The sequence below is a fragment of the Lacrimispora sp. 210928-DFI.3.58 genome, assembly GCF_020554865.1.
In the GTDB taxonomy this organism is placed as follows: Bacteria; Bacillota; Clostridia; order Lachnospirales; family Lachnospiraceae; genus Enterocloster.
In genome coordinates this window covers 1-57,671 of record NZ_JAJCIC010000024.1, presented here as the reverse complement: position 1 = coordinate 57,671, position 57,671 = coordinate 1, and the positions used below count along the sequence as shown (strand labels likewise).

At 46.2% G+C, this 57,671-nt stretch carries 49 protein-coding genes and 5 pseudogenes (1 of these 54 running past the window's edge); 3 read left to right on the top strand and 51 right to left on the bottom strand.

The features are described 5' to 3' along the window. From LIZ87_RS14775 to LIZ87_RS14750, 6 genes are all read right to left on the bottom strand, one after another. Window positions 1-740, bottom strand: the 5' portion of a protein-coding gene (locus LIZ87_RS14775; protein WP_227148128.1) for a tyrosine-type recombinase/integrase. The gene continues 469 nt to the left of window position 1, outside the view; 740 of the gene's 1,209 nt are visible here — the first part of the coding sequence; it begins with the start codon at window positions 738-740; its stop codon lies off the left edge, out of view. A gap of 71 nt (window positions 741-811) precedes the next feature. Beyond that, on the bottom strand, window positions 812-1,042 hold the full coding sequence (locus LIZ87_RS14770; protein ID WP_002576363.1) for a hypothetical protein: 231 nt from the start codon (window positions 1,040-1,042) through the stop codon (window positions 812-814). Next, window positions 1,035-1,457 (bottom strand): type II toxin-antitoxin system PemK/MazF family toxin, encoded by a 423-nt coding sequence (locus LIZ87_RS14765; RefSeq protein WP_002576364.1) that lies wholly within the window; start codon window positions 1,455-1,457, stop codon window positions 1,035-1,037. The genes LIZ87_RS14770 and LIZ87_RS14765 overlap by 8 nt, the downstream gene beginning before the upstream one ends. Before the next feature lie 560 nt (window positions 1,458-2,017). Beyond that, on the bottom strand, window positions 2,018-2,527 hold the full coding sequence (locus tag LIZ87_RS14760) for a hypothetical protein (RefSeq protein WP_227148126.1): 510 nt from the start codon (window positions 2,525-2,527) through the stop codon (window positions 2,018-2,020). Beyond that, a complete protein-coding gene (locus LIZ87_RS14755; RefSeq protein WP_227148124.1) occupies window positions 2,517-3,620 on the bottom strand; it encodes a DNA repair protein Rad50 in 1,104 nt (367 codons plus the stop codon). Before LIZ87_RS14755 ends, LIZ87_RS14760 begins: the two co-directional genes overlap by 11 nt. Before the next feature lie 159 nt (window positions 3,621-3,779). Further along, complete coding sequence (locus LIZ87_RS14750) at window positions 3,780-4,931, bottom strand: AAA family ATPase (RefSeq protein WP_008396556.1); 1,152 nt, start codon at window positions 4,929-4,931, stop codon at window positions 3,780-3,782. Window positions 4,932-5,076: 145 nt separating this feature from the next. Here LIZ87_RS14750 and LIZ87_RS22920 point away from each other — a divergent pair. Then, window positions 5,077-5,259 (top strand): annotated as a pseudogene (locus tag LIZ87_RS22920) (ATP-binding protein); the annotation flags it as partial. Window positions 5,260-5,524: 265 nt separating this feature from the next. Here LIZ87_RS22920 and LIZ87_RS14740 read toward each other — a convergent pair. From LIZ87_RS14740 to LIZ87_RS14720, 5 genes are all read right to left on the bottom strand, one after another. Beyond that, on the bottom strand, window positions 5,525-5,815 hold the full coding sequence (locus LIZ87_RS14740; RefSeq protein WP_002576367.1) for a helix-turn-helix domain-containing protein: 291 nt from the start codon (window positions 5,813-5,815) through the stop codon (window positions 5,525-5,527). 216 nt (window positions 5,816-6,031) lie between these two features. After that, complete coding sequence (locus LIZ87_RS14735; RefSeq protein WP_008396552.1) at window positions 6,032-6,292, bottom strand: hypothetical protein; 261 nt, start codon at window positions 6,290-6,292, stop codon at window positions 6,032-6,034. After that, the gene (locus tag LIZ87_RS14730) at window positions 6,289-7,020 is read right to left on the bottom strand and encodes an ImmA/IrrE family metallo-endopeptidase (RefSeq protein ID WP_227148120.1); all 732 of its coding nucleotides are present in this window, start codon (window positions 7,018-7,020) and stop codon (window positions 6,289-6,291) included. Before LIZ87_RS14730 ends, LIZ87_RS14735 begins: the two co-directional genes overlap by 4 nt. Continuing rightward, the gene (locus tag LIZ87_RS14725; RefSeq protein ID WP_013274265.1) at window positions 7,017-7,277 is read right to left on the bottom strand and encodes a hypothetical protein; all 261 of its coding nucleotides are present in this window, start codon (window positions 7,275-7,277) and stop codon (window positions 7,017-7,019) included. The genes LIZ87_RS14730 and LIZ87_RS14725 overlap by 4 nt, the downstream gene beginning before the upstream one ends. A gap of 81 nt (window positions 7,278-7,358) precedes the next feature. Beyond that, window positions 7,359-8,594, bottom strand: coding sequence for a DNA polymerase Y family protein (locus LIZ87_RS14720; protein WP_227148118.1), 1,236 nt, complete (start codon window positions 8,592-8,594; stop codon window positions 7,359-7,361). Between the two features lie 138 nt (window positions 8,595-8,732). On the opposite strand from LIZ87_RS14720, the gene LIZ87_RS14715 reads away from it, so the two are divergent. Next, window positions 8,733-9,212, top strand: coding sequence for a helix-turn-helix domain-containing protein (locus LIZ87_RS14715; RefSeq protein ID WP_227148115.1), 480 nt, complete (start codon window positions 8,733-8,735; stop codon window positions 9,210-9,212). A gap of 45 nt (window positions 9,213-9,257) precedes the next feature. Beyond that, the gene (locus LIZ87_RS14710; RefSeq protein ID WP_008396542.1) at window positions 9,258-9,770 is read left to right on the top strand and encodes an ImmA/IrrE family metallo-endopeptidase; all 513 of its coding nucleotides are present in this window, start codon (window positions 9,258-9,260) and stop codon (window positions 9,768-9,770) included. Between the two features lie 155 nt (window positions 9,771-9,925). Here the strand turns inward: LIZ87_RS14710 and bsh are convergent, their stop codons facing one another. From bsh to LIZ87_RS14515, 40 genes and pseudogenes are all read right to left on the bottom strand, one after another. Further along, on the bottom strand, window positions 9,926-10,915 hold the full coding sequence (gene bsh / locus LIZ87_RS14705) for a choloylglycine hydrolase (protein ID WP_008396540.1): 990 nt from the start codon (window positions 10,913-10,915) through the stop codon (window positions 9,926-9,928). A 21-nt stretch (window positions 10,916-10,936) separates the two neighbouring features. After that, window positions 10,937-11,119: pseudogene (locus LIZ87_RS22600) on the bottom strand (hypothetical protein); the annotation flags it as partial. A gap of 154 nt (window positions 11,120-11,273) precedes the next feature. After that, complete coding sequence (locus LIZ87_RS14700) at window positions 11,274-11,684, bottom strand: transposase (protein WP_101870663.1); 411 nt, start codon at window positions 11,682-11,684, stop codon at window positions 11,274-11,276. Window positions 11,685-11,835: 151 nt separating this feature from the next. Beyond that, window positions 11,836-12,708: a DegV family protein gene (locus tag LIZ87_RS14695; protein ID WP_008396538.1), complete on the bottom strand. Its 873-nt coding sequence runs from the start codon at window positions 12,706-12,708 to the stop codon at window positions 11,836-11,838. Between the two features lie 80 nt (window positions 12,709-12,788). Continuing rightward, window positions 12,789-14,006: an AI-2E family transporter gene (locus LIZ87_RS14690; RefSeq protein ID WP_242651533.1), complete on the bottom strand. Its 1,218-nt coding sequence runs from the start codon at window positions 14,004-14,006 to the stop codon at window positions 12,789-12,791. Further along, a pseudogene (locus LIZ87_RS14685) lies at window positions 14,006-14,626 on the bottom strand (cation transporting ATPase C-terminal domain-containing protein); the annotation flags it as partial. The pseudogene LIZ87_RS14685 and the gene LIZ87_RS14690, both read right to left, overlap by 1 nt. Window positions 14,627-14,638: 12 nt before the next feature. Continuing rightward, a pseudogene (locus tag LIZ87_RS14680) lies at window positions 14,639-15,210 on the bottom strand (CDP-alcohol phosphatidyltransferase family protein). Continuing rightward, window positions 15,200-16,264 (bottom strand): FUSC family protein, encoded by a 1,065-nt coding sequence (locus LIZ87_RS14675; RefSeq protein ID WP_005946426.1) that lies wholly within the window; start codon window positions 16,262-16,264, stop codon window positions 15,200-15,202. Before LIZ87_RS14675 ends, LIZ87_RS14680 begins: the two are co-directional and overlap by 11 nt. Before the next feature lie 33 nt (window positions 16,265-16,297). Continuing rightward, the gene (locus tag LIZ87_RS14670) at window positions 16,298-17,341 is read right to left on the bottom strand and encodes a HAMP domain-containing sensor histidine kinase (protein WP_005929825.1); all 1,044 of its coding nucleotides are present in this window, start codon (window positions 17,339-17,341) and stop codon (window positions 16,298-16,300) included. Then, entirely contained in the window at window positions 17,341-18,051 is a 711-nt protein-coding gene (locus tag LIZ87_RS14665; protein WP_117526385.1) for a response regulator transcription factor, read from the bottom strand. Before LIZ87_RS14665 ends, LIZ87_RS14670 begins: the two co-directional genes overlap by 1 nt. Further along, window positions 18,030-19,463 carry a phospholipase D family protein gene (locus LIZ87_RS14660; RefSeq protein WP_227148113.1) on the bottom strand — a complete coding sequence of 478 codons (1,434 nt, stop codon included), beginning with the start codon at window positions 19,461-19,463 and terminating at the stop codon, window positions 18,030-18,032. Before LIZ87_RS14660 ends, LIZ87_RS14665 begins: the two co-directional genes overlap by 22 nt. A gap of 196 nt (window positions 19,464-19,659) precedes the next feature. Next, the gene (gene cls, locus LIZ87_RS14655) at window positions 19,660-21,219 is read right to left on the bottom strand and encodes a cardiolipin synthase (protein ID WP_008396523.1); all 1,560 of its coding nucleotides are present in this window, start codon (window positions 21,217-21,219) and stop codon (window positions 19,660-19,662) included. Window positions 21,220-21,254: 35 nt separating this feature from the next. After that, window positions 21,255-21,935, bottom strand: a complete 681-nt coding sequence (locus tag LIZ87_RS14650) for a GTP pyrophosphokinase (RefSeq protein ID WP_227148111.1) — start codon at window positions 21,933-21,935, stop codon at window positions 21,255-21,257. A 58-nt stretch (window positions 21,936-21,993) separates the two neighbouring features. After that, window positions 21,994-24,114, bottom strand: coding sequence for a protease Lon-related BREX system protein BrxL (gene brxL, locus LIZ87_RS14645; RefSeq protein ID WP_101871397.1), 2,121 nt, complete (start codon window positions 24,112-24,114; stop codon window positions 21,994-21,996). A 23-nt stretch (window positions 24,115-24,137) separates the two neighbouring features. Continuing rightward, window positions 24,138-26,660, bottom strand: a complete 2,523-nt coding sequence (gene pglZ / locus LIZ87_RS14640) for a BREX-1 system phosphatase PglZ type A (RefSeq protein ID WP_227148109.1) — start codon at window positions 26,658-26,660, stop codon at window positions 24,138-24,140. Next, window positions 26,648-27,019 (bottom strand): chalcone synthase, encoded by a 372-nt coding sequence (locus LIZ87_RS14635; protein ID WP_227148107.1) that lies wholly within the window; start codon window positions 27,017-27,019, stop codon window positions 26,648-26,650. Before LIZ87_RS14635 ends, pglZ begins: the two co-directional genes overlap by 13 nt. Window positions 27,020-27,045: 26 nt before the next feature. Next, window positions 27,046-30,777, bottom strand: a complete 3,732-nt coding sequence (gene pglX / locus LIZ87_RS14630) for a BREX-1 system adenine-specific DNA-methyltransferase PglX (protein ID WP_227148105.1) — start codon at window positions 30,775-30,777, stop codon at window positions 27,046-27,048. A gap of 20 nt (window positions 30,778-30,797) precedes the next feature. Next, window positions 30,798-34,451 (bottom strand): BREX system P-loop protein BrxC, encoded by a 3,654-nt coding sequence (gene brxC, locus LIZ87_RS14625; protein WP_227148103.1) that lies wholly within the window; start codon window positions 34,449-34,451, stop codon window positions 30,798-30,800. Window positions 34,452-34,469: 18 nt separating this feature from the next. Then, on the bottom strand, window positions 34,470-35,045 hold the full coding sequence (locus tag LIZ87_RS14620) for a DUF1788 domain-containing protein (protein ID WP_005929853.1): 576 nt from the start codon (window positions 35,043-35,045) through the stop codon (window positions 34,470-34,472). A gap of 1 nt (window position 35,046) precedes the next feature. Then, window positions 35,047-35,655: a DUF1819 family protein gene (locus tag LIZ87_RS14615; protein WP_138340628.1), complete on the bottom strand. Its 609-nt coding sequence runs from the start codon at window positions 35,653-35,655 to the stop codon at window positions 35,047-35,049. Then, entirely contained in the window at window positions 35,636-35,863 is a 228-nt protein-coding gene (locus LIZ87_RS14610; RefSeq protein ID WP_002576387.1) for a helix-turn-helix domain-containing protein, read from the bottom strand. The genes LIZ87_RS14615 and LIZ87_RS14610 overlap by 20 nt, the downstream gene beginning before the upstream one ends. 322 nt (window positions 35,864-36,185) lie before the next feature. Then, entirely contained in the window at window positions 36,186-37,652 is a 1,467-nt protein-coding gene (locus tag LIZ87_RS14605; RefSeq protein ID WP_227148101.1) for a relaxase/mobilization nuclease domain-containing protein, read from the bottom strand. Between the two features lie 60 nt (window positions 37,653-37,712). Then, window positions 37,713-37,982 carry a hypothetical protein gene (locus tag LIZ87_RS14600; protein WP_008396502.1) on the bottom strand — a complete coding sequence of 90 codons (270 nt, stop codon included), beginning with the start codon at window positions 37,980-37,982 and terminating at the stop codon, window positions 37,713-37,715. Between the two features lie 16 nt (window positions 37,983-37,998). Next, window positions 37,999-38,304 (bottom strand): hypothetical protein, encoded by a 306-nt coding sequence (locus LIZ87_RS14595; RefSeq protein WP_227148099.1) that lies wholly within the window; start codon window positions 38,302-38,304, stop codon window positions 37,999-38,001. A gap of 154 nt (window positions 38,305-38,458) precedes the next feature. Further along, complete coding sequence (locus LIZ87_RS14590; protein WP_002576391.1) at window positions 38,459-38,791, bottom strand: plasmid mobilization protein; 333 nt, start codon at window positions 38,789-38,791, stop codon at window positions 38,459-38,461. After that, entirely contained in the window at window positions 38,788-41,319 is a 2,532-nt protein-coding gene (locus LIZ87_RS23095; RefSeq protein WP_330664632.1) for an SNF2-related protein, read from the bottom strand. Before LIZ87_RS23095 ends, LIZ87_RS14590 begins: the two co-directional genes overlap by 4 nt. Window positions 41,320-45,026: 3,707 nt before the next feature. Next, a complete protein-coding gene (locus tag LIZ87_RS14580; protein ID WP_227148148.1) occupies window positions 45,027-45,371 on the bottom strand; it encodes a TnpV protein in 345 nt (114 codons plus the stop codon). A 668-nt stretch (window positions 45,372-46,039) separates the two neighbouring features. After that, window positions 46,040-46,204: a hypothetical protein gene (locus LIZ87_RS14575; protein ID WP_227148097.1), complete on the bottom strand. Its 165-nt coding sequence runs from the start codon at window positions 46,202-46,204 to the stop codon at window positions 46,040-46,042. Then, entirely contained in the window at window positions 46,173-46,379 is a 207-nt protein-coding gene (locus LIZ87_RS14570) for a transposon-transfer assisting family protein (RefSeq protein ID WP_101871406.1), read from the bottom strand. The genes LIZ87_RS14575 and LIZ87_RS14570 overlap by 32 nt, the downstream gene beginning before the upstream one ends. Next, window positions 46,380-46,973 (bottom strand): YodL domain-containing protein, encoded by a 594-nt coding sequence (locus LIZ87_RS14565; RefSeq protein ID WP_101871407.1) that lies wholly within the window; start codon window positions 46,971-46,973, stop codon window positions 46,380-46,382. Continuing rightward, complete coding sequence (locus tag LIZ87_RS14560) at window positions 46,960-47,268, bottom strand: hypothetical protein (RefSeq protein WP_008396497.1); 309 nt, start codon at window positions 47,266-47,268, stop codon at window positions 46,960-46,962. Before LIZ87_RS14560 ends, LIZ87_RS14565 begins: the two co-directional genes overlap by 14 nt. Next, window positions 47,265-48,152, bottom strand: coding sequence for an LPD16 domain-containing protein (locus tag LIZ87_RS14555; protein WP_227148095.1), 888 nt, complete (start codon window positions 48,150-48,152; stop codon window positions 47,265-47,267). Before LIZ87_RS14555 ends, LIZ87_RS14560 begins: the two co-directional genes overlap by 4 nt. After that, complete coding sequence (locus LIZ87_RS14550) at window positions 48,149-50,227, bottom strand: DNA topoisomerase 3 (RefSeq protein WP_227148092.1); 2,079 nt, start codon at window positions 50,225-50,227, stop codon at window positions 48,149-48,151. The genes LIZ87_RS14555 and LIZ87_RS14550 overlap by 4 nt, the downstream gene beginning before the upstream one ends. Before the next feature lie 108 nt (window positions 50,228-50,335). Beyond that, window positions 50,336-51,499, bottom strand: a complete 1,164-nt coding sequence (locus LIZ87_RS14545) for a CD1107 family mobile element protein (RefSeq protein ID WP_227148090.1) — start codon at window positions 51,497-51,499, stop codon at window positions 50,336-50,338. Next, entirely contained in the window at window positions 51,496-51,747 is a 252-nt protein-coding gene (locus tag LIZ87_RS14540) for a DUF4315 family protein (protein ID WP_117963957.1), read from the bottom strand. Before LIZ87_RS14540 ends, LIZ87_RS14545 begins: the two co-directional genes overlap by 4 nt. Before the next feature lie 35 nt (window positions 51,748-51,782). Further along, window positions 51,783-53,552 (bottom strand): C40 family peptidase, encoded by a 1,770-nt coding sequence (locus tag LIZ87_RS14535; RefSeq protein WP_227148088.1) that lies wholly within the window; start codon window positions 53,550-53,552, stop codon window positions 51,783-51,785. Between the two features lie 3 nt (window positions 53,553-53,555). Beyond that, on the bottom strand, window positions 53,556-55,943 hold the full coding sequence (locus tag LIZ87_RS14530; protein ID WP_227148145.1) for a VirB4-like conjugal transfer ATPase, CD1110 family: 2,388 nt from the start codon (window positions 55,941-55,943) through the stop codon (window positions 53,556-53,558). 19 nt (window positions 55,944-55,962) lie between these two features. Further along, window positions 55,963-56,355, bottom strand: coding sequence for a PrgI family protein (locus LIZ87_RS14525; RefSeq protein ID WP_002576402.1), 393 nt, complete (start codon window positions 56,353-56,355; stop codon window positions 55,963-55,965). Window positions 56,356-56,373: 18 nt separating this feature from the next. After that, the gene (locus LIZ87_RS14520) at window positions 56,374-57,240 is read right to left on the bottom strand and encodes a VirB6/TrbL-like conjugal transfer protein, CD1112 family (protein WP_097772855.1); all 867 of its coding nucleotides are present in this window, start codon (window positions 57,238-57,240) and stop codon (window positions 56,374-56,376) included. Window positions 57,241-57,546: 306 nt separating this feature from the next. After that, window positions 57,547-57,630 (bottom strand): annotated as a pseudogene (locus tag LIZ87_RS14515) (Maff2 family mobile element protein); the annotation flags it as partial. Window positions 57,631-57,671 lie beyond the last annotated feature (41 nt).

Sequence of the window (57,671 nt, the reverse complement as noted above, 5' to 3'; positions counted from 1 at the left end):
GCCTTTGTTTTCAGCTCTGTCAGAATCACCGGACGATTATGCTCCGTATGCCAGGCTCTCCGAACGGTAAGGTACGGAGCCTCGCAATCAAGATACACCGAATCCCATTGAAGTCCGAGGATTTCTTCTCTCCGCAATCCTGCGTACAGCCCCAGCATCACGAACACATACGGCGGTAAGCCGTAAATGGCATCCAGCAGCTTATCCACCTGCTCATCCGTAAGCGGGAGGCGGTCCTTCTGGGGAATCCCGCCCACATTCTTCTTCAGATAGATGGTCGGATTCTCATCAATGATCTTACTCTCCATTGCTGCCGTGAAAATACACTTATATAGAACGTTCACTGATTTGTACACGGATGCCGACTTTTTCGATGCCGCCAACAGTGCCAGGCGAATGTCATCTGCTGTTACATCTCCCATATGAATATCGCCCAATGGCTTGATGATGTAGTTCTTCACTTTCGATGTATAGTCAATCAGCGTTGTCATCCTAATCTGTGCCGACTGCATCAGCAGCCATTTCTCGCAATACTCCTCCACTGTAGGTGTACTGCGGCGATACGTCTTGTTCTCAATCTGCTGGATCGCTTCCTGTTCCTTCTGGTACAGTTCCTCTCTCGTTCTTGCATATAAGGAAACCCGCCGTCCCTGCTGATCTGTTACACGGGTTCGATAATATTGCGTTCCCTTCATACTCACCGTACCATAATCGGGAAGCATCATTCTTCTTGCCGCCATATCATTACCTCCAATCCTGTTGATGCTTTCATTATTGCGGATTCATCTTCCATACTCAACGATGTCGATTTTCACCGCCGAAAGCTTCGAGGTTTGCGATATGTCGCAGCACGTTCCATCGGTTTTGCACGGTGCGTACATTTTGCAATGTACTCCTGAATCCCCACTTCCGTGAAATAAACGCAGCCGTTTTCCACATACTGAACATAGGAGATCAAACCGTCTGTTCTTGCAGCATCCAGTGTTTTTACGCTGATTCCCAGTATACTGGCTGCTTCTTTCCTTGTAATCAGTTTATCCATCGCCTTCTTCGCCATCCTTTCGGCATTTGCCCTGCCTTTTTTTCTCTGCTTGTTCCGGAATGTAATATCCAAGTTGAATCCTTACAGCTTCATCAATCCCACGCATCTGCCCCTTACTTACCCGCCCAAGATAGCGAATCACGCATATCTTGTCGCAGGTGTCGAGCTGTTCTGCCAATACCATAGACGGTTTTGCCAGTCCCTTTGCTTTACGGAGAAAGAAATGCGTTGGCTGTTTTCGCTTCTTCTCAATTTTCGATGTCAGCGGAGCAATCGTGATCGTCGGCGCATAATAATTGCCGACATCATTCTGAAGAACCACAACAGGACGAACACCGCCCTGCTTTGATCCGACCGGAACACCGAGATTGGCGAGATATAAATCACCTCGCCGATAAACCCAGTTTTCTTTCATATGCTGTTGTCTCCAATCTCCATACACTGATATGGATAAAGCCTGCCAGGTATCATGCTGATACAGCACCCGGCAGCGCTTTCTGAAAATATGGTTTCTCTGTACTTTTTCTTATCACCCCAGAGATGTAGGATTTCTCACAGGCGGCAGTGTGCTTCACTGCTCCATTGGAATTTAACCATCCCGCCTTCCTTATGGCCGGACCGCGAATTACGGAAGTATCATTGTCCCTGTCTGGCTTTAACACCGCCGCCGGTTGCAATCCGGCATTTGCTTCTGCGAAACCGCTATCGCCCCGATGGGCTTCATGGCGTGCAGTCGAAGGCTCGACCAAACAGGAATGTACCTGAAGAATGAGTATGCAGTTTTCAAGGGACATCCGGACTTTCGTCCTTACAAAGTAAGTTTAACAAGAATCCTCCGGTTTCGCGTTGGCCTCGTAGGCGCACTTTGGTTGTCCTTGCAGGACTACATACGGTTCGTTTTGATTTTTCAGTGTTCTATACAACCAGCTTAGGGCAAAAAAATACCCCGTTGGTTTCCCAACGAGGCATCAAAGATTATAATGTTTTAATTTGAAAACTATTATTCTCCACAAAATTAAATGCTTCAGGCGTTTTTGTCATCCACAAACGTGCATAATCCAGCTTATGACGCTCAAGCATGGAACGACAATCTTTTGTTTTCATCTTACAAAAGTCCGTCTTGAAATTTTTAACGCTTCCACTTTTGGTCAGTTCCATCGCAGTTCGCACATCTGTACACCGAACTAACTCATCCTCCAAATTCAGAACTTGTGGAAGAAAAATGATTCTCAGCTTTCCGCAATACCGGGTGAGAAGTTCCAAGTTCTTTTTTAGGTTTGATGTCTGTGGTACATCGGTATCAAATACCAAAACGACAGTCGTTCCCGCCTGAATAGACAGCATCTGTGACTTGGGAATCAAATTCTGCACCACATTGAAGACCTTTATCTTCCCTGGAATCAATCTTTCCGGTGCTTCTTTTAAGGCCGCGATCAGTTGTTGTTCACAGGGGCCCTCTACATAATAGATGCACTTATTGTTCATCTTCCCACCCCATTTCCAACTCGTCCAAAAGCGAATCCTGCGGAAGCGAGGCAAACACATCATTCTCAACCGCACAGCGTAAAGAGTCTGTATTTCGTTTCAGTACATCCGATGCAGAAACAGCAGAAACCTGATATATGCCTTCCTCCAGATGCTTACGCAAAAACACATAGCTATGCTTCGGCAGGTTCAAATCCAGCATATCTGTATTATGCGTTGTAAAAATCAACTGTTCATCGTCTCCGATACGATCCAGCATAATACCGAAAATCCGTTTTTCTATATCGCTCTGAATATAAGAAAAATGTTCATCACAATAATAGAAACTGCTTTCTTTTGTCGCCATTGCAGCAAGGAACATTGCGACATCTATTCCTTCTGCTGTACCACTGGACAGTATCTCCCGATTCAGCAGTTTACCTTCCTGTATGATGATTTCCGTTCCACCGCGCCGAATAATAAAGGTATCCTTTAAATCTCTTGATAAACTAACGTCCTGTAATGTAGGATCAAGCGTTCCGATAACAGCACGCAGCGTCTTCAATAAGATGCTTTTATTCGCACCTGTAAGTTTCAAAGATTTTTCTATTTCAGGATATGCAAAACGATATCGAACAGCACCTACCAGCTTCTTAAGTGCTGTAGTAGTTCTGGTCGCCTCTATCGTTTGATCTTTCAGTTTCTTTACACATTTTTCATACGAATCCATCGTATCAATGTCTGCGGTCTGATACTGAATGTCAATCTCCTGATTAGATGCATCAATCTGAGCTGACAACCGCTGCAGGCGATAATCACCATTCACAAAATCAATACTGAAGTATCCTTTATCGCCTGCAACCATCTCATACAGCGGTGTTGGATTTCCATCAGTCATATATCCAAAAATACAAAGCAAAGCCTTTCCAAGGCTGGTCTTTCCGGTAGCATTTGCACCCATAAGAATTACAGCCTTCTTATAGCGAAATCTCTCTCTTCCCTTCAGATGTTCCTGATCGATAATCGAATTGACAATCTTTTTGGGATAACTGAAATTGATATGAAAATCATTAAATCCATAGATTTCCTTTAACTCAAGGTCTAAAACAATCATGTCAGATCCTCCATTTCATTATTTCGCCTTGTGCGAACTAATGATATCATATTTAAAGGAGCATTTCAAGGACAATAGTCCACATATCCAAGCAATATTTACATTCATGCAGTATATTGTTCCTCATACTGTTAGTTCTAACTCCATTCTGCTGCCTCCTTAATTGATTGAAGCAGCCAGGCTTTTCTTCAAGCGCATATACGCTTCATATGCTGGCGTTGTTCCCTCAAGGAAGCCGCTCTGGTAAGCATCACTCTTTTTAATATCATTACGTTTCAATATATAGCTCAGATTTTCTGCTGTAATGCCATTACGGTTTCTAACGATACAAATTCCGTCATTTCGGTCATATTCGTCCAGCAGTTCCGGATAATGCGTAGTGAAAATAAGCGTTCCGCCATTTTTGTTCAGTCGGCTGTCCATAAAGAAGCGCACTAAGGTCGTTACAATTTCCTTGTTGAAATGATTCTCTATTTCATCTACCAGAAGATAACCACCTGAATGAAGAACTTCCTTTACCATCGAGAATGTAATAATACCCTTAATCGTACCAGAGGACAGATACTGCTCAAGGTCTGCCGCATTATTCAGGATAATCTCTTCTTCATCCTTAAACTTCAAGTGGATAAATGTTTTTCCCTCTGTCTGTTCAAAACACAATTTCTCAATGGTCGGATCGAGAAATGCAATTACCTCCAATGGAATATCTTCGGTAAATGGAAGCACATTCACATTCGTATAGGAAAGCAGGCTGAATATTTCCACTGTATCATTCGCTTTTTTATTATGTGCAATGACAAAGCTGACATCATCAGAAAGGTATGCTTCATCGCTATTGCGCTGCTCTACAGGCTTCATTCCTGTAAAATCTGTCAGATACTTTTTCGACTTAACGGTTGCAATCGGTTTTTCCCAAAGGCTTTCAGACAGAATCGAATACACATATTCCCCTGTTTTCGACTTCTTTGCCGCAATTACAGTTTCCAAGCAGCAGACGTAGCTACGCTTATCATAAAAATATGTGCGGATTGTAACATTCTTCGCTCCGCCAAGAATGCTTTTTGCCTCCACATGATTGATGGGCTCATTTTTCACAATATTTAAGGCCAAGCTAATGACCTTTAATACCGAGGTCTTGCCAGATGCGTTAATTCCAATGAAAGCACAGGCAGAGTGGAGATAGTAGTTATCCGTCAAACGGTAAAGACTATCTTTGTCCTCTTCGCAAACACGTTGCTGCGTATAAAAGCAAATATCCAAGTCTTTTTTGAATAATGGGAGTCCTTGTGCGGTGATGCGGAGTATTTTCATAGGTAGTCCTCCTCTAAAAACAGTTTTTTCGTTTTTATTTTCTTATAATCTTATTATACGCCGCAAATCAGAAAATATCAACGTATTTTCCGTTTTTATTTTCTGATTTACTTTTGACACTAAAAAGTATCCGTTCAATATGGCAAGCCCTGTGATTGCTGACCCGTTCCACCGCATGAAATACATGGAGCGTCATGGAAGCGGCCTACGCAAAATCGTCAGGGAAACCGAAAAGCCGCCTGGATATACAGCGGCATATAATCCGAAAATTTTCTCAACGGCAACAGATTTCAGAGTCATCTTGAAAAATGTAAATTACCAACTTAGTCAGAAAAACTTAGTCAATGACCAAGTTAGTGAGCAAGATAAATCGCCGGACATCCCACACAAAGTTTTGAATCTTTGTATCCACCTTATTGCCCACGGCAGTGAGGGTGCTCAAATCACTCATGCTCACTCTATCATGGGTACAGCCAATGATAAGTCCTATGACGCAACCCATGATAACTTAGAGGATGACACCCATCAAGGTATCCACCAAGATAGCCACCATGATTCTACGCCGTCAGCAGTTATATTGCGCCTAATGCTTTTTAGATTTTTTTCGCAATCGTAGACAGCTCCGAAATAATACTAAGAAGATCATTTTTGACTTCCTCTTTGCTTGGCTCGCTGCCCATCAGAAGATAATCCGTGCTGACATGGAGGATGCAGGACAGTTCAATCAGCAAGTCAATAGAGCAGCTGCGTTCACCGTTCTCCATGCGGCTGACATGCTGCTTGCTTGCCAGGCCCAGGCGAACCGCCAGTTCCTCCTGCGTAATGCCACGGGAAGTGCGAACATCGTGAAGTCTCTTACCAAACTCTTTTGCGTCAAAATACATACGTTTCTCCTTCCGCACAGCCGGTACAGAACCGGATCGACGGAAGGTCAAAAAAAGAGCCGCATGACGGTGAAGAAAAATCCTGTGCCGATAAAACAGAACATGGGTATCCCATAATTCTGTCTCATGCGGCATTCGGAAGACTTCGCCTGTCAGCGGCTCCACAGCACAGCTATGACTTATAAAATTGTGTTAATAGGGTTATTTATTGTCATCTCAACCATTCAAAGACGAATAGTAGAGCTGCAATCTCCGTAATCTTCTCATCTCCAAAACATTGAAGACGGTCTCGCGTCCGCAGGCCTTACATTTGGTCTGCACATGTCCTCTGGTATCCTCAAAGACGATGATTGAATTGTGTCGGCAATAAGGGCACCTGACAATCCTGGGCTTTTGCGAAGCAATCGCATCCTTTGCCCGGATGATTTTAATCTGCATTTCCGCAGATGGTTCCGATACTCTGATATTCCTGCTCATGGCCACACCTCCAATGGATCACGATATTCATAATCCTTTTTCCGGTTCAGATAGCCCAGTTGTTCCAATCGAATAGCTGCTGCTGATCTCGAAACACCAAAGACACCACAGAAGGTATCTATCTTCACTTGGTCACTGTCGTAAAAACGCCATCCATAACAGGTCAGAGGCTTTCTGCTGTTGATGAACCACATCGCCCGATCCACTTCTGACTGAGGCATCAGAATGGCAGCTCCCAGCGTATTGGCCTGCCATTCGTTCCAATCTTCCTGCGTTCTCAGAACGCGGGAACCTTTTTTCCTAACTTCCGGTCTCTTATGGCAGGCTATCTTTCGGTCATCGGCATCCAGCTGAAACAATATCTGGTGAGCGCACTCATGTGCCAGCGTAAACCTGCGTTTTCCGCAGAGTTTCCGTATATTCTCCGGTTCAATGAAGCTCTTGTCCAGAACCACATCATTGGTTTTCAGGAAGATGCTCCTCTGACTTCCATCGACTTCAATCTGATATTCTGTATCCACATACGCGGTCAGACCATAGATGCTTCCGTCCGAGGACAACTTTTGAAATGACACCTTCAGGTTCAGATAATCGGATGCAAACTGGTCAATGGGTGTCGGAAGTGCGAATCTTGCCGGAACATCTGCTTCGCTGCCGAAAAAGGACTTTTGAAAATCTCTTATCACTGCAACAGCGATTTCTTCTATGTTTTTCTGCGAAAGGATCATAGGCACGGCTCCTTTGCTTCAACGAACCATTTTTCATCTTCGTTGTACAGGAAACTCTCATGCCCACCGATCATGACCGTATAGCGGATTCCGCAGCCACCTACCTTCGTGGAAGCAGCCCGGCACTTATGTTTCAATCGGTCGATCTCATACACCCGTCCGTCAATCCACCGAATCAGACGCGGACGGATATTTCCCTCCGCATCCACATCCAAATTCACAGGTACATATACTTTTCTACATTTCTGTTCCGACATATTCTACGCTCCTCCTCTGTAAACCGGCGAATGTGTTGACTTCTTTTAGCAAAGAACTCACCAGATTCTACCGGTGCTGTATTAACCAATCATTCCTGTCGGCATGACCAAATCCACTTTTCGCTCTGTCGGCATCTTGCTTTTCTGAAAAAGTACCCCATTTTTAATCGCATCTTTCCCGAATCGGAATCGAATCTGCTCAATCGCTGCGTCCAGCCGTTCCTGGCGATCCAGTGATTTCACATCTGTGAATAGGTCGTATTGTATCGGACAATCCTCTTCAAACAGGTTGATTGCCCGAACCGTCATCGAACGAATCGGGTGTTCCCACTGATAATTCTTTGCAAACAAAGAAAATGCGGTTTTCGCCAGATAGGTAGGGCTTTGTGTCGGAATGCTAATTCGGCACTGCCACTCCTTCGTGAAAAGCTCATTGTTGCGGATGGAAATTGCAATTCCGCCTGCTTTCTTTTTATGCGTTCGCAGCTTGGTTCCGATCTCCTGCACCAGCTCCAGCATGACACACCAGACTTCGGCGTTATTCTCCAAATCCTGCATGGTCGTTATCCCGTGCCCAATGCTTTTTACCGGAGAGACATAATCGGAACGCATAACCGGTGAATCATCCAGCCCATTGGCATACTTCTTAATCGCCAGTCCATTCTTTCCAAGGCGGCACTTCAAGAAATCATCCAATGTTGCAGCAAGCTCTCCAATCGTATGAATTCCATAACCAGATAGAACTTTCTCGGTCGCTCTGCCGACTCCAAGCAAGTCAGCGGCAGGAAGACACCAAATCTTCTCCCGGAACGAATCTGCTTCAATACAGGTAATCGCATCCGGCTTTTTCATATCCGACCCAAGCTTGGCAAAAATCTTATTGAAGCTCACTCCTGCGGAAATCGTAAGACCCAGTTCAAACTTAACGGTTCTGCGAATCTCATCTGCAATTTCAAATCCGGTTCCCATGCAGCCGCTTCCGGTCACATCCAGCCAGCATTCGTCCATCCCATACGGCTCGATCTGATCGGTATAGCGACCGTATATTTCACGAGCCAGCTTTGAAAACTTTATATATTGCTCATAGTGCGGCTCCACGATCACAAGATCCTGGCACTTCTGCTTTGCTTGCCAGATTGCCTCTCCCGTGGAAACGCCAAACGCCTTTGCTGCGTAGTTCTTCGCAAGTACGATACCATGCCGTTCCTCCACAGAACCACACACTGCCACCGGCTTGTTCTTCAGTTCCGGATTCAGCATACACTCGACAGAGGCATAGAAATTATTCATATCACAGTGAAGGATCACTCTTTGCATCTCGTATTCCTCCTCTCCGTTCGCGAAAGCACGAACAACTTTTCACGAACGCATTGACACACAGCATTTCTTGTGATACTATAATTACACGAATTGTATTTCGTGTTTTCATCGTCATTATAGCAAGCACAGTTTTTCGTGTCAATAGGTTTTTATGAAAAAGTGTTCGTGTTCGTTATCAAAAAAGAAAGAGGTATTTCTATGGTCTTCAAAGAAAGGTTGAAAGAAAAAAGAGCAGAAGCCAATTTAACTCAGGTAGAACTTGCAGAGAAGGCCGGTGTAACCGCCCGCACAATTCAGAATTATGAGCTTGGCAGCCGCAAACCATCCAATATGGTTACGATCCAGAAGATTGCGGATGCGCTGAATACTACTACTGAGTACCTGCTGGGAAGCAGCGGCACCTATGTCGTAGAAGCTCATGAAAAAGGCGGCGCAAAAGCGGCGAAAGATATTGAAGAACTGGTCAGCGAAGTGACCGGTATGTTCGCTGGCGGCGAATTAAGCGAAGATGCCATCGAAGGAGCTTATAAAGCTCTGACCGATGCCTACTGGATTGCCAAAGAGAACAATAAAAAATACGCCCCGAAAACGAGGCGTAAAAAATCCGATCAGTGATATTTATCGTACACACTTTTCGCTATACTGTAAACTGGAGGTGGTATGATGAATGCGGAACAGCTTTCACGGGTCGGTGAGAAACTGGTAAAACGCTGCGGTTCCAGAGACCCTTTTGAAATTGCAAGGCAGCTTGGTATCAATGTCATGCTTTGCGAAAATTTCGGTTCCCTGAAGGGAATGTACCGGGTGATTAAGCGAAATCGCTTTATTTTCCTGAATAACAGTCTGGATGAAAATATGCTGCGCATCGTGTGCGCACATGAATTAGGGCATGATCAGCTTCACCGGAATATGGCGAAAACCACCCCGATTCATGAGTTCATGCTCTACGATATGAAATCCAAACCGGAATATGAAGCGAACATCGTAGCAGCAGAGATTCTGATGGACAGCGATGAAGTCCTTCGTTACATCTATGAGTATGGATACACAGCCGAGCAGATCGCCAGTGCGATGTCCACCGACATCAATCTGGTTGCGCTGAAGGTAGCGCACCTGGCTACACTTGGCTATAATCTGCACGCGCTGGAACACAAGAGCAACTTTTTGAAATAACGTACCTTTGAGGAGTCTGGACTGGCTCCTCTTTTTTGTTGCACAAATTGTGCAGGCGGTGCTTGCACAATTATCAACCTAACATCTGCATTCCATACAATCTCGATATTGTCCTCCTGTTGTTCTGCGTTATGCTTTCTCCGTGCATTTTCGTATTATTTATTCTGCCATCTGACTTCGCCCTTGGACAGAAGCGGATAACAGATCAGCTGATCTGAATCCAGATTTTCCGCATGCATGTCAACCGCTGTGATCTGATGATTATCATAAGTCGTATAATAGTAAATACCTTTTGCTGTATTACAACAGGACGTGTATATCGTGATCTCATATTTGCCTTCTGTCACCTCACAGCATCCACGCTGCTGATCTACGGATCCTAAGATATGGAAGAACTGACTTACACTCTCATCCTCTTCTTCACCGGAGATCGAATTTAATTTTGTAAAGGCAACTTTCACAAATCTTGACTGGCTGGAAAGATCTCCAGGTATTCCCATTCCACCCATTCCTCTGCTATATGCATCAAGCTGTAATACTCCTGCAAAAGTACTCTCCGGCTGTTTTCTGGATACTCCGGCATAATTATTCAGTGCAAACATCTGACTCGGGAATGGTGGATTATTGGTAAGCACTCCTACCGGATTATCATATACATGCAGCCCATCTTTCATAGACTCAACAACGATACAGGAGTCTTTGTCTGCAATGATCCAGTGAAGCTGTGCTGTCGGCAGCTGTTCACTGAATGCTGTACCTGTCAGTCTCATTGCTGCCAGCTTCTCTCTCGCCTCTGCTACAGTAGCACACTGTGTAAGGATCCATGGGATGAACTCGAACTGTGCCACCTGGCTGACTTCTGTTTCATCTTCCGGCAAAGCCTCTTCATATGCCGCATTGCCGACAAAATTAAGACCTGCCATTCCAAGGCCTTTTTCATTAACAGCATCATAATAAAGCGGATAACCTTCTGCAACAAATGCCATTCCGATCAAAGCATAATGGCTTTTTATCTTCCCGGCAAACCGGAAATCAAATTCGTAATTTCTTGGCGTTATCGTGATCTGTTCCCCATAGGAAAATTCATAATCAAGCGTTCTGCCCATATAAAAATCTTTTGTTTTGTAAGTTGCTGCTGTACACATATCGAACACCTCTTCTTTCTGCTATAATAATCCTGCAAACAATCGCATAAACAACTGTTCGAGCCGTAAATATGCACTCCGTCCTGTGCGGTACTTTTCGGTCACTTCCCTGCATTCATTCATGGTTGCTCCCAGATCATCTCTTATATCCAAAACTGTCTGACTATCCGCCATAAAACAACCATTTTCAAAGTGGTGATAAAGCAATGCCATTCAGTTAAGCATCATTTTAGTGGTTTTCTGTCATAGAAAGCCACTGTTTTTATACCTAAAAACTTTAAAAATATTACAAAAAACAGTTAACAAGTAAGCCAATCCGGAGTGATATCCATAAAATCAGATATTTCTTTTGCCATTTTTACAACACATTCATGAAAAGATCAACATCATGCTCTGTTTCGTAAGAAAGAACTCTTGCTCTAAACCTGCTGAGGGTTCTGTCACTAATTGGCTGCTCTTCAAAACTGGTTGTGTGCAGTGCATACTGATAGCGGATATCAAATGCCATAGCTTCAACGATCTCATCGTCAGTAACATTAAGAGCTTCTTTAAGAATCAGTGCCCCAACAATCACATTGACCGGAGTATTAGGTCTGGATGCTTTTTTACTGTAAAGAACAGAAAAAATATTTTCATCAATAGCAGGAAAAACTTTGTCTGCAAAAATTTTTGCCCATGATTTTTCTAACATTCGTTTTTCGCGTTCTGTAAGATTAAAAGTACTGTCTAAAACAGTAAGCTGTTGATTATCATTTTTAACAAAAGACATATAGATCACCTCATAAAATGCTACCTACATTTTACCAAAGAATCCAATGTTTTTACATATCGTGTTAAGTTTTCAAGGTACAAATTTATATCAAAGGCTATAAACCTTTTGACACCCTAATCTTTTATTTTATCTTCTCCGGAGCAGTTTTTTACACTGGCTTACAGGTGCATCCGATTCCCAGTCCATCCGGACCGATATGACAGGACAAACCGAAGGAAAGTTTATCACACATGACTTCCATTCCCGGGAAACTTTCTTTAATCTGGTTTACCCATTCTTCTGTCACTTCATCGGTACTGCTGGACGCCGCCATCAGGTACACTTTACCAGCAGCATATTCTTCTCGGAAATTCGTTTCCAGCTCATGCTTCATTGCATCGATCATAACTTTACGTGATTTCTTCATACCACGGCATTTCTGGTAGATATCAAGCTTTCCTGTGCTGAAATGCATAACAGGTTTGATATTCAGGACATCTGCTGCCAAAGCTGTCACAGAGCTGACTCTTCCTCCTTTTTTGAGATATTTCAGTGTGCTGAGCCCGATATAAATTGTCATTTTTTCTCTGGTTTCTTCAAGAATTTTCTTGATTTCGACTACACTGTATCCTTCTTTTGCCATTTCTACTGCATCAAGAACAGAACGATGCATCGGGGTTGCCACACGACCGTTATCTACGACAAACACCTTACCGGCAAATTCATCTTCATTTGCCATGGCTTCTGCTGTCATACAGGACCCGCTTAAAGCACTGCTAAGAGGAATATAAACAATCTCCTCATATTCTTTCAGCATCTCTTTCCACATATCCATAACTTCTGTTGGTGACGGCTGAGATGTAGATACATCTACGCCCTTTCGAAGCATATCATAAAATTCATCTCTGGAAAGATCTACTCCTTCACGATACACTTTCTCTCCGATATAAAAAGGCATCGGTAGTACCTTAATTCCGAGTCTCTGCGCTTCTTCACTCAAAATTCCACTGTGGCTGTCTGTCATGATTCCTATTTTCTTCATAATATCTTCTTCCTTCGTAATCTATTTTTATAACGTCTTAATAATCGGCATTACACTTCATTTATATTTGTATCAAATCATTATTTTTCATTCGGCACAATAAAGGATGACGCAATTTCCTCCTCCGCATACTCTTCCACATCCGTTCTCGTTACTCGTTTTATATGTTGTTTTTTTAGGCGCAGATATACGAACTCCCGGAATATAGTATAAAATACCGATACAAGTGGAATGAAAATCAGCATACCTATAATTCCCATAAGATTTCCGCCGATTGTAACTGCCGCCAGTACCCAAATTGATGGAAGTCCTACTGATCCGCCAACCACATGAGGATAGATCAGATTACCTTCTATCTGCTGCAAAAGCAGAAAAACTATAATAAATAAAACTGCCTGTTTTGGATTTACCATAAAGATCAGAAAACTTCCCACGGCACAGCCAATAAAGGCTCCAAAGATAGGAACCAATGCGGTAAACGCGATCAAAATTCCAATTAAAAGTGCATATGGCATTTTTAAAATACTTAGCGTGATAACAAACATCATTCCGAGAATTACTGCTTCCAGACACTGCCCTGCAAGAAAATTTGCAAATGTCCGATATGTCAGCGAACATATGTTAAGAATTGCATCTGCTTTTTGTTTTGGAATAAAAGCGAAAATCACTTTTCTTACCTGTAAATGTAATTTTTCCTTCTGAAAAAGAATATAGCATGCAAAGGAAAACGAAATAAAAAAGGTCGCTAATCCACTGGCAATGGAACCTACTGCTGACATCGTCGTATTCATCATATTTCCGACTCCGTTTCCAAGAAGACTTATTCCCCATTTAATTGCCTGATCAGGCTGAAACTGCAGCTGATCTACCAATTTCATAATATCCTGATTATCATGTGAAAATTCTCGAATCCAGTTTTGCATCTGTGGAATAAAATCTGAAATACTCGTCATCAGATTTCCCATGGTCTGTGTAAGCTGTGGAATCACACCAAACATTACCAATATAATGACACCTGCTACCAATATAATTGTAAGAAGCAGGCTTATCGGTCTCGCAGCTTTTTTTCCTATTTTATTATTTTCTTTTATCTTTCCGAGCATTTTCTTTTCTAGGAAACTCATTGGTACATTAATCACAAAGGCAATTGCACCACCAAGCGCAAAAGGAAACACAATTTTCCATATTGACTTCAGCACTTCAATCACCACATCGAATTTCCACAAAGCAACTACAAGAAATGCCGTAAACACAATCAGTTCTCGAATTTTTTTCATAGAACATCTACTTAAATCCACTATCTTTCCCCTCTTTTTCTTAGTTTCATACGTATACACTTAAGTAATTGAATAATCAGAAGGCTTGCAAAAGCATATAAATATACACATCCAAGCTGCATCAGATTCAACGTTTCCACTTTGAATAAGTTATGGAAACCAGGAACCGTCAGTACTGTTGTAATGAGTACTGCACCTAACACAAATGCTCCCTGAAGCCACTTGTTATGAAAGAGACCTTTTGTAAAAATGACCGGATGATCTGATTTGCAATTATATCCATGAAACAAACGTGCCAGACAAAGAGTTCCAAAAGCATACGTGCTTCCAAGCAATGTACCATTCTGGTTGTATCCTGTCAAAAAACTGATCATTGTCATTGCTCCAATTACCAAACCTTCCAGACCGATTTTGCTAAGAAAATCTTTTGTCAATATCGACTCATCTGCCAATCTCGGTTTTTCACTCATCACTTCACTTCTATCCGGCTCTAAGCCTAACGCAATTGCCGGAAGACTATCCGTCAAAAGATTAATGAAGAGTAAATGTACTGGTGCAAATGGCACCGGAAGTCCTGCAACCGATGAACAAAGAACGGTTAAAATTGCTCCGAAATTTCCTGACAAAAGAAACTGTATCGCATATAAAATTGCTTATACAGTCTCTTCCTTAAGAGTCCTGGTATTCTGGATAATATACAGAGCGACCGATATGACCATCATTATAGCGCACAAACCAATCAACAGATCTGATACCATCGGTGTAATGTGGAACCATATAATATGCACCGCTGCAGTTCCATATAATAAAAAGGTTACTATCTTTCCATGCCAGTCTGCACCATGTACTTTTCCTGTCTTTTGTATCACAAGACATCCACTGACTACCATATACAGCTCCTTACCTGCCATTATTACGATTAAAAGAAGCACATGCGGAAAACGAGTAAACAGACAGATTAACATCGCTGCCTGTGTCAGCTTATCAGCCACCGGATCAAGTATTTTTCCTAAATTACTAATCCTATGGAATCTTCTTGCGATATATCCATCAGCAAGATCCGTAAGACCAGACAGCAATAAGATTTCACCAGCTAACAGAGGATTTTTCTTTACACAATAACTCCATATAATTACCGGAATCAGACAAAGCCGAAAAAAGAAAGAAGATTAGGAACCGTAATAATTCTATTCAAATTTTCTTCCTTATTCACTTCACTCTGCATGTACGGTCACCTCACTTTCCTTTTTTTTAGGCATAAACCAATAAAATATAACACAAAATGCTAAAGCAAACACAACACCAAAAACATTTTGACTCACTCTAAGACTAACCGCTCCTTGTAGTCCATATGTCTCTGCAGCAATGGCTAAAGCACCAAATGTGTTAAATACTGCCTGCCAGCCATATTGTGCTGAAAATCCTACACCGATTCCACCAAGAATTCCTATATATGCATAGATTGACGAAGGAAGCAGAAAATATAATACTGTAAAACATATAACACCTGCAATATTTCCGACAATCCTTTTACGGACTCTGTAGTGCATATCTTCCATAGACGGCAAAATCACGGACATGGCCGCAATACCAGCCCACATTGCACGTGGCATATTACAAAGTTCTGCAATGCAAAGGACAATCGGTACGCATAAAATCTGACATATCTGCCATTTTGTTCTGGAAGAAGTGATATCAAATTCTTGTATCAGATCTTTCAGATTTCTTTTATAAGTTCTGTTTTTATGATTTCGATAAAATACGAAGCAGGTAAGTGCTGCACCTAAAGCCATTCCGACTAATCGCATCTGATAGCTTTTTCCCGTAACATCATAACCATATAGCAGCAGATACCCAAGAACCAATGTAGATTGATTAAACATGGATGGATTATGGCATCCGAACAGAATCAACACAGCCAGTGCCGCAATATTTAACAGCATTCCCAATACCGGTGAAAACTGATTTGCTAAATGCGGACATACAGTCATAATTACAAAGAACAAAGCCAAAAGCATCGTAGATTGTCCGGTGTGGATCCCCAGATCCGCATTCCTAAACACCATGAGACATAATAAGACTACTACACCTACAATGCTGTTCTCATTTCCAAATAGGATGCTGAAAATACTAACAAAGAAAAAACAAAATGCCATTGTAGCAGCTATCTTCACCAGATATACCCACATATGATATAGTTTTTCTTTTAGTGTTTCACTCTTTTTCAACAGGTTTTTAGAACCTGCCTGATTTAACTGCAACTCCTGATAAAATGTCATATAAATCCTCTCATCTTCTAATTTATCTTAAAACTAGATAATCTCATCTTTCTGCTTTGGCAGCTCTATAACAAATCTGCATCCACCATATTCACGGTTTTCTGCTTTGATTGTTCCTCCGGCACTATCTACAATCCGTTTTACAAGTGCAAGACCTAGGCCATTTCCTTCTGCTTTATGAGATCCATCTACCTGATAGAACTTGTCAAATATTCTGGATTTTACATCATCCTCTATTCCTGGTCCTTCATCTTCCAGAATGAACTTAACAGAATCCTGTTCTTGTTTCAGAAACATCGTAATTGTCCCCTTTGAAGGGCTGAACTTAATCGCATTATCTAAAAGATTTATCCAGATATGCATAAAAAGTCCTTCATTCGCAGTATATTTAACTTCCTCCAATTCTACCTGAAAACCAATTTCTTTTTCTGTCCATTTTGTTTCCAATGAAAGAACTGCCTGGCGGATCTGTTCATCCAGACGATATTCTGTTTTTTTCATTGGTATGTTCTGATTCTCTAACTTGGATAACAGCAAAATATTACCAACCAATCCGGAAAGTCTTTGGGTGTTAAATAAGATTTTTTCTACATATTCCTCTTGATCCGGAGACAGTTCTTCTCCCTGAAGCAGCATTGTATATCCTTCAATGGCATTAATCGGGGTCTTAAACTCATGAGAAACATCAGATACAAAATCCATCTGCAGCACCTCTGTTGCACGAAGTTCTTTTGTCATAACGTTAAAACTTTGATAAGATTCTCCAACTTCTGCTATACGGCTATTCGTTTCCAAATGCTGTTCAAAATCTCCCCGAGAAACTTCCTTCATTGCTTTACTAAGTCTTGTAATTGGTTCCAGTAACTTTGCATTAATAAAGGAAGTGATCAGCCCTGCAATCAATGTATTGAAAATCAAAAGCCAGCCAAGCACAGGTATGCTGCCCGGCAGATTAAAAAAATGATTCAAAAAAGCAAATAATAAAGCAGATATGACTGTTGAAAATACAAGTGCCAGCCAGATTGCACCAGTCAGACAGGATCGGATCCGCAATCCTTTTTCTTTCTTTTGTTCCATTATTTTTTCACCACCTTGTATCCAATTCCACGCATTGTTACGATTTCAAAATCAGGGTTATCTTTCAAACGCTCCCTGATTCTTCCTATATGTACCTCTATCGTATGTGGGTCCGCCTCCGTCTCGTATCCCCATACTTCATCCATCAACTGTTGTTTTGTAAATATTCTGCCTGGCGAAGCTGCAAGCTTATATAAAAGCAGGAATTCTTTTTTAGGCAAAACAAGACTTTCCTTATCAGTTGTAACCGTCATTGCATCATAATCAAACTCTGTTGAACCGATCACAATTTTGTGTTCATTCAGTATCTGTGCACGGCGAAGCAGTGCTCCGACTCTTAAAACCATTTCATTCACATTTACCGGTTTTACCATATAATCGTCACTTCCCGAAAGAAATCCCTGGCGCATATCATCAAAGGAACCTTTCGCAGTGATCATAAGTACAGGTATCTGATATCCTGCTGAACGGAGTTCCGACACCAGTTCATAACCATCCATAACCGGCATCATAATATCAGAAATGATCAGATCAATATATTCCTTAACCAATACGTCTAATGCCTGTGCTCCATCCGATGCACTTTTGACTTGATATCCATTCTTCTCAAGCACTTTTTGGAATAGCTGGCTTAATTCTTTATCATCTTCTACAATCAATATTTGAAACACGTTTTCCTTCCTCCTTATTAAAACAGATACCTTGCCCATCCAAGCAGATGCTGTACCAAAAATATTTTTCTCTGACGTTTCTTTGTTAATTCGATTGGCTCTACATGATATGGATCACGATAGGTTCCATCTTCCAATACCTGGCGGGACACTCTTTCATATTCCATCATGCCCTCTTCCAACTGTTTATTAATATCTTTACTGCGAATTACAAGCATCAGTTCCGTATCCAGATATGCACTTCTCATGTCCATATTAAAGGAACCGATTACAGACAGATCATCGTCAATCAGAATACTTTTTCCGTGGTATGAATAACCGCCTTCATATTCCCAGATATTAATTCCTGTACTTAAGATTCTATTTCTGTTTTTCGCATAATCGGCAGCTCCAAATGGATTTCCATTGTTGGCAACCGAATTGGTCATGATAGAAAAATCCGGAACTCTCTCCGCAATCTCTTTCCATGTATTAGACATCATATCATTGCAGATAATATATGGTGTATGAATTTTCACGCGCTCTTTTGCATTTTTCATTAGTTCTCCCAGTTGATACCAGACTACTGGTTCCTTGGGACCTGTGTGGATAGGATTTGACACTAATGCAATCTTTTCTGTCTCAAAAGTTTCGTCCGTGTAATCGGTATCGCAGATTCTTTCCTTATTCTCTTCAAAATATTTCTGATAGCCGTTCTGCAGCTCTAAAACTGCGTTCTTTACAGATTTTCTATTTGCCAGTTTTTTATTGTCATGAAAATAACCACTGTCTTCTTGTTCCCATATCGTTTCAAAATACTCTAACAACTGATTAACTGAATTTTCTTTCTCAGGTTCATCGCAAACCACTAACACATCTCTGTCATAGTTCTTATGTCCCAGAAAATCACCCAAGAAATAATTGTATGTATTTCTTCCACCAAGAATATATGTCTTACCATCTGCAATCAAATATTTATCATGCATTCTCCCCATCATCTTCCATGGTTTCAACGGATTGGCCTTATTATACAGTTTAATTTCAACATTCTCATGGGAAGATAATCCATAGAAATACGGATTTCCTTCCATATCAATCCAGCTCTCCATTCCATCTACTAACAGACGAATATGTACACCTCTGTCTGCCGCATCATGCAGTGCTCCTAAGATCAATTTTCCACTTTCATCGGATTGAAATGCAAAAGTAGAAAGAATAATTTCCTTTTTTGCATTCTTGATCAAACGCACTCTTTGTAAAAGCGCTTCTGGATTCTTTTCTATGATTACTGCCCGTTCTGTATTTTCACTGCATTCGTTCCATGACCCATTTTTTGTTTCTTTTTTGGTTGTATTGGACACTTCCGGCTGCTTTTTATATGCAACGCAGATTCCGAGCAATTCATAAAAAGCCACACATAAAAAAATTGACAGTATAGCAAAAACAATTTTAAATATCTTACGTTTTCCCATCGCACATCACCTGACTTTTTTCATCTTATGTCTATACAATACAAAGTCAGCCTCAATTCAACCTCAACAAGGTTTGTTTTTTCATCCATGCAAAATCTTCTTTGTACAACAGACTGTTAGATATAGCAAAAACGGCCTTTCAAAAACAGTTAACTTCTAAATCAACTGTTTTTTGAAAGGTCGTTTCATCAGATTCTTATAGCAATCCAGCAAATAATCTCATAAATAATTGTCCCAGTCGCAAATATGCACTTCGTCCGGTTTGATATTGGTCTGTCACATCACGACATTCTCCCATCGTTCTTATCAGATCATTTTTTATTTCCACAACTGCCTGACAATCTGCCATAAAACAGCCGTTTTCAAAATGGTGATATAAACTTCGATAATCCAAATTAATTGTTCCACAAGTTGCCATACAGTCATCTGCCACACTCATTTTTGCATGACAGAAACCAGGAGTCCACTCATAAACACGAACACCATGTTTAACTAATCCATGATAAAAAGAACGAGTTACATTATAAATGAATTTTTTATCAGGGATACCAGGTGTGATAATTCTTACGTCTACCCCTCGCTTAGCAGCCAGACATAACGCATGCGTCATTTCATCTGTTATGATTAGATATGGAGTCATAAACCAACAATATTTTTCAGCTTTATTTATCATACTGATATAAACTTCTTCTCCGACCTGCTCATTATCCATAGGACTGTCTGCATAAGGCTGAACAAAACCTGTTTGCTGTGCTTTATAATCGTAATGAATAATGTATTTACTAAAATCAGTATCATTCGTAGCTTTTTCACTAACAGCATTCCACATTTCTAAAAATGTCACTGTAAGCGACTGAACAGCATCTCCTTCTAAACGAATACCTGTATCTTTCCACTGTCCATACGGGTGTGTGTAATTAAAATATTCGTTTGCTAGATTATATCCACCTGTAAATCCGACTTTTCCATCAATAACTGTTATTTTTCTATGATCACGATTGTTCAAAAACAGATTTAAACCTGGCATAAACGGATTGAATACACGGCAATGAATTCCTATTGCCTCCATTTTTTTCACAAAATCTGTGTTAATAAAGCCTATAGAACCCATATCATCGTAGAATACTCTAACTTCCACACCTGCTTTTACTCGCTCTTCCAGAACATCTTGAATCTTATGCCATGCTTCAGCGTCTTCTATCGCATGATATTCCATAAAGATAAACTTTTGTGCTTTCTCCAAATCCTTAAGCTGTGCCTCTAATCCTTTCACTGCTTCATCAAAATACACAATATCCGTATTCTGATAGATTGGATACTGCGAATTTCTTTGTATATAACTTGCAATATTTCCTGCCTTCGGAATCGTTTCGTTTATTCTGTTTAAGCACTCCTGATTATCGGAAAGCATTGGTAACAATTTGCTATCAATTTCTGCATATCGCTCACGCATTTTATGTGTGCCGCCATTCAAACCAATCAACAAATACAGGCCTACACCCATAATTGGGAAAATTAGAATTAAGATGACCCAAGGCATTTTCATAGAGGATGTCTTATCTGATGCATACAATCCCAAAACTAAAATTCCACTTAAAATCCTTGTAAATAGATTTATGATTTCTGCATATTCATTTAAGCGTGTTACAATAGTAATAATAAAAACTACTTCTAGAAGAATGCAGACTATGGAAAAACACAGCCGTTTTACCCCATTTTTTGTTTTTGCTTTGCCCTCTAAAGTATCTTGTTTCATATATATTCCGCCTTCCTACTTGCTCAGTTTTCTCCCTAAATTTCGTGGAACATACCAATTTTGTCTTTTATTCTCTGCATTTCATTATCTGCTTCAATGATAGCTTTTGCAGAATGAAGTAATTCTTCACTTATCTCATCATAGCCAGGCATTTCTTCAATTCCTTTTTTATAGCGAAGTTGATGTTCCAATGTTGCCCAGAAATCCATACCATTGGTTCGAATCTGTAATTCTACACGCATAGGTGTTTTACCCTTAGCAAAAAATACTGGTATTTCAACAATCATATGATAGCTTCGATAACCATTCGATTTTGGATTTTTTATATAATCTTTTATTTCAATAACTTTAATATCATCCTGTTTGGTAATCAAATCTGATATCATATAAATATCGTCAATAAACGCACAAACTATTCGAACGCCTGCTACATCATTGAGATATGTCTGTATATTTTCTGTTGTAAATTCATATCCCATCTTCTGCAGTTTATTGTAAATACTATTGGGCTTCTTAATTCTTGTTTTTATAAAAGAAATAGGATTTCGATTGTTCTCAACTGAAAATTCATCATCCAAAACCTCAAGCTTAGTTTGTATCTCCCGAATAGCACAACGATACATCATCATTAAATTATAAAATTTTGTAGCATTATTTAAAAACTGTAGTGATTCCGGACTGTCCATCCTGAGTTTTTTTACTTCATCTTTTGTCATGGAACTTTCCTTTCTACCTCATCCCTGATTTCAAAACATTCTTTCATTCAGAGACCTGTTACTCTACCCCCAACGCCTTAAACACCGCATCTTCCGCACTGCTGTAGAAAATCAGATTAAAACTCCCCACCAGCTCCGGCGGCACAGTGCCAAGGTCTGCTGCACTGGTAATCGGAAGCAGCACTTTCTTTGCTCCGCTATCGAGGCACACCTGCAAACTATTGGCAAGCTCGTCCACTTTCAGAATCGTGCCGCTGATGCTGATTTCTCCCAGCACGGCAAGTGTACTGACTGTAGGCCGTCCAAGAGCGATGCTGCATAGTGCAATCAATGTAGGCAATGCCAGCTTTCCAGTCATGCCAATGCCCTGCAAATCCTGATAGTTGATGATGTAATCCCGCATCGTGGTGCTGATGCTGCCACTGATTCGATTTCCGTTTGCTTTCAGGAAATTGAACGCCGTATTCGTGGATTCCTTGCAGTCACGGTCGCTGCCAAGGCCAGTACGTTCAAATTTTCCGTTGCCGGGCAGCATCTGGCTTTCGAGGCGGAATACACCGATCATACCGGACTTACCCTGACTTACGGTATATACCTGTCCAGGATTGCAGATACCATCAGGAATGAGTTTGCCGCCGCCCTGCTCTGGCACGGAAACAAATTTTTCTTCAAAGGTATCAAGGTCGATATAGCTGAAGTTCACATCATAGAACTCCATTCCACCCAGCTTTTTCAGCTGCTCCTTGACGCGACGGCGCATTTCCAGCGCAAATACAAGAATTTCTTCAATCTGTTCCTTCGTGAATTCTCCATCCGGATACAGCAATTTCACATAGCCGCCTACGATCTTGCGGACAGCAATCGTATCGCGCTGGTTCAGGTTCTTTCCAAGGCGGAAATACTTATCCAACGCATCACCATACTGTTCTTTCCGCAGTTCTCGGATAAACTCTGCCAAGTAATCCGTGATAAAGCCGTAATCATTGGTAAAATGCTCCGGACGGAACTTCGGAATCTCCCAGCCTGGAATGTAGCAATGCAGACGGTCAAGAAAGGCGGTGTCCGTTCCCATCTCCGGCGGGAACGGGTCAAACAGAGAGGAAGTCTTAAGCAACACATCCACGCTCTGATTGATGTTTCCTACAAAGACCATAGAAGCCGATGCTGCCTTTTCCTCTTTGCCGCGGGCAAAGGAGCCGGAAGCCATATAGTCTTTCATAATCTGAATGCCGTCTTTGTCCTTAAACTTGATTCCGGCAACCTCATCAAAGGCAACGCAGTCCCATAAGCCTACCAAACCTACGGTTTTGCGCCCCATATTGTAAAACAGATTTGCAACGGTCGTCTGACCACCGGATACCAGGATACTGTTCGGACTGATTTCTTTATAGATATGGGACTTGCCTGTGCTGCGCGGCCCCAACTCACAGAGATTGAAGTTGTTCTCCACCAGCGGTAACATACGCGCAAGCAGCAGCCACTTTTCCCGATTGTTCAGCTGTTCCGGCTCATATCCGCAGGAACGCAGCATAACATCCATCCACTCTTCCTGTGTGAATGCCTTGCGTCCCTCTCGAACTTCTTCAATGTCGATATGGGGCATCTGAATCGGAGTCAGCTTATGGATGCTGATGGGAGAGATATCCTTCTGCTTTTTCTGTTTAGAGGAAATCGGCTGTCCATCTATATCCGTGATTCCAAAGCTGCTGTCTCCCTCAGACTCATATTCCAGCTGCACGATGCACCAGATACCGCCGCAAAGCAGCCGGTCATATTTTTCCGGATAATCATCCGTAATCGGCACATTGGTGAGACCAAGGTTAGAGAACTCTGCAAAAAAGCAATCCTTTTTGATGTCCAGATGTACTGTTACCATATCAATAATGGTATGACTCCCGTTCTTGCGTAGCTGGGAGAGAATTTTCTGAGCCTCATCCGGGCGGACAAAATTGTCTGCCAGAATGCGTTTCACATTCTGAACGCCCTGCTCAATGATTGTCTCATCGTCTGAACTACAATACTGACCCAGCAGGAACTCCAGCACATAGACCGGAACATTCGCTCCTTCTTTTATTTTCTTTGTCAGGTCTTTGCGGACGATCCGACCGTCAAAGTTGCTGCGCAGCTTCCGGCGCAGTTCTTCACGGGTATCGTCTGCCGCCATATCCATCATTTCCATACGGAATTCCTGCCTCCTCTGTATCAGAATCCGAATCCAAAGTCATCTGCAAAGGCAATGTCCATGATGACAGGCTGCCTCCACTGCTCCAGACCGCTTTCTTCGTCATAAACCACAAGGTAATATTGCTTGTCCTTGTCGTATTTCTTATTCTTGAATGTGAAACGCATCCGGAAGATACGCTTCTGCGCATTTTCCTCGCGACTGTCCGCCACATAGCTGTTTTCGTTCGAGATTTTCTCATTGTCTTCCGAGAGGAAGAAAATACGGTATTTTGCCGCTTTTACAGTATCACTGACTGCATCCGACTGGATAAAGTCCATGGAAGTGATCAGGTTCGTGATCTTATGGACGATGCTGACCAGAGCAATTTCTGCATTCTTTGTTTCCATGTGACCGCGTTCCATCTTAAACTCCAGCACCGGCACCAGCATTTCCTGCGGTGAGGAACCGCCATGCACATAGTTAGCACCGCCTCCGGCCACCTTAAAGACATTACTGCTGACAGGATAGGACACCATCTTGCTGTCCTCGTTCCCCAGAATGCGTCCCATGCTCATATGGTCGATGCCATCATCTCCCAGTGCCGCCTTGGACACAATAAATCTGCGATTGACAAATGCTTTGTCCGCGCTTTTCCCGGAGATTTTGTCACTTTCTGTCAGCTTATCACGCTTATAAATAAAGCCATGATCGGCAGTAACGATAAAATGATAGGTGTTGCCGCTAACGGAGATTCTATGAATCAGATCCATAATTTCCTGAACGGCTTCCTCACACGCATTAAACACCTCATCCTCGGTATTTGCCTTGTCTCCACGCGCGTCGATCTGATTATGGTATACATAGATGATCTGACGTTTTGTCAGCACATCTCGCAGCTCTGCCACTTTCAGATTTTTGATATCATCGAACTGTACACAGACACTATCCGGGTTATAGCTTTGCAGCACCTGCTGCCGACCTGCCAGATTATCGCAAAGGATACCATCTGCCAGTACCTGAAAATCATCCGTCATTTCCAGTGTCTTATGTGGCAAAAGTGCTGCCATACCGAGCCTCGTATAAGACGGAAGAACACTCAACTGTACAGAAAGTTTTGCCGTGCATTTCGGGTCATCCTGCATTCTGGCAAACAACTCCTGTCCGACCTCGTAACGCATGGCATCCGAAATGATGACCACGGTGCGTTCTTTGGTATATCGCAGATTGGCATTGTAAAAATCTCGCTGCAACGGAATTACCGAAAATGCGGCATCCTGCTGGATTCCAGCATTCCAGGCAGGGAGCAGGCAAGCCAGATATTCGTTCGTGTAGATATTTTCCACCAGTTCCCGAAGCGGCTCAAAGCTTTCCGTGCTCTCCAGCTGGTCGTAATAATAGTAGAATTTTCGATACTGCTGATCCATATTGTAATCCGCAGCAAGATATCGGTCGATAATTGGCTTTAAGCCATCTGCGGCATGGTAATCCGCTTCCTTCACCATGTTGTACGCACTAAAAAGCAGCTGATACGTCTTCCCGGTTTTTCTTCCAAAGTGCATTTTAGCCCGTTTTTCACAGAGTTCCGGAATGGTAAATCCGTTTACGATTGCACCAATATCTTCCGAAACAAGTCTGCTAATGAGCCACTTTACCAGCACTTGATCCACGGCAAGGAAAGTATCGCACTCCATCAAATCGTCCACTCGCATTCCTGCAAATGCCGAAAGAACATTCAGACCCTTGGCAACGTGCGCCGACAGAGCATCGTATTTGTCCCGGTACAGGACGCTGTTCATCAAGCTATCGAGAAATGCGATGATATTACCGGACTTGTAGGAGACAAAGCTCCTCCATGCTGCCGGAAGCTCTGCCTGCACATATCGCCCAGTATAAGTAACGAACAATGTTACCAGCAGCCGTTCCAAACTCGGTTTTGTATCGGTGTATCCGAAATGCTGCTCACAGAGCTGCCAGAATGCAGACAGCAGGTCGTATTTTTCAAACTCCTGCAAGAAAGCATTGTCCACCAACTCGCCATCTGTCAACACGATGCGCACGACTTCCTCAAAAGAGCAGGTACGCGCCTTGCAGACTGCACTTAGCAGACCGACAAGGATATTTTCTTCATTGAAGTTTTCGATTTCCAAATCATAGAACCGCTGAGTGCGCTCTTTGTTGGCGAAAAACTTGATGTGCTTCTCAATAACCGGCTTGTACTTTTCCTCAATACCCAGGTCAACCGACAGCAGGGAGGCACGGTCAGCAAAGAACCGTCTGGAATACAGCATTGTGTCTTCCAGATGGTTGTCCCTTACATCCGGCTTCGGAAACGGTGCATAGATCAGATAATTCGTGGTCTTATCCACACGCTCCAGAAAATACTTTGTATAGAACTGGTTATCCGGCTGGAGATGGTAGATCTTCGCATTCTGAAGCTCAACTGTCTCCATATCCTCGGCAAATTCTGCCTTATCATCGTACCAGAAAACCAGTTTCCGGGTCTCTCCGGTAAATTCCGCATTCAGGCGGTCTATAATTTGTTTCAGGTTCAATTCTGCCATATCATTGTCCTTTTTTCCTGTGATTGGTCTTTATCTCTTACAAGAGAACTCAGCAATAGCTTCATCTTTTTCCGGTAGAACTTTGTTCTTTTGATGTACCGTGGAATCGTCATGTGATACGCCTGCATAAATTTCAGTATCCATGCCAGATCATAGGATTTCTCGGTTGACCAGTCACGATATTTTCTATGACAGACTAGCCAGACACCAATGATATTGTAATCCAACGCATCTTCATCGGTTTCATCTTGAATACAATGACCGCAGAGGAAGCGGTATGCCACCGGATCATGGGCATATGTACGTTCAAAACGCTGCCATGCCGCCGCGACATCATCCTTTGTCCAGTGATTTTGCATTTTCCCACTCCCTCCGGTCATTTTTCTTATTTCTTTTCTTTCACCATGATATTCTTACTGTCTGCCAGCACCTCATAGAACTTGCCGTCCTGGGCGGTCTGGAGCTTGCGGTAGTTGACCTTTACGCCGTCATCGAGGTCAAGCTCGATACGGGAAAGTGCCAGATGGCTGATCTTCTCATCGTATTCCCGACATTCCTTCAACTGCTTGGCAAGTTTATCCTTGCGCTTCCCGGCTGCTGCCACTTCGCGGGCATTCTCGCTGTGATCCATCATATCCTGCATTCGGTTGATCTCGGATTCATATACACGCTGCATCTTGTGCAGGTAGTCGATACGCAGGTTGCCGATGGTATCCGGCGTGTAGCGATGCAGGTAAACCAGTGCCTTGAAGCCGTTCTGCTTGCCGCTGTCAAACAGCCAGTAGATCGGACGCTTGCCGGAACCGGTGACAGAGTATGTCTGGCAGTGATCCCTGAAGAAGTCGTTCAGGAAGTAGTTGCGGATAATCTCCCGGCTGGTGCTGCCCTTATTGCCAAGGGCTTTTGCGATATAATCGAGGTTTTCTTCCAGCGTATCTGCACCATAAACCGCTTTCAGCCATGCACACAGGCGCGAAACGATATCATCGTCCAGATATTCTTCATCGGTGATAGGAATGACATTGTCTACATCTGGTTCATAAGAAAGCCATGTTGCCGTTTCCCAATCGTCGGTATCGTGGAACTTTGGATAATGGTACTCTGCCAAGGAAATTCCTGCATATCCACCTTCGATTGGGTCGCCATTTTCATCTAATGCAGCCTGTCCCTTGTATTTCCAATAGACAGAATCAAAGTTTCCACCTGCAAAAATAAGACCGGGTTTATCCAGCGAGTAGCGGCCAAACATACAGCCCACCGCATAGCTGAGCAGGCTCTTGATATCACGTTGCAAGTCAGCCTTGCGCACGGTCACATCTTTATCCTCCACTTCCGGGGTCAACTCGTCCTGCAAGCCGTAAATGTCAATAAAAATGCGGTTCAACTCTTCTTCATTGGCTTTCAGCTGGTTGAAACGGTCATCACATTCCGCCTGCCACTGGGTAAAGGCCTCGGAAATCGCAGAAACATTGCGGAGCAATGGGTGCTTCTGAAAATCCCAAGAGGTTTCAAAGGAATCCCAATCCGATTTTGCTATTCGAACAGTATTGTGTGAAAGCTCTTCAACTTCTGGGCGATTTTCCATAATAATTGGAACAAGCCCCATTTGACCAACTTCAAACTTCATATTTGGTGCAAGAATCTCCAAAAGAACTTGAGACACTTTAGAGTTCAGCAAACCAAATAGATACCACAAATCTTTATTTGCATACACACACGGACCAGATGCATTCGGAATATATTCCTTTGTTTGATAGCGAAACGCAATTTTTCCAGTCGCTGTCGTATCATTCCACGATATTCCCTCATGGAAATAATAAGAAACATTTTGCGGACGAGAGCGCAACTTTCCTTTTTCATCTTTGAAGTTGCAGATTTCAAGTCCATCGTTTTCCCAGTTTACAACGTAACTGTTATTTCCATACCAACGCCTAAAATCTCCACCTTTTGTCATCGGATACCACTTCGTGCGATCATTCCCATCGATTCCAAATTTAGCCAGTTCTATTTCAAACCAAAGTCGTGCAAATGTATCATTATCGCCAGTAGTTAATCCTTTTCGCGGTGCTGCAAATTCGGTCAATGGTTTGCATTCATTTAGAATTGTCAAAAGGCGATCACTTACCCAATATGCAATAGGATAGCTCGCAATCTTCAAGAATTTATCTGGATAGGCATAGAACACTCCTTTTCCTTCTAAGAACCACTTTTCCTTTTGCTCAACAGAATCCACCGCTCCCAATTCATCAAACAACTGGCGGAATAACGCTTTATACATTTTAATATGACTATTTTGGACAACAAACGCTACTGTTCCAAAATCCGAACCAAATATGCCTCGTCCACAGTGAGCCACAGCAACAAACGTATGCAATGCCAGTAATTTATACCGTAGCTGTTCAAAACTTGACTTCGACATCCACACCGGTATATTGATCATTGCCATAAATCCATGAGGCTTGGACATACTCAATGTTTTTTCCATGAATATCGTACTTAAATCATTTTTGCTATCAGGATAGTTTGCTTTCACAAAGCTATTTAAGCGTTCTGTACAATCAGCAACTGCTCTATAAGGCGGATTTGTGACCACTATATCATACTTTCTACTTGCAGTTTCGCCAATGTCAATGAGCCGATTCAGCTGCTCGGCGGTATCTTCCACGCCCACGCTGTCCATGCTGATCTGACCGTCGGTATCTTCCGCTGCCACAAACCGGCGCAGCAAATCCCAGTTGTAGCTCTCCACATTCAGGATAGAGCCATACTCCTTGGCATCGGTCAGGGTGTCCAGCAAACCTTCCAGCTGCATCTTGGCGGCATTCTTCTCGATATCGTCCATCCCTGCGCCGAAATATTTCAGGTGCGCACGGTTGATGCTGTTGCTCTCCTGAATGGCATAGACATGGCAGGTGTTTTCACCGTTTAAGATACGGCGGTTGTACTGCCGTGCTTTCATCATCACGGCAAAGTACGCCAACTGATAGGCACGGTCATCAATGTCCAGACCGTAGATGTTGTGTTCCAGAATGCTCTTCGCAGCATCACGCTGGCTATAACCGGCACTCTCGTAAATCTGCATCAGCACATCAAAGGCATATACCAGGATATGACCGGAACCCATGCAGGGGTCGATGAGCTTGATGTCTTCCGGATTCAGTGCGGAATACTCTTTACGAATTTCTGCAAGTTTTGCCTGCACCTCCGGCTCCTGCTGTGCTTCTTCCAGATAGTATTTCCAGTTTTCTTTCAGGCCGCATTCCGGGTGTCCTTCCACCCACAGACGGCCAAGGCTGTTCTCCACCATGTAGCGGACGATCCAGTCCGGGGTGAACAGCTGGGTTACAGCAGGGATTTCCTCTTTGGTGATCTTACCGTTCTTGGCAAATGCAGCGGCCTTCGGCTCGGTATTGTAATACTGGTACAGCCAGCCGATAATCTCCACCTGACCACCGCGCTCGATGTTGAAGTCATCCTCCGGGATATCGTGAATCAGATGATAGACCACGCCATCCTGGTCAATAACGGACAAGCTGAGCAGCAGCTCGGTGTAGTTCTTTGTCTTTTCAAACAGAGCAGGCAGAATCTCGTTCAGGGCGTTGCACTGCTTCAGGAACAGGATACGGAACTCCTCGTCCAGCTTATTGTCCTGCTTCAGCTGGAAAATCTGTGTCTCTTCCTCCGTAGTGAAGGGCAGCTCTGCGTCAAACGGTGTTGTGACCAGATCCGGCTCCAGCTTACCGCTCTCGGAAGAAAGAACCCGGATATGGGAAGGCAGATAGTCATTGACCTCCATGAAACGGATAGCAATCAAGCGGTTGAACCATGTATAGGCAACCTCCTCGATCACATACTGATATGCGGTTTTGTAGTCGGTATCCTTTTCCTTCTGCTGGATGACCTCTATCAGCTTGTCACGCTGGCGCACAGCCTCGCCGGAAATCGAATACGGTTCTGCGGTGCCGATATCGAAGAACTGAGTGCCGCCGAAGCTCTGCGGCAACGGCTTTGCAATGCCGTCCTCCGTAATACCGATCAGGCGGGCATCATAGCTGACATCTGCAATCAGCTTATTCCGCGCCCAGATCGCAAAATTCTTTATGGCTGTCTTGTTCATGGAGCCAATCCTCCTGTCATTTATAGTTCAATGTTGACGATTGTATCTTCGTCCATCTCTTTCAGTAGGTTTTCGCGCAATGCAGCAAGGTATTTATCAACATCATCCTTGCTCTCCAGCCGCCACGATGCAGTCTTGGCAACCGTCTTGATGGAAACATTCTTCGTGGTGCGCACCTTATATACCGGCTGCGGTTTTGCCACCTTTTCTGCCGGTTTCACGGCCTCGCCGCGCTTTTCCGCCTCTTCTTCCTGACGCTTACGCTCTGCCTCGGCCTTTGCCGCTGCTTCCTGCATAAGACGGATATCCTCTGCATTCATCTCATTGAGCAGGCGCAGCTTCAGTGCCTCCGCCTTATCTGCATAGCTACGCAGAGTGGAGACATTGTTGCAGTGCTCCGCACCGTCCATGATCTCCTTAAACAGTTCCAGATAACGGTTGAATTTCGCATCCTTATAGGACTTGGTGTTCAGCACTTCAAAAACACGGTTCCGATCCTGATTGATGGAATCCTTGACCGGCTCTGCCTGCTCTTCCAGAATGCGCATATAGCAGTTCATAAACTTCTCGCGCAGCTCCGGCAGCTTCGGAATCTCCTTATAGGGCTTCGCCATCCGGACGATGGTGCGCATCTTAGCCACCACGTCTTCCAGTTCTGCATCCACGATGTAGGTCTTGCTGTCCTCGTAGATATTCAGCATATCCAGCGCACGGGTGAAGATGGTCAGCTGCTCACTGCCAAAGAAATCACGGATAGGCTCATAGTCCTCGCCAAAATCCATCAGATCGTCCTGCTCGTCAAATACAGTCTTAAAGAATTCCAGCGGTGCCTGAATCTGCACCAGTGCGGAAAGCCGCTTCTTGCCCTTTTCCAGAAGTTCCTTTCCTGGATAGGCGTAATTCTCATATTTCGGTTCCAGCCGCTCAATCTCAGTGATTCGATTCTCGCAGTAATGCTGGAAGTTCTTCATGATGGTATCTTCGTCATCGGCAGGCGGTGCCACCTTGAACAGCTCTTTCATCACGGTGCGGACGGCCTTTTTCTGGTTTTCCGGCACACGGACGCGCACTTCCGTCAGCAGCTTATCCACGAACTGCTTCTTCGTGATGTAGCCGATAATTTCTTCTTCGGAGCGGTTGTTCAGATTGACGCTCTCACCGTTGACCGTAAAGGACAGGTCTCCACGCTTAAAGAGACGTGCCACCAGCCAATGGATATCATCTTCCACAAAGCCATAGGGTGCTTTCATAAAGCGATCCTTGATGGTTTTCATAGAAGTTTTCATGTGCATCCGGGAGTTACCTGCCACGAATTGCAGCACATCATCCAGTGCGTGAACATTGGATTCTCCGGTATCTCCCAGTGCCAGTGACAGCTGGTTGCTGGTCTTGAACATCTTCCGGATGTCTGCTTCGCCCATCGCTGCGTCAATGTAGGACAGCTTGTGGTAAACCGTCTGCACCAATCTTCCGATAGCCTCGTTGATGCGGCTGGTCACTTCCTTGCCGGAGGTGTGCAGCACATCGCCATTGACATAGATGGTAGCCTCTTTCAGAGCTTCCGTCAGGTAAAGCTTGGCGTTACCGTTGCGTTCCCGCATCTCCACGCGCTTTGCTTCCTTAATGGTCTCATACTTGGCAAGCTGCACAGAAGTATTCTTACGCAGGAACCGCTCAATTTTTAAGTATGCCCGCATTTCCGTCAGGAACGCATCATCATTCGGCAGAACCACAAGAACTTCCTTGCCCTGGCCGGAGAGCAGGCGCAGCGTACCATCATCGGTGCCGCCCTCATACCACGGGGTCAACACACGGAGGCCGATATCGTAATTCTGGTTTGCCTTATAGGGGCGGTCATCCACTGCCTGATTGAAGGAGAACGCATACCGTCCACCAAAGCTGGGGTACTGATACCTCTTGCTGGAGAAAATGTCCTCATAGATCATCTCCGCAATCTTCGTGATGACCTCCGGCATCTCCACATTTTCTTTTTCGATTTCGTTGTTGATTTCCTGTTCTTCATCGGTCAGGAATACATAAACGGAGCCATTTTTCTGGATCAGCATCTGGCGCATCAGCACTTTCAGTGCATCCTCCACCTGTGCCTTCAAAGAAATACGATCATCGTCAATGCTGGTAATCATCAGGCTGACGATGTTGTCCACGTTGGCTTCGATCTCCAGAACATATTTAATCAGGAAAAGGGTCTTCAACACATTGATCGCAAAGACATCTTTTTCCTTCTTTTCCGGGTTGATGTAGCTGTTGTCATAAGCGCGGATGATCACGCTGCTGTGGCTGTGGTCGAGGAAGTTCTCCAATGCATCATAGAACCGATAGAACGGCACGATTGCCCCCATCTCATCGTCCATCAGCTGCATGGCAGACTCTTTGAACAGAGCCAGCATGGAACGTTCACCTTCGGACAGGTGCTTGCCGGATGCACCGTGGGTACGGATGCTGGTCAGCACGCTGGCAAGCAAATTAAACTGGTATGGAACAAAAGGATAAACCTCTGCAAAGTCTTCTGCGTTGGCGTACAGTTTTTTCTCCACGCCGTCGTTGAAGACAATCAGATTTTTGATGATGGTTGCTTTCTGGTCATAGAGCAGACGCAGGCTCTGTGCTGCTGTCTCGGTCTTATCCAGAATACGCTTTTTGATAACAGCGTCCACATTGGCAGAGGACAAAGAAAGACGTGTATCGAAACGTCCCTGAATCTTGGAGAAGTCGTTACCCTTCACCTTGGTAATGGAGTCGATATCCTGCTGGCTCGTTACGATTACCCAAGCCTTGCCCATGCATTCCTTGCCCAGTTCTTCCGTCACTGTCTGAAGGTTCAGCATCAGTTTGGAATCATCACCAATGTACTGGCCAATCTCATCTACAAGGAAAACCACATGGTGGTTGTTACCTTTTTTCTCAATATAGGACTTTACACGCTTGGCGAAATCCTCAATACTGATCTGGTAGCCCTCGGTTGCTTTCTCACACCAGTTACGAGCAGCCGATTCGCTCATGAAATCCATGTCAGAAAGAACATCGACAACGGAATCCTGAATGAAATCGAAGTCCTGGCGAGAGCTTTCCCACGGATCTCCATACTCTTCTTCAAACTTTTCCTTAAACTCTTCAAAACGACCTTCCTCGGAAAGCCTGCGCTCCAGGTCAGCAAGGTGAGGCATGGAGCCGCAAAAGCCCTGCATCTCATTGAAGACCTTCAGGAATACGTTCACAATGGCATCTTTATTTTCTTTGCCATTAGAATCGCTTTTGGAATCAATGTTGAAAAGAATTACGTCCGATGGGGTGTTTGCCGCCAGCTGCATATCTGCCAGCACCATCTGATTGGTAATCTTCTGATCCTCAATGAAGTAGTCGATGGCATGTTTGTCTCCGACCTGTTTATTCTGAAGCAGATAGGACAAGATTTTCAGGAAATGAGATTTACCACTTCCAAAGAAGCCGGAAATCCAGACACCCATTTTCGGTGTAGTTCCCTGAATACCTTTTTTATATGCTGCAAAGAAATCCGCAAAATGACGCTGAAGCTCACGGGTCACAACGTACTCTTCCAGCTCCTGCGCTACATTTGTTTCTTCACCCTGACCGACAATGATAACGCCCTGTATCTCACGGTCAATTTTCTTTCGGAACATGTCCTTGATCTGCATAACTGTTTCCTCCATCCATTACTTTACCAGTCGGAATGCCCGGTAATAGTTATCGTCTTTAATCTCATTGAACAGAATCAGCTCCTGTTCATTATAGGTTCCCGGAAAGAACATCACGACAGGGCAGCGCACAAATGCCTGATGCAAGTTGTTAAGCACCTTGTGGGAGCGCAAAATCGGATAGCACTTGCCGATGCCGGTCAGGAACACGACTGCATTCTCCGGCGTATGTTCTTTGATATATTGCACAATCAGGCTGTCATCGTCATTTACCTTCATGGAGTTGGTCACTGCCTTGACGATACGCTCGATTCCTCGCTTTTTTTCAAAGTCATAGCACTTTTCCATGAAGTTCTTCTTTTCCAAAAAGTCAATGATGATATCATACAGGTCAAAGACCACAAGCTCAAAATCATCATCGCCCCGGTCGTTCTTATTTTTCAGATACTCTACGCGCTCCCGAACTTCCAGTTCCTTTTCCGGTGGATAATCAAACACCCAATAGTTGACCTCATTTGCGCGGCCTGTTCCTTTTCGGAAAGATGGCTTATGGATTGCAAGCTCCATCTCATCCAGTCTTTGGCTTAAATCCATTTCATCTTACCCCCGTCAGTGTTTTTACCATGATGCCAAGATCATGGTCATAAAGCCAATGCTCAAATGCAATATCAAGAATTGGCTTCAGTATTTTTCTTGTGCTGTTTGCCTGGTTGCTTTCTAAAAGTCCTGCTTCATAAAGCTGTGTCTTATAGCAGGAACCGAGACGGTGCAGCGTATAGTCTTGAAGAGAAGCCACTTTCTCACTCTGTTCCTGCTTATTTTTGAAAAATATCCGGATATCTGCATCCGTCAGCTCATCGGAACCAAGAATCATTTTTTCCCGCACTACTTCATACACAAAATCAAAGAACAGCGTGTCATGCAAAAGAGCCGCAGTCAGCACAAATAATTTTTGTGTAGCAAGATCACTGCTCAGAAAGATTGGATAAAAGCTTTCATCTAATGTCTTGATACGGGCTGTTACGGTAGAATAAATCTGCTGCGCTCGTAGTTTTGTCGGTGCACCATAGATGTTTGTCTCTTCATTCAACTTTTTAATATCTGCAAAGCTCTTACCCTCGCTCAAAAGCTGCACGGTTTTCCGAAATTCCATGAACCAGAACGAAAATTTCACGGCTCCAGCACTATACGGTTTTCTTTCCATCTTCGTTCTCTCCATTTCCGGATTTTGTTTTAATGTATCTGCCGCTTTTGATTCTGGCATCCTTCGGCTTTTCGGCGTTAATAGGAATGACCCACTGATGGCCTAAACGCTCGGCACCATCAATTCGCCCTTCTGTGCATAATGTCTGTACTCTCCTTGTGCAGATGCCCCATTTTTCAGAAGCCTGCTTAATCGTCATGAAATCCATACGGAACCTCTTTTTCGATGTCTAAAGTCACTCGCAGCAAGTTAAAATTTCTCATTTATATTCTACTCCAAGAAACGAACAAAATCAATCGAAAGTTCTTCCAAATTTTGAACGATTTTTTAGAATCCACTCTTCTGCAAGCAGGGCTTTCGTGACACGAAAGCGATTTTCTGCTTGTTGGGGAAACTCCCCAATCCCCATAGAACGCTGCCTGCGGCATCGAGCTGCGCATCCGTTCCGGATGCTTTAACGGCAGTTCCTGCCAAAGGAAAAAAGCCCGGTGCAGCATGAGCATAACACTCACACTGCACCAGGCTTTCCATCATCTGCTATTCTGTCTATTTTCTTCTTCCTGCCGCACTTCCTGCTCATGCAGTTGCTCTTTCTTCTGTTCGTCCTCTTTCAGGATTTCCTGCACGATTTTCTGTGCCACAAGCCAATCCTGCATTTCCGATTTGGTCTTGCGGTACTCTGCATAGGAGCTTTTCTTTCGTTCCAGAAGCATCGCATACTCTGCGTTCAGCTCGCTGATGCGCGGGAGCTTTTTGTCAGAACCGTTCTCTTTCTTATAGGCATCAAACGCCTTTTTTGCTGCGCTGCGCAAGGCCAGCATATCCCGATGGGCTTCATAGAACTCCCGGTCGTAGCCGGATGCTTTATACGCAGCAAAAACATCTTTTGTCTTGGCATAATTGATTAGATGCTTCCGCAGCACTGACACTTCCGACATCCGTGCCTCATCTGCTTTTACAGATTCCAGCAGCGCATCACATTTTTCAGAAATTCCATCTGCCTTTTCTTTCAGCTCTGCATAGTTCTTGATTCCATGCTCTTCCATGAACATCATAGCTTTTGCCATCTGCTTCAGATTAAAGACTTTCGCCCAACGCGCATATCCCGCGCCTCTGCCCGCCTGCATTTTGGCACGGACATCAATCAGGAACGACAGCTCTGCCTTCTGATGCACCTGTGTTGACCGTGCGTTTGTACGATTTTTCTCTGCAAATTTGCTTTTATGAACCGCATTTCCGGCAATCACTTCGCAGAGTTCTTCGACCGAATATCCTTTGCCAAGAGAGCGGAAACGAGCAAATCTGGCGTGGCCTTTTCCCCGCAGGGCAGGCTGTTTTCCATCTTTATACTCGTATCCGGCCTCCTGCAAAATTTCAATCAGTTCCCGAAAGTCTTTTGGATTTCTTGCCAATGCTGCATCAATGGCCTCGCAGATTTCATCCCGCTGCGATTTTTTCTCCGGGTATTCCGTTCTCTTCTGCCGCTCTCCATAGGGCTTCCGGATAATGACCGACAACCGGTGTTCCAGACAGACGATATCACTGAGCCTTGCCAGTGCAAGACCGGATAAGCGAAAATCTCGGAATTTTCTGGTGCTGTCTAATGTAGTCGAATTAAAAATAATGTGGTTATGAATGTGTGCACGATCAACATGGGTAGCCACGATAAAGGCATGTTTTCCCTTAGTAAAGCGCATGGCCGTCTCATATCCAACCTTGTTCGCCTCCTCCGGCGTGATTTCTCCGGGCTTAAAAGATTGCCGAATCTGATATGCAATCACATCATGCGCCTGGGTTCTACCGGTGATATGCTCATACTGCCGTTTGGAAAGCAGAAATTCTTCATCACAGGTCTTTGCGTCACAGGCATACGCGCTGATATATTTTCCATCTTCCGTCTTTGCTGCATTCTCAGTATAATCAGTACGGTCAGCCAGACACTGCGCCACCGTCTTTCCTTTATTAATATGCAGCGCAATTAGTCTTGTAGCCGCCATTTTCATATTTCTCCATCTAAAAAGGGCTACCCGAAGGCAGCTCTTACCAATCTACTATTCTCATTTTAACATCCGTTCCCGGTCATAAGCTCCCTGCAAATAAACGGCCTGCTTGATGATTTCTTCCATATCGAAATAGACACACATAATGCTTTCATACAGCTTCCACACATTAGATTCGCTGCCGCCCACCATTTCCATCAGCTGGTCTTCCATCTTCGATTGCTCAGACTGTTTTTCCTGATAAGCAGTCTCTTCCACAAAATGATTCTCTCCATCTGTTTCCTCGTACCGTAAATCATAATAATCTTTCATAAACTGAATATCCATCTAATCCCTCCTGAACTCAAATTGTCAAAACATCCTCTACACACTCGCACAGCCGTTCCATCAGTTCCATGATGCCGCCCGCTCCAACCGCAGCTGCGAACAGTCCCATCTCAATCAGGGTCAGCAGGAACACATCCGTCCAGCTCGCCCGAACCACAGAATAAATGTCGCAGCCAAGAACGAAAAGCATAACCGGCGAAAGTACCCACAGGGATAGCTGCATCAGCAGATTCCAGATAAAGCACAGAAATCGCAGCAGAAACGCAACCGGCAGCAACAGGATTTTCAGCACCAGCTTCAACAAAAAACATACGATCTTCATGGATTTCACCCCTTCGTTTTTCTTTTCATCTTCATTTTATCGTACCCGCTTGTCAAACACCACGATGTCAACAGGAAGACCTGCAAAAAATATGTAATGACACAGACTGTTTCATCTGTGCCATGTGCAATAGAAATTCCGCACGTTTGCGCCGTCATCGAATACCAGAAAGCCTCTTTAAGATCAGCTTTTGCATCTCCCAGAGTTCATCCAGTCGCTTCTGCAAATCCCGGATATCCTCCGCATAGATGCTTCCAGATTCATTGGCGCGTTTTGCGTACTGGTTCAGGTTGTTGCTGCATCGGCGAAGAAGTGTGGATACCTGCGCCACATCCGACAAATCAAGATTTACGCAGTACCCGTCCATCGCCATTTTTCTCATATAGGCACCGGTATTCCGAATCCCCAATTCTTTCTGCTTTTCACGAATCCTCGCCAGCTCTTCCGGGTTTACCCGGACATTGATCCAGTGTTCCCGAACACTCATAGTGCCACCTCCTCATCATCTCGATGTGTCATCGGCGGAATGCGACCGGCACGGTCACGCAACTCTGCCAGGACAGACGGCTTTTCCGTTGTATTTTCACGGTCAGGATCATCATTTCCACGGTCATCCATATTCAGCAGTGCGTCCAGTTCTGCCAGTCTTGCACTCTTTTCTGCCAGTTCAGCCTCCTGGGGGAACGGCTTTCCAAGCTCGGCCTGCGCAGCTTCCTGCTGGCTCCTAAGATTGTCCAGCTGCTGTTCCGCCTTCTCCAGCCTTGCAGGAATCCCGGCAAGAGCATTATCCAGACGCTGGATATTGCCCGCAGCACTGGTGCCGATGGGCACCCGGTGGGTCATCTCTCCTTTCAGCAGCACCTGATACTCTTTCTGGAAGCTATCAAATGACAACTCCATCTTGAAACCGCGATAGCTGCCAAGCGTCACCGGCTCCAAACTCTGATTGGCTTTACAGACCGCGAGGATTGCTTCACCGGCCTCTGCTTTTTCAGTAAAGCGTGTGTCATTTACCTCCATGCCGCAGAACCCTTCTTCCGGCAGCGGATGTGCCGCCACCGTCCGGATATCCGACTGAAAGCCCTTGATGAATCCCTGCGTTTTCTCAATCTCCGCAGGGAAATATTTCATCAGCTTATCCTCCAATCGGTACTGCTGGCTCTGATGGTCAGCTTTCAGCACCTTCAGCCTTGCAACATCTACATCCAAGTCCATTTTTTCCTTGATCTGCGGGTCTCCTGCACAAAGTGCCTTGATCTCCGCATAGGAAAGTGCCTGCTCATCCACATCATCACAGGAGCGAACCGGAGATTTGCTGGTCATGATCTGGCTGATGAACTTCTGCTTATTCTCCAGTGTCTGATAGAGGTAAGCGTCAAAAGTTCCTTCCGTCACATACTGATAAACCTGTACTTCCTTGTTGCGGTTTCCCTGACGGATGATACGACCATTTCGCTGGGTCATGTCCGCAGGCCGCCAGCCCACATCCAGATGATGCACGGCCACCAACCTGTCCTGCACGTTCGTGCCTGCGCCCATTTTCTGTGTCGAACCTAACAACACCCGCACCTGCCCAGTACGGACTTTGGCAAACAAATCTTTCTTTTTTGCCTCGGTATCAGCATCATGGATAAATGCGATTTCTTCCTCCGGTACACCGGATTGAATAAGTTTGGCGCGGATATCCTCATAGACATTAAAGGTTCCATCGTTTTTCGGTGTGCTGAGGTCGCAGAACAGCAGCTGGGTCAGCTTGTCCGACTTTCCTTCTTCATAAATACGAAACACATTCCGCACACAGGCGTTGAGCTTGCTGTTGGGGTCATCCGGCAGGAGTGGATTCATCAGCCGCTGATCCAGCCCCAACTTTCTGCCATCCGATGTGATTTTCAGCATGTTATCGACCGATGGGTCTACCACACCGGAATGCACAGCCACCGCCCGTTCCGAAAGCTCTGCCACCATCGCCTGCTGATGCTCCGAAGGCTGCACCACCACGGTTTCAAGCTTTGCCTCCGGCACTGGCAGATGCAGCTGATCGGAAGTCTTGATATCGGCCACTTCCTTGAACATGTTCATCAGCTCCGGCAGGTTGAAGAATTTCGCAAATCTTGTTCTTGCCCGGTATCCGGTTCCTTCCGGTGCCAGCTCAATGGCTGTGGTGGTCTCACCAAAGGTAGAAGCCCAGCTGTCGAAATGGGTCAGCCCTTTCTGCTGCAACGTGCCGTACTGGAGATACCGCATCATGGTGTAAAGCTCCGTCATGCTGTTGCTAACCGGGGTGCCGGTCGCAAAAATGATGCCGCGCCCGCCTGTCAACTCGTCCATATATTGGCACTTCATAAACATATCCGAAGATTTCTGCGCTTCCGATGTGGACAAGCCTGCAACATTGCGCATTTTTGTGTAGAGGAACAGATTCTTAAAGGCATGTGCTTCGTCTACAAACAGTCGGTCTACGCCCAGCTGCTCAAAGGTAATCACATCGTCTTTTCGGTCGGTTGCCCGAAGTTTCTCCAATCTCGCCTCCAATCCTTTCCGGGTCTTTTCCATCTGTTTGATGGAGAAACGTTCGCCATTCTGGGATTTCATCTCAGCAATGGCGTTTTCGATTTCATCAATCTGGGCAGTCAAAATCCGCTCCTGCCGTTCTGCGGACACCGGAATTTTCTCAAACTGGGAATGCCCGATGATGACTGCATCGTAATCACCAGTAGCAATTCGTGCGCAGAACTTCTTTCTGCGGGCCGTTTCAAAGTCCTTTTTGCTTGCCACCAGCAGTTTTGCACTCGGATACAGGCGCAGAAACTCGTTTGCCCACTGAAGGGTCAAATGATTCGGAACGACAAACATGGATTTCTGGCACAGTCCCAGCCGTTTTGCCTCCATAGCAGAAGCGGCCATCTCGAAGGTCTTACCGGCACCCACTTCGTGGGCCAGCAGTGTATTGCCACCGTACAGCACATGAGCAATGGCATTCTGCTGGTGTTCCCGCAGCCGGATTTCCGGATTCATGCCGCCAAAGCGGATGTGGGAGCCATCGTACTCACGAGGACGGGTACTGTTGAACAGCTCGTTATACTTTTCCACCAGGTCCGCACGGCGATAAGGGTCTTTCCACACCCAGTTCTGGAACGCATCCTTAATGGCCTGCTGTTTCTGCTGGGCGAGGGTGGTCTCCTTTTTATTCAGAACCCGTTTCTGCTTGCCGTCTGCATCCTCCACGGTATCGTAAATACGAATATCCCGCAGATTCAGCGTATCCTCCAGAATTCGATAGGCATTGGCACGGCTGGTGCCGTAGGTCATATAGGCATGAACATCATTCCGGCTCGGTGTACTCTTACCGGTGATCTGCCATTCTGCCGTCATGGGAGAGAATTTCACTTCAATATTTCTGCGCAGATAGAACGGCGGTTCAAAGGTTTCTTCCATAAACTGCTGGATATAATCCCGATTGACCCATGTGGCACCAAGGCGCACATCAATCTCCGACGCATCCAGGTCTTTCGGCTGTGCTTTCTTCAAATATTCCGTGTTTACCGCAAAGGCAGGGTCAGAAGCCGCAGCCAGTTCTGCCACGCGGAGTTTTTCCCGGACATTGCCGGACAGATATTCATCAGCCGTCACCCAGCCGGTTTCCTCGCCGCCCTGCGTCATCGGATCTTTGAAAATGACACCATGCAGTTCCTGCTGGATTTTTTCAAATTCTCCCGGTGTACCTAAAAGCTCCGACATATAGGGCAAATCCACTTTGCCGCGCTCTCCGATGGAGATTGCCAGAGCCTCTGCCGGAGTATCTACGCTGGTAACAGCCCGTTCCGGTCGAATCGTCCGTTTGGTGAACATATCCGCCTTGGATTCCAGCCTGCCGTTTTCATCTACATTTTCCAGAGAGCAGAGCAGATAATAAGACGAATCTTCTGAAAAAGCCTGCGCATTTGCACGGGAGTTGATAAGCCCATACTGATCGGCGAATCGGTCATAGGCTACATTCAGTTCCCGCTGTTTCTGGGCAATCGCTTCCTCCGGGTAATCGTTCAACTGATAGTCGATCAGTTCCTGCACAATGGTGCGAAGCTCCACCATGCCTTTGATCCTGCCGGTGGCTGTCGCAGAAAGGTCAGCCTTCCGCATGATGCTGTTCTCACGGAAGTAGACATCCCCATCCACTACGGCATAGGAGAAGTTCTTGACATTGGGGTCTGCCGGAATAGTTTTGCCCTGCAAGGACAACTCCTCCTCCGGTGCCAGCTCCTGTGCTTCATAATGACCGCCGATGTGCTGCACCGCCTCATGCAGCTGGTCTCCCAGATCCGCACCTGGAATCGGAATGACCGTACATTCTTCCTTGCCGTACTGGGTACTTTCCGTTGTAATCTCACCCAGCACCATTTCCGGGTGGTCAACAAAGTAGCCGTTGAGGGTAATACCCTCCGATGTCAGCCCCAGATGCACCCAATCCGGTTCGATATCAATGGGATGGTCTCTCTTTTGCAGGAAAATGATATCCGACACCACATCCGTACCGGCATTGGCACGGAATGTGGTGTTGGGAAGTCGTATAGCTCCCAGCAATTCTGCCCGCTGCGCCAGATACTTTCGTGCGTCCGGATTTTTGGAATCCATCGTATAGCGGCTGGTAACAAAGGCCACGATACCACCGGGCCGAACCTGATCCAGTGCCTTGGCAAAGAAATAGTTGTGGATAGAAAATCCGAGTTTATCATATGGCTTATCGCTGACACGGTAGTTGCCAAAAGGCACATTGCCCACGGCCAGATCATAAAAATCACGCCGGTCGGTGGTCTCAAAGCCTGCCACCTTGATTTCTGCCTGCGGATACAGCTTTTGCGCAATACGCCCGGTGATGGAATCCAGTTCCACACCATAGAGCCTGCTCCCCAGCATGGAATCCGGCAGCATACCGAAGAAGTTGCCGACACCCATCGACGGTTCCAGAATATTGCCTTTCTCAAATCCCATACCGTCCAATGCCTCATAAATTGCACGGATCACGGTAGGGCTGGTGTAATGCGCATTCAGAGTCGAAGCCCTGGCTGCGGCATATTCTTCTTCCGTAAGAGCTGCTTTCAGCTCCTTATATTCGCCTGTCCAGGCAGTTTTCTCTGCGTCAAAGGCATCTGCCAGCCCACCCCAGCCGACATAATTGGCCAGCGTTTCCTGTTCCTCCGGTGTCGCATCCCTATGCTGATTTTCTAAGGCTTTCAGCGTGTAGATGGCATCCATGTTGGCACGGAATTTCTGCTTAGGACTGCCTTCGCCGAGGTGAAAGCTGTTGATGCGGTAGTTCTCCGCATGTTTTGCTTCATGCCCTGCCCGGAACGCTTCTTCTTTTCCAGAATTCAGATCAACCACCAGATTGTGCAGGTGAACATTTTCCTCATGCCCCAAAATTCTTGCCAGATTTTCCTTGCTTTCCGAGCGGAAGATCGGATACACGGAATCCGGGTCCCGAAGTTCCACATCGAAAAGCCCGACTTTTTCAATCGTAAATGCCTTTCCGTCCAGATACAGCGTATCGCCAACGCGATAATCCGGCTGCACCGGAGCTGCGGGTTCTGGCTGCACAGTTGCAGGCTCTTTTTCAGCCTCCATGTTCCTGCCGCGAATCTCCTGCAACGCCTCTGATGCACTCACATAATCGGCAAATGTCTGCACTTTTCCGTCTGAATATCCGTAATACTCTTCTTTGACATAATCCCAGATGGCAAACGCATCCTTAGAATCCGGGAAGTTCTCGCCGGTCATTGTGACCACAAACCGTTCATCCGGTGCATAGCCAGACTCTCTGGAAAGTTCGCTGGCGTGTTCCTGCATTTCCAGTACCAGAGGATCTGTCTCTGCGTGAGCCGATTCCTGTACTTCTTCGGATTTCACATCTGGGAATGGAATGTCCTGCTGCAAATTCTGCTTGCTCTGTTCAACATAGAGCCAGTCTTTTGCTTCCCGTTCCTGAACTTTTTCAATCAACTGCTGGCGGTAGGTCTCTGCCTCCCATTCGCTGGTAAACTCTTCGCTGACGCCATCCGGCTCCACATGAATGCCGTCCTGAATATCATCCCAGACCGCATAACCATCGTCTGTCTCCATCACGGTAAACCGCTGTGGTGCCGCCAGTTCACTCCGGGCATATACATCCGCAGCCGTATTCAGCATGTTGTCCACATGCTCATTTCCGGTATCGTAGCGTTCCGGTGGCGTTGGCGGAAACACATGGGCGGCAGTCGGCATAGGAAGCGGCGCGCCGTATTCCTGCTCCAGCTTCCGATACTCTTCCATTTCCAGCGCGGTCAGGTACTGATCATTTTCCACAAGCCGGTCTAACCGCTTATCCACCGCCGACCATGTGAGTCGCACTTCCCGGTCATGGTCATAATTGCGAAGCAGAATACCTCTTCCGTTATAATCGGCAAAACCGCGACTGCCATCCATAAAGGTATAGCTGTGGCCACCGAGACCGTATTCCGCTTTCAAGAATGCAGCTCGTTCTTTTGCGTCCCCTTGCTGCTGATACAGCGCATAAATACGGATCTTTCCGCCTTCAAAATTGGAGCCTGTCCGCAGCATCCGGTCGATTTCATCCTCAGAAATGACAAAAGCGGAGGGCTTTTCACTCTCCGCTTCTTTGGCTGCATTTTCTGCCGCCGCATCAATTTTCTGAATCTGCTCTGCTTCGGACTGAAACAGACTCATGAAGTTTAACTGTTGATAAGTTCCGTCAGAATGACTTCCTCTGCCTGCGCTTTCAGCATGTTCATGTGCTGCACCCAGGCCATCTGGTTTGATTTCTTGTCCGGTGCCGGATTCGCTTTCAGAAGATCCGCCATCATCTGCTCCATCCGTGCGGTCGCGGTCTCCTGAATCTCCCACAGGTGCGGGTACAGCTTCTCGGTCAGGATCAGGTGATTGTACAGCAGCGTGTTGTTCTCCTGCAGAAACGCTCTGCGCATCCTCCCGTACTTGCCCAGGGGCTTCTGTTCCTGCACCGACAACTGGATGTCCGGAATCAGGTAATCGCCGTTCTTCGTGTAATTCAGCTCCATCATAGTTTTGGCTCCTTTCTGCCTGCTTATCTCTTTCATAGGTTCGGATCGTGCGTTCAATTTCCCGGAAGATCTGGCTGGACATTTCGCTGACCGCAGTTCCCAGCACATTGGCGGCAGCCTGCGTATTAAAATCAAAGATGTCCAGAAAATCCTCGTGCTCAAAATAGTCATCTGCATTGCCCACCGTCCGGGTAAAGACGGAATATGCGATGCTGACAGCGGCAGCTCTCTTAAAGGAAGCTCCGATGTTGAGTTCATCATATCCTTCCAGATAGGAATCTGCAACGATGTCACTGATCTGCCTGCGGTTTTCCTCCCAGTAATCCCTTGCAAGGCGTTCTGCCGCTTCCATGATATGATTTTCCAGAGACCCAGCACCGGCAGAAACATCAAATGCTGTATCCAGTGCGCGAATGATTGGCTGCTCATGCTCCGCATTCATTTTCCAGAGCTGTACCGGTCGGGAATTCTTCCGTTCTCCGGTATCTGCCACATCAAATACATACCGCAGTTTCGGCTGCTCGCCGCGCATGTCCAAAAGAGCAATGCCCTTGGAGCCACGCTTCACATAGCGGTTCATCCGATCATTCCAGAGATCGTACTCTGCACAGGCCGTCGCTTCTGGTCTCTGCTTATAGATCATCAGCTGCTCCGCAAAAGGATACTTATAAAGCCGTGCGGATGTGGTCAGAAACGCTGTCCACTGCTCTTTGCTGCCAGTGATCTGTGCCGCAGCTTCCTGCGCCATCTGCATATAATAAGCCGTTTTCGTCATCATCTATTTTTTCCTCCTCTCCTTTATTCGTCTGGATACAAATCCAGTGCCTCATATTCTGCATCCGTCATCTCTGCCAGTTTCGCAAGCAGCGAGGCCGTCCACCTGCGCAGGTTTCTATCTCTGCCGGTCAGACTTTTCTGCATCATCTGAAGCTCTGCAATCAGCCCTGTCCGTGTGCCAGGACTGTAAAGCATCATGAGCATCCATTCGTCATCCGTAAAACGCATTTATAACTCCTTTTCTTCGCAGCACCTACGAGGCGGCGCAGGCGGCACCGCCTCCTGCTTTTCCTTCAGCTGATCCAGAACCGATGCTTTCTCCGCCGGTTCTTCCTTCTTTCCGTTATTGATTACGCCGTCAATCATACCGTAATCGTCTTCCATTGCCATTTCTGCGGCTTTCAGATAATTCTCCGGTTTCAAAAATCCGGGCAGCTCCTGGAAGCCGATGGAATCCACATAGTGACAGCTTACAACACCATTCTGCCGTAAAGCCACGATGTCAGACACAGAAAGACTATGCCCAGTAAAATCATCAGGGCGGGAAACATTGAATTTCGCATACAGTTCCTCCAACATCGTATTCTGATCCTTGTAGGGAAGCAGCGGAGCCGTATAAACCACTTCATAATGGTCAATATCCGGTTCCAGCCCCATCCGTTCCAGTTCGCGCATAGACGAAAAGCGTTCATATACCGTATCCTCGATGCGGCGAAGCTGCAAAATCGCATACTGGTCGGTAGCACTGTCGAGAAATGCCATCATTCTTTCGTCCGGTGCCTGATTTCCATGCACTTCATCCCATTTTTCAATTCTTGCCATCGTTCATTTCTCCCTTCTCCATAAACGGCAGGCCGTTTTCCTTTGCTTCCTGTCGCTGCTGTTCCCGCCGCTTTTCACTGTACGGCGGTCGGATACCAACACAGCGTTTCGGAATCGTATAAGTGACCGACCCATGCTCCCGGTGCTCCAAAATGAACTGCTCCGGATACTGTTTTCGCAGTTCCCGAAGCTTCTTAATCAGGCGGCTGTCATGGGTATAAATGCTGGCGGTATCCAGTTCATTATCAAAATTGATGACGGTTTCCTGCTCTGCCTTCGTAAGCTTGTATTTCATCGCTCTGCCTCCTTCGCCTTGGCAGCTTTCACCGGCGTATCCGTTCTGGAAGACAAATCCGAGAGTTTACCCAGCACAGATTCCCGTCTGCTGATTTCCGCTTCCTCTGCACGATCACAAAGTTCATCATAGTCAATCCGCGTCATGGTGCGGCCACCGAACCCATAATCCGAAAGGATCTGGTCTCTGGCCGCATTCATGCTGATTTCTGGGTTGTCGATCTGTCCACCGTCAATTTCAGTGAAGTCCTTATGATATAAGGTATAGTCGTAACCGTCCTCACAGGTTTGAATGGCGAGAAAGCCCTTGCTTCCCAAATCCCATGCGCTGCGTTCTTCCGTAATCAGCGGCTCCGGTCGGCATGTACCGCCACCGCGTTCCAGCATTTCTGCCAGCTGACAGATGTGCAAAACATCATACCCCAGGCGCAAATGATATTCGTCCATATATTCGCAGCGAGCTGAGAACTTCCGGTTCGGATACTCGATCTCCACTGCACTGCCATCCGGAATTTTGAACCGATCCTCGTAGTTGCTGGTGATAAACCGGATATTTTTTGCATTCTCCAGCTCAGGATCAGCCTTTTTCATCTGCCAGAGAACCTTTCTGCCGCCGCGTACCTGCTCCAGCATCTCCGGAGCTACCGGCGCAACGGCAAGACCGTCAAGCTGGGAAATCTTCTGAAGTGCTACCACCCTTGCGCTTTCTTCCAGCGTAGAAGACGGCTGTTTATCCAACACATCCCAGCCAATGTGTCCCTCGGCAATCTGCACCTTGCTGTCCATATCAAAACAATGGAATTCCACGCCGTCCTGCTTTTCCTGCAAGGAAAGCAGAGCGACATTATCCACCAGATAAGCTGCATTCATCATTTTCATGCTCATTTTTTACCTCCAAACTCCAGCTTAAATGCTGCTGCACCGTCCTCGCCGGTCTCTACATGAACGGTTGTGTCATAGTAACGATTGGACTTCCTGGAATAGCAATGGGTAAGCCGTGCTTTTCCACGATTTACCAGTTGCTTTGCCAGTTCCTCTGTCATCTGCTTTCCCAGTGTCTGAAAAAACCTGTTTTCCTTCCAGAGCGCAAATTTACAGCTCTTATCCCTGCAAAACCATCCTTTTGCCGTTTCGCAGACATCACTGCCGCAGGCGGGACAGGAACCAATGACCTTGCGTTCCGGCTGCATCAGCACATCGGCTCCTTTTACAGCCTCGTAGGTTTTAACAAGTCCGCTAACCATGCTGCTGATTTCGCCCATAAAGGCATCGCTGTCATACTCGCCGTGTTCTATTTTCAGCAGTTTTTCCTCCCAGTCTGCCGTCATGGATGGAGACTGAATCTGTTCCGGCACCACCGTCACCAGCGCATTTCCCTTGTCCGTAGAGCAAAGGTATTTCGTTTTCTTATCACCCCTACGCTCGATAAAGCCTTTCTGCACCAGTTTTTCGATGATGGCAGCGCGTGTAGCTGGTGTGCCGATGCCTTTTCGCTCTACACCAGCCGGAAATTCATCCGAGCTGGCACTCTCCATCGCTGAAAGCAGAAGATCTTCGGTAAATCTCTTAGGCGGGCTGGTCTTGCCCTCTTTCAGATCGACACCGGCAAGTTCCAGTGTCATGCCTTCCGAAAGTATCGGAAGTTCACCTGCCTCTGCATTCTTCTCAGCATCTTCAACTGCCTTTCCTGCATATTGCCTCCAGCCCATATCCGTGACTGTTTTGCCTTTCGTGCGGAACTTCTGACCGGCGCACTCGGCTTCTACTATGGTCTCTGCATAGCGGCAGGGAGTGCCTACCGCGCAAATCAGCCGCACCGTCAGCATGGTAAGAATCGCCTGTTCTCCACTGGGAAGAGAGGAAATGTCATAACCCGCCGCTGTTTTTGTAGGGATAATAGCATGGTGATCGGTAACTTTCTTGGTATTGATGACCTGTGCTGTATTCACCGGTGCCGGTGCATCCGGCTGAATCTGAAAGCTCTGCTGAATCACGGAAACAAGTTCCGGCACAAGCGGTGCCATATCATCCGTCAGATACCGGCTGTCGGTACGGGGATAGGTCACGAGTTTCTTCTCGTACAGAGCCTGCGTGTAATCCAAGGTCTGCTGGGCAGTGAATCCCAGCTGCCGGTTTGCTTCTCTCTGAAGCGATGTCAGATCAAACAAGGCCGGGGGCTTCTCTGATTTTTCTTTCTGCTCCACCTTGGTAATGATGGCACTACCCGCCTGACAGCACTCTGCCACCAGTTTTTCTGCATCTGCTTTTGCTTTCATCCGCTCACCACCCGCTTGAAAATCCCGGAATTTCAATTCTGCCGAGTAGAATGGTTCCGGCTTGAACGCCCGAATAGCTGCATCCCGCATGACCACCATCGCAAGCGTTGGTGTCATCACGCGCCCCACATTCAGGGTCTGCCCATACAGGCATGAAAAAAGCCGGGTTGCGTTGATTCCGACAATCCAGTCGGCACGCTCCCGGCATAACGCCGCCTCATATAAGGCATCATATTCTGTTCCCGGTCTGAGCTTCTGAAAGCCTTCCCGGATAGCACTGTCCTCCATTGAGGAAATCCACAGGCGTTCTACCGGCTTTTTGCAGCCGCACTGATGGTAAACCAATCGGAAAATCAGTTCTCCCTCACGCCCTGCGTCAGTTGCACAGATCAGGCTCTCCACATCTTTCCTCTGCATGAGCTTTTTCAGGATTCCAAACTGCTTTTTCGTGCTGGCGGACACCTGATACTGCCAATGTTCCGGCAAAATTGGAAGATCATCATATCTCCACTTAGCATATTTTTCATCATAGGCTTCCGGCTGGGAAAGTTCCACCAGATGCCCCACACACCAGCTGACAAGGTAACCATTGCCCTCCATATAACCGTCCCCGCGCTGATTTGCTCCGATCACCTTCGAGAGATTCATGGCAACTGAGGGCTTTTCCGCTAATACAAGCTTCATTCGATACTGCTCCTTTCGCAAAAAAATTAGCAGCCAGGCACCGAAGCACATGACTGCTATGTAAAAGGGACGGCTTCTCAGCCGCCCCTCAGGTCAACACAGTCTTAATTAGACAGGTTCATCATCCGATTCCGCTTCGTAATCCTCGTTTACATCCACTTCTTCGTCCTCGTCACCGTCATCCTCCGGCAGCTGGAGCGCGTCTTCATCCTCATCGTGATAATCCGCATCAGGGTCCGGCTGATTTTTCTTGGACGCAGGCTTTACGCCCTTCATCTTAACATAAAGATAACCGCCGACACCGGCTGCACCGATCACAAACAGAAGCAGCATAATCATCGGGAGCGGGGAAGCTTTCTTCTGCTCGCTCTCTGTTTTTTGCTCTTCCGGTGCAGGTTCCGTCTCCTTCGGCTTTTCGGTTTCAGCAGGTTCCGTGACTTCCGGTTTCTTCTCCTGATACTTGGCGGCTTCCTCTTCATCCATCAGCGCAAGCAGATCGGCCTCATCCACCATATTCAGAAAATGCACATTCTGGTTGCCGTCTTTATCGCGGTCGATAATCAGATAAAACGTGTTACCCGCCTTTGTCACCAGCGTAATGAACTGCTGGCTGGATTTATCTTCTTCCTCACCGATATCGTCCACCAGCGTCATATTTCCTTCCGGAGTCAAAGCTGTACTGGATTCCGTCTCATCCTCGGATGACATTCCACTCTGCATCAGATCCAGAAACAGCTTCAGCGCATCTTCACTGAACATGCTGCTGTCTTTTGCGGAATCCGTGACATTCAGGTACTTTCCATGTGCATACCCAGTTTTGCCGTTGAAGTTCACCTTATACCAGTCACCGCATTTTTCGACAATCTCCACCGTATCGCCTGAATGCAGATATCCGATAATCTCCTGATCCATGCCGGGACCGGAACGAAAATGCAGGCTGGTGATACCCGGCACCACTGTACCCATCTGCTTTCGAGACTTTTCGCTGCCGATGTTGTATTCCTTGCCGCCCACCGTAACGATCAGGTTCCCATCCGCATCCGTAGAAACCTCATAGCCATCCGGCAGCACCTGCATATCCGGGTCGATTTCGATGCTGTCGGTATTGTCCGTTTTCCCTGCATTTGCGCTTCCTGCTGCATCCGCTTCCTGCGCAGCGGTACTGACAGATGTGTTCTTCTGCACATCATCGCCCGTATAGGCAAACGCAGTAGTCGCAAAGGTTCCTGCCACCATCACGCTGGCAAGCAGCATTGCCATCATCTTTTTCATTCCATATCCTCCGTTTCTTTCTCGTCCAGTTTCATGTTTTCCGGGTTGGGAACCGCAGCCTGCGCCATCTGAATGATGACTGCCAGCTGTTCCGGGGTCAGGCTCTGGGCATGTACCATTTCACAGATTTCGCTGTTTTCCTGCTCATGGTACTTTCTGTCCCATTCCTTTCTGCGTTCCTCCCACTCATCGCGTTTTCTGCGGGCTTTCTCCCGCTCCGCAGCAATCTTTTCCAGTTTCAAGCTCATACTCTGTCCTTTCCGGGCGAATAAACGCCCTATTTTTATCGAATTCTTCCCATGCAGTAGTAGTGCTGCCGCCAGTAGTTCGTCTCAATGGAAGCATAGGAAATTGGGTTTCCGCAGTGGATCATCATCCCGTTGCCGACGTAAATGCCCACATGGGACGCTCCGCTGGTGTTGTAGGTTTTCTGGAAGAAGATCAGGTCTCCGGGCTTTGCCTCACTCTTCGGGATAATGTCGCATTTTCCCATCAGACCGTTGGCCGTCTGCCTGCCTACATTCCAGCCATTGCCGCAGTGGTTGATGACCCAGCTTACAAAACCGGAGCAGTCAAAACTGGTACTCGGCGAGCTGCCGCCCCAAACATAGGGATAACCGAGATATTTCTCAGCTTCTGTAATCATCTTCCGGAATTTTTCATCCGTCAGAGCTTCGCCCGGAATGTCGTAATCCTGATATTCTCCGCTGGAGCCTGCGCCATCCGGCGTTGCAAATGCAATGCCTGCAAACAGGTCATCTCGATTGCCCCGACACTCCAGTGTGACTTCGTAGCGTTGCAGCTGGTCATCTGTAAGGCCGGAATTTCTGGCAACATAGTCCACGCCTCGATTGAGCAGCGTTACATTGAGGATTTTATACTCATACTGTACCGTCACCTGATAAGTGTAGGTGTGTCCGGTTCCGGTGATCGGATTGTAACTATAACCCACACGGGTTTCTTTCCTCGTCCGGATTTCCACCTTTTCCACCAGCTTCAACTCATACTGCGCTTCAAAAATACTCTGGAGCCGCGCCTGCACCTGGCTTCTCGTATAGTTTTCAAATTCTACGGTCAACAGAGAAGCAAGCTCATAGGGATTGTGACCAATCTCTGCCAGATTGTAGCGATACTCGTCATAACCCGGATGGTCGGTTTCAATGCGGTCGATTTGTTTGCGAAGTTTATCTTCCAGCTTGGTATAATCCATCTCCACGCCTTTCAAATCTTCATCTTCTGCCGTGTAGGAAGTCCCCAGCACCACATTGCCGCCGCCATTGATCAAGACGGAGCATGACGAAACCGACCCGGCAATCACCAAAACAAGCAGTCCCACGGCTGCGATACCGATGATGATATGCGAGTGGCTCTGCACAAACTGAAATGCCTTTTCCGTTATACTGACAGTACCCTGCGCAGCTTTGGCTGTGCCAGCTGCTGTGTTCTCCGCAGCGGCCGCACCTGCCTTCGTAGCGGCATACTCTTTTTTGATGGCCTGCTTCTGCCGCCATCGGGAAAAGAAATTCGAGCCAGCCTGCGGATCAGACTTCATGCGTTCCGCAAAGATGGAATCTACGGCATCTTTATCTGCTTTTTTCTCCAGCCGCTCCAACTTTTTGTACTGCCGCAGCTTTCGACCATATTGGAACCGAGAACCGGCACGGGCTGCACTTTCCGCTGAACCTTCGGTAAAATGCGCTGCCTCCACACCGGAATTATTATCCTGGTCGGCATTGCGCACACTCTGATGCGCTTTGGCTGAAAGTGCATCTGCCGCAAGATTTCCCGGCTTCTTAGGCTTTCCGCCCTTTTTCCCGGAAGCGGCTGCATTCTTCTTCGCCTTTACCTCTTGCTCCGATTTCAGCTTCTTGCTGCGCATCTTGGCAAGATCGGCCTCGTGACGAATCTGCCTTCGGTGTTCCGCTTTTTTCTTGTTGCTGTCTCCCGTACTGCTATCGGCGGCTTTGTTCCTGGAATCGCGAAGGGTGTTCTCCGCACCCTCGCGCTCCTGCCGCAGCTTGTCTCCGAGATTCGGATTTTTCTTGCCAGCCATCGCTTACACCCCCTTTACTTCCTGCACTTCGGTTAATTTTGTCGTCATAATCCGGTACAGTTCCAGATCGGTCGGGAAACGATCAACGAACGGCAAAATCACATTTCCGTAGAACAGCAGTCCTTCGCCTTCGCCGGAGTGAGTCACATAGGACAGCTGGTGCGGGCTGATATTCAGCTGATCCGCCAGAATCTGACGGTCACCGGCTGCCTGATTCAGCATATAAATGAAGTCGCTGTTCTCAAAAATGTTCGTCACTTCGCGGGAAGAAAGCAGATCTTTTACGTTCTGGGTGATGCCGGTGGGAATACCACCCCATTTACGGAATCGCTTCCAGATTTCCACGCTGTAAGCCGCTGTCTGCTCTTCTTTCAAAAGCAGATGGAACTCGTCCATATAGTAGCGGGTGGCTTTACCGGCATTGCGGTTGGCGGTTACACGCCCCCAGACCTGATCCTGCACCACCAGCATACCGATCTTTTTCAGCTGCTTGCCCAGCTCCTTGATGTCATAGCAGACCAGCCGGTTATTGATATCTACGTTGGTGCGGTGGTTAAACAGGTTCAGCGAACCGGTCACATAGATTTCCAGTGCCGTTGCCACATGGTGTGCTTCCTTTTCATCCTGCCGGAGCAGTGCCTCGTACAAGTCCTGCAACACCGGCATGTTCTCCGGCACCGGATTCTCAAAATAGGTCTGGTAAATTTGATGCACACATCGGTCGATGACCGTCTTTTCTACCGGCTGCAAGCCTTCTTTTCCGCCCACAATCAGCTCACACAGGGACAGGATGAAATCTGCTTTCAGGGCAATCGGATTATCCTCTTCCGAATAGTTCGCATTGATGTCCATCGGGTTGATATACTGCGTGCTGGAAGGGCTGATTTTAATGACCTGCCCCTCAAATTTCTTCACCAGTGCCGTGTACTCGGCTTCCGGATCGCACACAATTACATCGTCATCCGTCACCAGGAACGCATTGGCGATTTCTCTCTTGGCAGAGAAGGATTTACCGGAACCGGGAGTACCCAGAATCAGCCCGTTTGGGTTTTTGAGCTTTTTCCGGTCAACCATAATCAGGTTGTTGGACAGAGCATTCAGCCCATAGTACAGAGCCTCTTTCCCGGTCTGAAACAGTTCCTGGGTGGTAAACGGAACGAAAATTGCCGTGCTGCTGGTAGTCATGCTGCGCTGAATCTCAATCAGGTTCTGTGCCAGCGGCAGACAGCTCATCAGCCCCTGCTCCTGCTGAAAGTCCAGACGGCGCAGGTTGCAGTTGTACTTCTGCGCGATACTGGAAGCTTGAAACACATTGGTTTCCAGCTCCTGCTCCGTCTCGCCGGTGTTCATCACCAGAAAGGTCAGCAGGAACATACGCTCATTCTGGCTCTGCAATTCCTTCAGCAGTGCCTTTGCGTCCTTGCCGTAAGTTGCCAAATCTGACGGAATGATGTCCATATCGTATCCGGAACGGACAGCTTTCTTCTGTTCCTCAATCTTGGAACGATCCAGCTCCGTAATGGTGTGCTTGATGGATTTGATTGCTTTATTCTGGTCTACCGACTGAATGTGCATAGTCACGATCTGGCTGGATTCCATATCCAGAAAATCCTTCAGCAGCTGATCCGACAGGTCGGAAGCCGTGATCTGGAGATAGGACATGGAGCCATACATCCCGCCCATCTGAAAAATACGGTTTTTCGGAAAGGCAAAACCGGTCGGCGCAATAAAATCCTTTACCGACAGCCCGCTCTCTGGCAACCACTTCCAATCGAAATTGAATCGGTCATGGTCACCCATGTGGAACATATCGTGCATCAGATGAAGCCGTTCCTTGCCGTTCAGCAATTTTGCCCGGACACCCAAGCGTTTGAAGTTGTTCATCAGGTCGATCTCAATATGAATGAGCCTCGGCTTTGCCTGTTTCATGGATTCCGCCTCAATGCCAAATGTCAGGTACTTCGTCTTGGTCAGGCCGTTGTTGCCCTGGGCAAGCTGACGGCGGAGCATGGTGCTGTACTCCGTGCGCACCGGATTGAAATGATCCTTCTGGTACGGGATGCGTACCATCTTCTCAAAATTCGAGGCATCCGTAGCCATATTCATAAAAGAAAGCTCAAAGCGGATGCTGGAATCAAAGAAGTTCAGGAAGCTGCACCATTCCTCAAAGATAGCCGTCTGATCTTCCTGTTGTGCCAGCTGATAATTGATGTCCTGAAACTGGATGGTTTTGGTGTAGTAGTTGTCCGTCACACGGCAAATACCGTCCGGGAACATCCGCTGAAAAGGAATGCTCTCCTGTGCCGAATGCGGAACCGTGCGGTCACCCCTTGCACGGTCGATCACCATCTGCACCTGTTTCTGCTCTGCGGCTGACAGATGGGACGGCATTCGGATGTCCTCCTGCTTTTTATTCTTCGCTGTCAGCTTTTCGAGAATTTTGAACAATGCGATTTACCTCCATTTCCACGTCTGCCTGCTGAACCAGCAGTGCATAGTAATTTTTTGTTTTGTAAGGCCGCGTTTTCGGCCGCTTGAACTTTGCCTCATAGAAGTGCTTTGCCACCACTTCCAGCGGCTGACCATCTTTCTCATACATGGCAAGAAAGAAAAGCGGCAGCATCACTGCCATCATGCCAAGTGCAGCAAGACTAAGATTCCCGCTGGATTTAAGCAAAAAGAAAACCGGAACGCCAATCAGCGCACCGGCTCCGAAGCAGAGAATCTGCCGTTTGGTCAGGTTCATAAATACCTTGGTTTTGACCTTTGAAAGGTCTCGCGGCACAGAAATATAAGATGCCATGAATCATTCCTCCTCTCCTTAGTGCGCTGCAAACACGGATTTCGCGAGGCTTCCCGTCTTAAATAGGGTAAATGCCAGCAAAACCGTATAACCCATAACGCCCCAAATGCTGCTGATAATGTTATCCGAAAAGGACAGGTTCTGAATCAGAACTGCATAGATGCCTACACAGATTATGATAAGAAATCCCTGGAATCCCAGTGCAAACAGGGAGCGCAGATAGTTTTGACCGGTATGGCTCTGCTCATGGTTGCCAAAGGTTGCGAACGGGATCGGTGCAAGGCTCACCATGAGATATATTTCCACCATTCGGCCATACACGATGACAAAGATGATAGCCGACAACGCCAGCATCGTGACCTGAACCACAAAGGTCTGCAAATACAGTCCCAGCAACGGTCCCAAGTCCATTCCTTCCAGTGTAGCCTGCATTGCTGTCAGGGTCGCATCACTGACGGACGTACTGCCGGAAATCAGACCGCCGCTTCGAGAGATCACTTGCTGTGCCACATCAAAGACAGCCATCGTGATATTGAATGTGTTCGAGATCAGAGTCACTGCCAGAAAGGTCTTAAAGACCCATTTGAAAAATGTCCAGGTCTCGAAATTTGCCAGATTGTTATGCTCGATAAGCATCTGGATCAGCTCATAACAGGCGATGAATGTCAGCACCATTCCGGCAATGGGCAGGATCACGGATTCCGAGATGTTGCGGATCATAGAAAAGACCGCAGGTGAAAAGTTCGCCGGTGTGGTTCCCACATCGCCTGCGATCTGTCCAACCTGCTGGTTGACCGAATCGAACATCCCTGAAAGATTTCCCATGATGCCGCTGATGATCATGCTCTTGAGCCAATCTGTGATCTGTTCAAGGATACTCTGCATGAGCCGCCTCCTTTCTTACGCAAACACGCCGAACAGCTTCGCCATCCGGGACAGAAGCATGAACAGCTGTGAGAAAAGAGACAGTGCCGATGCAGTTGTAGTAAGAAACGCCATAGATTTGTCCTCCTGTAACTTGTCCGGCCTATCAGCCGGTGCGATTCTAAACTGCGGTTCTGCGTCATACTTCCAACATGTGCACCTGCCGGAGAGCGCAGAAAATAGCCAGCTGCGGAGATTGCCTGCACCTGACTATGTAACAGGCAGCTTTCGCCGCCCGGTCGGAATCTTCGCTCCGACAGCCTTTGCTTAACCGAACAGACCGGAAAGCAGCGGCACCAGAGTCGTGCCGATCAGTGCTACACCGCCACCGGCCATCAGCTGTTTTATCCCCAATTAGGTGTAAAACTCTGCTCGATGGCGGGCGGCGGCGT

Coding starts and splice junctions, on each gene's coding strand:
- LIZ87_RS14770 (WP_002576363.1), bottom strand. CDS start 1,042: ATGGATAAACTGATTACAAGGAAAGAAGCAGCCAGTATACTGGGAATC.
- LIZ87_RS14765 (WP_002576364.1), bottom strand. CDS start 1,457: ATGAAAGAAAACTGGGTTTATCGGCGAGGTGATTTATATCTCGCCAAT.
- LIZ87_RS14760 (WP_227148126.1), bottom strand. CDS start 2,527: ATGAACAATAAGTGCATCTATTATGTAGAGGGCCCCTGTGAACAACAA.
- LIZ87_RS14755 (WP_227148124.1), bottom strand. CDS start 3,620: ATGATTGTTTTAGACCTTGAGTTAAAGGAAATCTATGGATTTAATGAT.
- LIZ87_RS14750 (WP_008396556.1), bottom strand. CDS start 4,931: ATGAAAATACTCCGCATCACCGCACAAGGACTCCCATTATTCAAAAAA.
- LIZ87_RS14740 (WP_002576367.1), bottom strand. CDS start 5,815: ATGTATTTTGACGCAAAAGAGTTTGGTAAGAGACTTCACGATGTTCGC.
- LIZ87_RS14735 (WP_008396552.1), bottom strand. CDS start 6,292: ATGAGCAGGAATATCAGAGTATCGGAACCATCTGCGGAAATGCAGATT.
- LIZ87_RS14730 (WP_227148120.1), bottom strand. CDS start 7,020: ATGATCCTTTCGCAGAAAAACATAGAAGAAATCGCTGTTGCAGTGATA.
- LIZ87_RS14725 (WP_013274265.1), bottom strand. CDS start 7,277: ATGTCGGAACAGAAATGTAGAAAAGTATATGTACCTGTGAATTTGGAT.
- LIZ87_RS14720 (WP_227148118.1), bottom strand. CDS start 8,594: ATGCAAAGAGTGATCCTTCACTGTGATATGAATAATTTCTATGCCTCT.
- LIZ87_RS14710 (WP_008396542.1), top strand. CDS start 9,258: ATGATGAATGCGGAACAGCTTTCACGGGTCGGTGAGAAACTGGTAAAA.
- bsh (WP_008396540.1), bottom strand. CDS start 10,915: ATGTGTACAGCAGCAACTTACAAAACAAAAGATTTTTATATGGGCAGA.
- LIZ87_RS14700 (WP_101870663.1), bottom strand. CDS start 11,684: ATGTCTTTTGTTAAAAATGATAATCAACAGCTTACTGTTTTAGACAGT.
- LIZ87_RS14695 (WP_008396538.1), bottom strand. CDS start 12,708: ATGAAGAAAATAGGAATCATGACAGACAGCCACAGTGGAATTTTGAGT.
- LIZ87_RS14675 (WP_005946426.1), bottom strand. CDS start 16,264: ATGACATTTTATCAGGAGTTGCAGTTAAATCAGGCAGGTTCTAAAAAC.
- LIZ87_RS14670 (WP_005929825.1), bottom strand. CDS start 17,341: ATGGAACAAAAGAAAGAAAAAGGATTGCGGATCCGATCCTGTCTGACT.
- LIZ87_RS14665 (WP_117526385.1), bottom strand. CDS start 18,051: ATGGGCAAGGTATCTGTTTTAATAAGGAGGAAGGAAAACGTGTTTCAA.
- LIZ87_RS14660 (WP_227148113.1), bottom strand. CDS start 19,463: ATGGGAAAACGTAAGATATTTAAAATTGTTTTTGCTATACTGTCAATT.
- cls (WP_008396523.1), bottom strand. CDS start 21,219: ATGAAACAAGATACTTTAGAGGGCAAAGCAAAAACAAAAAATGGGGTA.
- LIZ87_RS14650 (WP_227148111.1), bottom strand. CDS start 21,935: ATGACAAAAGATGAAGTAAAAAAACTCAGGATGGACAGTCCGGAATCA.
- brxL (WP_101871397.1), bottom strand. CDS start 24,114: ATGGAAATGATGGATATGGCGGCAGACGATACCCGTGAAGAACTGCGC.
- pglZ (WP_227148109.1), bottom strand. CDS start 26,660: ATGGCAGAATTGAACCTGAAACAAATTATAGACCGCCTGAATGCGGAA.
- LIZ87_RS14635 (WP_227148107.1), bottom strand. CDS start 27,019: ATGCAAAATCACTGGACAAAGGATGATGTCGCGGCGGCATGGCAGCGT.
- pglX (WP_227148105.1), bottom strand. CDS start 30,777: ATGAACAAGACAGCCATAAAGAATTTTGCGATCTGGGCGCGGAATAAG.
- brxC (WP_227148103.1), bottom strand. CDS start 34,451: ATGCAGATCAAGGACATGTTCCGAAAGAAAATTGACCGTGAGATACAG.
- LIZ87_RS14620 (WP_005929853.1), bottom strand. CDS start 35,045: ATGGATTTAAGCCAAAGACTGGATGAGATGGAGCTTGCAATCCATAAG.
- LIZ87_RS14615 (WP_138340628.1), bottom strand. CDS start 35,655: ATGGAAAGAAAACCGTATAGTGCTGGAGCCGTGAAATTTTCGTTCTGG.
- LIZ87_RS14610 (WP_002576387.1), bottom strand. CDS start 35,863: ATGGATTTCATGACGATTAAGCAGGCTTCTGAAAAATGGGGCATCTGC.
- LIZ87_RS14605 (WP_227148101.1), bottom strand. CDS start 37,652: ATGGCGGCTACAAGACTAATTGCGCTGCATATTAATAAAGGAAAGACG.
- LIZ87_RS14600 (WP_008396502.1), bottom strand. CDS start 37,982: ATGGATATTCAGTTTATGAAAGATTATTATGATTTACGGTACGAGGAA.
- LIZ87_RS14595 (WP_227148099.1), bottom strand. CDS start 38,304: ATGAAGATCGTATGTTTTTTGTTGAAGCTGGTGCTGAAAATCCTGTTG.
- LIZ87_RS14590 (WP_002576391.1), bottom strand. CDS start 38,791: ATGAGTGTTCGGGAACACTGGATCAATGTCCGGGTAAACCCGGAAGAG.
- LIZ87_RS23095 (WP_330664632.1), bottom strand. CDS start 41,319: ATGAATCCGGAAATCCGGCTGCGGGAACACCAGCAGAATGCCATTGCT.
- LIZ87_RS14580 (WP_227148148.1), bottom strand. CDS start 45,371: ATGGAGCTGAATTACACGAAGAACGGCGATTACCTGATTCCGGACATC.
- LIZ87_RS14575 (WP_227148097.1), bottom strand. CDS start 46,204: ATGAGGCACTGGATTTGTATCCAGACGAATAAAGGAGAGGAGGAAAAA.
- LIZ87_RS14570 (WP_101871406.1), bottom strand. CDS start 46,379: ATGCGTTTTACGGATGACGAATGGATGCTCATGATGCTTTACAGTCCT.
- LIZ87_RS14565 (WP_101871407.1), bottom strand. CDS start 46,973: ATGGCAAGAATTGAAAAATGGGATGAAGTGCATGGAAATCAGGCACCG.
- LIZ87_RS14560 (WP_008396497.1), bottom strand. CDS start 47,268: ATGAAATACAAGCTTACGAAGGCAGAGCAGGAAACCGTCATCAATTTT.
- LIZ87_RS14555 (WP_227148095.1), bottom strand. CDS start 48,152: ATGAGCATGAAAATGATGAATGCAGCTTATCTGGTGGATAATGTCGCT.
- LIZ87_RS14550 (WP_227148092.1), bottom strand. CDS start 50,227: ATGAAGCTTGTATTAGCGGAAAAGCCCTCAGTTGCCATGAATCTCTCG.
- LIZ87_RS14545 (WP_227148090.1), bottom strand. CDS start 51,499: ATGAAAAAGATGATGGCAATGCTGCTTGCCAGCGTGATGGTGGCAGGA.
- LIZ87_RS14540 (WP_117963957.1), bottom strand. CDS start 51,747: ATGAGCTTGAAACTGGAAAAGATTGCTGCGGAGCGGGAGAAAGCCCGC.
- LIZ87_RS14535 (WP_227148088.1), bottom strand. CDS start 53,552: ATGGCTGGCAAGAAAAATCCGAATCTCGGAGACAAGCTGCGGCAGGAG.
- LIZ87_RS14530 (WP_227148145.1), bottom strand. CDS start 55,943: ATGCCGTCCCATCTGTCAGCCGCAGAGCAGAAACAGGTGCAGATGGTG.
- LIZ87_RS14525 (WP_002576402.1), bottom strand. CDS start 56,355: ATGGCATCTTATATTTCTGTGCCGCGAGACCTTTCAAAGGTCAAAACC.
- LIZ87_RS14520 (WP_097772855.1), bottom strand. CDS start 57,240: ATGCAGAGTATCCTTGAACAGATCACAGATTGGCTCAAGAGCATGATC.